At 58.8% G+C, this 44,840-nt stretch carries 33 protein-coding genes and 4 pseudogenes; 25 read left to right on the top strand and 12 right to left on the bottom strand.

The genetic code is table 11. The features are described 5' to 3' along the window. Nucleotides 1–819 (top strand): hypothetical protein (locus DFR37_RS23380; protein WP_245954055.1); only part of this gene is annotated, 819 nt, incomplete at its 5' end. A gap of 473 nt (nt 820–1,292) precedes the next feature. After that, nucleotides 1,293–2,036, top strand: a complete 744-nt coding sequence (locus DFR37_RS21165; protein WP_113935166.1) for an antitoxin Xre/MbcA/ParS toxin-binding domain-containing protein — start codon at nt 1,293–1,295, stop codon at nt 2,034–2,036. Between the two features lie 331 nt (nt 2,037–2,367). On the opposite strand, the gene DFR37_RS21160 is transcribed toward DFR37_RS21165, so the two are convergent. The 5 genes and pseudogenes from DFR37_RS21160 to DFR37_RS21145 form a co-directional block, all read right to left on the bottom strand. Beyond that, a complete protein-coding gene (locus DFR37_RS21160) occupies nt 2,368–3,621 on the bottom strand; it encodes a cytochrome c (RefSeq protein ID WP_113935165.1) in 1,254 nt (417 codons plus the stop codon). Nucleotides 3,622–3,909: 288 nt separating this feature from the next. Further along, nucleotides 3,910–4,656, bottom strand: a complete 747-nt coding sequence (gene istB, locus DFR37_RS21155; protein ID WP_276330287.1) for an IS21-like element helper ATPase IstB — start codon at nt 4,654–4,656, stop codon at nt 3,910–3,912. Nucleotides 4,657–4,688: 32 nt separating this feature from the next. Next, the gene (gene istA / locus DFR37_RS21150) at nt 4,689–5,984 is read right to left on the bottom strand and encodes an IS21 family transposase (protein ID WP_170139974.1); all 1,296 of its coding nucleotides are present in this window, start codon (nt 5,982–5,984) and stop codon (nt 4,689–4,691) included. Nucleotides 5,985–6,069: 85 nt separating this feature from the next. After that, nucleotides 6,070–6,576 (bottom strand): annotated as a pseudogene (locus DFR37_RS23375) (c-type cytochrome); the annotation flags it as partial. 251 nt (nt 6,577–6,827) lie between these two features. Beyond that, a complete protein-coding gene (locus tag DFR37_RS21145) occupies nt 6,828–8,261 on the bottom strand; it encodes an aminotransferase-like domain-containing protein (RefSeq protein WP_113935162.1) in 1,434 nt (477 codons plus the stop codon). Between the two features lie 272 nt (nt 8,262–8,533). Between DFR37_RS21145 and DFR37_RS21140 the strand changes: the two genes are divergently transcribed. The 5 genes from DFR37_RS21140 to DFR37_RS21120 are packed head-to-tail and all read left to right on the top strand — an operon-like array spanning nt 8,534 to nt 12,719. Then, nucleotides 8,534–10,189: a cbb3-type cytochrome c oxidase subunit I gene (locus DFR37_RS21140; protein ID WP_113935161.1), complete on the top strand. Its 1,656-nt coding sequence runs from the start codon at nt 8,534–8,536 to the stop codon at nt 10,187–10,189. A gap of 8 nt (nt 10,190–10,197) precedes the next feature. Then, nucleotides 10,198–10,839: a cbb3-type cytochrome c oxidase subunit II gene (locus DFR37_RS21135; RefSeq protein WP_113935160.1), complete on the top strand. Its 642-nt coding sequence runs from the start codon at nt 10,198–10,200 to the stop codon at nt 10,837–10,839. Continuing rightward, nucleotides 10,839–11,441: a c-type cytochrome gene (locus DFR37_RS21130; RefSeq protein WP_113935159.1), complete on the top strand. Its 603-nt coding sequence runs from the start codon at nt 10,839–10,841 to the stop codon at nt 11,439–11,441. The genes DFR37_RS21135 and DFR37_RS21130 overlap by 1 nt, the downstream gene beginning before the upstream one ends. A 10-nt stretch (nt 11,442–11,451) precedes the next feature. Further along, nucleotides 11,452–12,096, top strand: a complete 645-nt coding sequence (locus DFR37_RS21125) for an SCO family protein (RefSeq protein WP_113935158.1) — start codon at nt 11,452–11,454, stop codon at nt 12,094–12,096. A gap of 2 nt (nt 12,097–12,098) precedes the next feature. Next, nucleotides 12,099–12,719 carry a hypothetical protein gene (locus tag DFR37_RS21120; RefSeq protein WP_113935157.1) on the top strand — a complete coding sequence of 207 codons (621 nt, stop codon included), beginning with the start codon at nt 12,099–12,101 and terminating at the stop codon, nt 12,717–12,719. Here DFR37_RS21120 and DFR37_RS21115 read toward each other — a convergent pair. Further along, nucleotides 12,714–13,184 (bottom strand): annotated as a pseudogene (locus DFR37_RS21115) (IS3 family transposase); the annotation flags it as partial. The gene DFR37_RS21120 and the pseudogene DFR37_RS21115 sit on opposite strands and share 6 nt — an antisense overlap. A 640-nt stretch (nt 13,185–13,824) precedes the next feature. On the opposite strand from DFR37_RS21115, the gene DFR37_RS21110 reads away from it, so the two are divergent. Beyond that, nucleotides 13,825–14,094 (top strand): ribbon-helix-helix domain-containing protein, encoded by a 270-nt coding sequence (locus DFR37_RS21110; RefSeq protein WP_113935156.1) that lies wholly within the window; start codon nt 13,825–13,827, stop codon nt 14,092–14,094. After that, nucleotides 14,091–14,438 carry a type II toxin-antitoxin system RelE/ParE family toxin gene (locus tag DFR37_RS21105; protein ID WP_113935155.1) on the top strand — a complete coding sequence of 116 codons (348 nt, stop codon included), beginning with the start codon at nt 14,091–14,093 and terminating at the stop codon, nt 14,436–14,438. The genes DFR37_RS21110 and DFR37_RS21105 overlap by 4 nt, the downstream gene beginning before the upstream one ends. Nucleotides 14,439–14,835: 397 nt before the next feature. Here DFR37_RS21105 and DFR37_RS21100 read toward each other — a convergent pair whose 3' ends face one another. From DFR37_RS21100 to DFR37_RS21090, 3 genes are all read right to left on the bottom strand, one after another. Further along, a complete protein-coding gene (locus DFR37_RS21100; protein ID WP_113935154.1) occupies nt 14,836–15,768 on the bottom strand; it encodes a hypothetical protein in 933 nt (310 codons plus the stop codon). A 73-nt stretch (nt 15,769–15,841) separates the two neighbouring features. Beyond that, a complete protein-coding gene (locus tag DFR37_RS21095; RefSeq protein ID WP_113935153.1) occupies nt 15,842–16,771 on the bottom strand; it encodes a tetratricopeptide repeat protein in 930 nt (309 codons plus the stop codon). A 310-nt stretch (nt 16,772–17,081) separates the two neighbouring features. Then, nucleotides 17,082–18,425 carry a helix-turn-helix transcriptional regulator gene (locus DFR37_RS21090; protein WP_113935152.1) on the bottom strand — a complete coding sequence of 448 codons (1,344 nt, stop codon included), beginning with the start codon at nt 18,423–18,425 and terminating at the stop codon, nt 17,082–17,084. Between the two features lie 777 nt (nt 18,426–19,202). Between DFR37_RS21090 and DFR37_RS21085 the strand changes: the two are divergent. Both DFR37_RS21085 and DFR37_RS21080 read left to right on the top strand, forming a co-directional pair. Continuing rightward, nucleotides 19,203–19,319 (top strand): annotated as a pseudogene (locus tag DFR37_RS21085) (type II toxin-antitoxin system VapB family antitoxin); the annotation flags it as partial. Between the two features lie 126 nt (nt 19,320–19,445). Further along, a complete protein-coding gene (locus DFR37_RS21080; protein ID WP_113935150.1) occupies nt 19,446–19,928 on the top strand; it encodes a cupin domain-containing protein in 483 nt (160 codons plus the stop codon). Here DFR37_RS21080 and DFR37_RS23645 read toward each other — a convergent pair. Further along, a pseudogene (locus DFR37_RS23645) lies at nt 19,913–19,966 on the bottom strand (hypothetical protein); the annotation flags it as partial. The gene DFR37_RS21080 and the pseudogene DFR37_RS23645 sit on opposite strands and share 16 nt — an antisense overlap. A gap of 670 nt (nt 19,967–20,636) precedes the next feature. On the opposite strand from DFR37_RS23645, the gene DFR37_RS21070 reads away from it, so the two are divergent. The 9 genes from DFR37_RS21070 (at nt 20,637) to DFR37_RS21030 (ending at nt 34,228) form a co-directional block, all read left to right on the top strand. Beyond that, the gene (locus tag DFR37_RS21070) at nt 20,637–21,896 is read left to right on the top strand and encodes a nucleotide sugar dehydrogenase (RefSeq protein ID WP_113935149.1); all 1,260 of its coding nucleotides are present in this window, start codon (nt 20,637–20,639) and stop codon (nt 21,894–21,896) included. A 39-nt stretch (nt 21,897–21,935) separates the two neighbouring features. After that, a complete protein-coding gene (locus DFR37_RS21065; RefSeq protein ID WP_113935148.1) occupies nt 21,936–24,416 on the top strand; it encodes a hypothetical protein in 2,481 nt (826 codons plus the stop codon). Next, a complete protein-coding gene (locus tag DFR37_RS21060; protein WP_113935147.1) occupies nt 24,413–26,470 on the top strand; it encodes a glycosyltransferase in 2,058 nt (685 codons plus the stop codon). Before DFR37_RS21065 ends, DFR37_RS21060 begins: the two co-directional genes overlap by 4 nt. Nucleotides 26,471–26,739: 269 nt before the next feature. Continuing rightward, nucleotides 26,740–27,897, top strand: a complete 1,158-nt coding sequence (locus DFR37_RS21055; protein ID WP_113935146.1) for a polysaccharide biosynthesis/export family protein — start codon at nt 26,740–26,742, stop codon at nt 27,895–27,897. Between the two features lie 7 nt (nt 27,898–27,904). Beyond that, on the top strand, nt 27,905–29,245 hold the full coding sequence (locus DFR37_RS21050; RefSeq protein ID WP_113935145.1) for an ABC transporter permease: 1,341 nt from the start codon (nt 27,905–27,907) through the stop codon (nt 29,243–29,245). A gap of 9 nt (nt 29,246–29,254) precedes the next feature. After that, nucleotides 29,255–29,971 (top strand): ATPase, encoded by a 717-nt coding sequence (locus DFR37_RS21045; protein ID WP_113935144.1) that lies wholly within the window; start codon nt 29,255–29,257, stop codon nt 29,969–29,971. Nucleotides 29,972–30,092: 121 nt separating this feature from the next. After that, a complete protein-coding gene (locus DFR37_RS21040; RefSeq protein ID WP_170139975.1) occupies nt 30,093–31,124 on the top strand; it encodes a KpsE/RkpR family capsule polysaccharide export protein in 1,032 nt (343 codons plus the stop codon). Further along, complete coding sequence (locus DFR37_RS21035; RefSeq protein ID WP_113935143.1) at nt 31,117–33,036, top strand: Vi polysaccharide transport protein VexE; 1,920 nt, start codon at nt 31,117–31,119, stop codon at nt 33,034–33,036. Before DFR37_RS21040 ends, DFR37_RS21035 begins: the two co-directional genes overlap by 8 nt. A gap of 25 nt (nt 33,037–33,061) precedes the next feature. Further along, on the top strand, nt 33,062–34,228 hold the full coding sequence (locus DFR37_RS21030) for a pectate lyase family protein (protein ID WP_242341938.1): 1,167 nt from the start codon (nt 33,062–33,064) through the stop codon (nt 34,226–34,228). A gap of 44 nt (nt 34,229–34,272) precedes the next feature. Here the strand turns inward: DFR37_RS21030 and DFR37_RS21025 are convergent, their stop codons facing one another. Continuing rightward, nucleotides 34,273–36,153 (bottom strand): ABC transporter ATP-binding protein, encoded by a 1,881-nt coding sequence (locus tag DFR37_RS21025; protein WP_113935141.1) that lies wholly within the window; start codon nt 36,151–36,153, stop codon nt 34,273–34,275. Nucleotides 36,154–36,397: 244 nt separating this feature from the next. Beyond that, nucleotides 36,398–37,249 carry an SDR family oxidoreductase gene (locus DFR37_RS21020; protein WP_113935140.1) on the bottom strand — a complete coding sequence of 284 codons (852 nt, stop codon included), beginning with the start codon at nt 37,247–37,249 and terminating at the stop codon, nt 36,398–36,400. A 70-nt stretch (nt 37,250–37,319) separates the two neighbouring features. Between DFR37_RS21020 and DFR37_RS21015 the strand changes: the two genes are divergently transcribed. From DFR37_RS21015 to DFR37_RS20980, 5 genes are all read left to right on the top strand, one after another. Next, a complete protein-coding gene (locus DFR37_RS21015) occupies nt 37,320–37,781 on the top strand; it encodes a winged helix-turn-helix transcriptional regulator (protein ID WP_113935139.1) in 462 nt (153 codons plus the stop codon). A gap of 196 nt (nt 37,782–37,977) precedes the next feature. Beyond that, nucleotides 37,978–41,001, top strand: a complete 3,024-nt coding sequence (locus DFR37_RS23185) for an autotransporter outer membrane beta-barrel domain-containing protein (protein WP_211317325.1) — start codon at nt 37,978–37,980, stop codon at nt 40,999–41,001. A 24-nt stretch (nt 41,002–41,025) separates the two neighbouring features. Beyond that, nucleotides 41,026–42,858, top strand: coding sequence for a hypothetical protein (locus tag DFR37_RS20990; RefSeq protein ID WP_113935136.1), 1,833 nt, complete (start codon nt 41,026–41,028; stop codon nt 42,856–42,858). A gap of 28 nt (nt 42,859–42,886) precedes the next feature. Next, a complete protein-coding gene (locus DFR37_RS20985; RefSeq protein WP_113935135.1) occupies nt 42,887–43,783 on the top strand; it encodes a DMT family transporter in 897 nt (298 codons plus the stop codon). Nucleotides 43,784–43,815: 32 nt separating this feature from the next. Continuing rightward, nucleotides 43,816–44,840, top strand: a 1,025-nt coding sequence (locus DFR37_RS20980) for a LysR substrate-binding domain-containing protein (RefSeq protein ID WP_147251652.1), incomplete at its 3' end; no start/stop codon positions are given.

The raw sequence follows: 44,840 nt of genomic DNA, 5'->3' as shown, positions 1-44,840 counted from the left end.
CGCGCGTTCACGTACCTCAGGGGAAAACTTATTGTTCTTGCTCATGGCTCCATTCTCTCAAGAAATGAAGCCTCCTCAAAACCCGGTGTGATTCAGAGCACCCAGTTCGCGATACGACAAGTTTTCAGTGGCTCTGCGGTGAAGAACTTCCAATTTGAACTCGAGCGTATATCGGCGGCGCTGACGAATAAGGCCAGCGGTACCGTGATGCTCGTATGCCGAAACCCAACTTCTGACCATGCTCTCAGCAATGCCATATTTGGCTGCGAGCATTTTGTAGCCCCCTTTGCCGGACTGGTAGTCTTGGACTACCCTACGCTTGAATTTGAGATCATGTTTTCTCATGTGCACTCCAAGGTTGTGTCCAACTCTTGGGGGTCAGTTCAAACCCGGGGCGGTTCAGTTTGTGTTCATTGTGGAGAGTCGCTAATGTTCGTTGGCAGTCATGATGAGCCCCTGAATCCAGTGTTAGCGACGATGGCCATTGACTTGCAGCGAGTGGTGACAGCTGCGCTTTTCCACGATAGTTTTCAAGTTGTTGGGATTCCGGAAAAAGTGCCAGTGAGCTTTTTGCCTAGCGTCTTGATGGCAGGTGCCTTGCCAAGCGAAAGTGTGGAATGTGATCCTGATCCGCGTTTGATTGATGAGATTCGTTCTGCCATTTCTTATGCAAGCCGTTCTGGCGCGAGCGGTATCAGGCGGAAGAGCGAAATCTACGTCGCCCAAAGTTCTAGCTATCGTGTTTGGAAGGGAGATGTTGCAAAGCTAGCAGAGAAAGTAATTGAATTGCGATTTCTAAAGCTAACCTTGCCTCTTTAACGCACATCCCGCCGAATTGCCAACGAAGGCTACGGACATCGACTCTCGGCCACTTCGGCAGATTTCAGTGTTAAAACTAGCAATAGAGATATGGGGCGCGCGAGGGAACAGCCTGTCTGCTCAACTAGGCCCCTTCAACACTTGACCCCGGACAGCCTCGAAGGACCTAGTAGTCGCTACGGAATTTGGAAGATATAAATGAACGACGTCATACGAATAGAGACCACCCATAAACCCAACTTCTGCCCAACATGTGGAAAGGCTGCCGTTGTTGAGGTCGTATATGGTTATCCCAACCCGAGCGACTTCGAAGATGCGGCAGCCGGAACCCTTGTCTTGGGAGGCTGTTGTCTTGGGAGCGATGATCCAGATTGGCGATGTACGAGTTGTGAACAAGACATACATCGCACTGACGAGGGAGGCGAAGATGAAGACACTGACGGTGCCGAGGACTATGTCGCAGGAGTACACCCATGCTATTCGATGACAAAGCAGTCCGTGAGATGCCGTTAGTTTCAGCTAGTCGTATTGAAAGCGAAGGATGGCCTTGCGTGAAATCCGTATTGAGCCAGACCGGTCGTGTAGCCATAACCGAGGATGGGAAAGTTACGGCGTTCGTACTGTCAATTGCTGAATATGAGCAACTACTGCCGGAGGATCGCCCCAAAGACTTGGCTGCGTTGCGGAAGCGATTTGACGCTCGACTTGCGGTGCTTAATGAACCCGGCGCAGGGGATCGCTTGCGTAGCGTCATGGATGCGCCCGTTAAGCCTCGGCTAGAAGGAACGTCGGATGGGACTAAATGCAGTGAGCTTTTAGGTGGCGTATACGTGCTAGGCCGCGTTCCCAGTATGTTTGAGTGGATTCGGCTTATGCGTGAAGGCTTGCCATTTTCTTGCATGGACGCCTTTTGCGATCGTCTTGGATTGTCTTTGCCCCAGCTGATAGACGAGGTAGGTGTCTCGTCAGTAGCAATCGGTGCCAGTCGGCAGTCAGGCAAACTTACGAAAGAACAATCAATCAGGCTATTGCGCATGGCTCGCGTTGTCGAGTATGGCTGCGAGGTTTTCGAATCCGTCGCGGCAACTCGCGACTGGCTTCGTGCGCCTAATATTTCGCTTGGAGATGTGCCCCCAATGTCGCTCTTGGACACGGAATTTGGTGCCGAGCTAGTAAGGCGAGCCATTCGAAACATAGAGTACGGTCTGCCCGTATAGCGGGGGCCGGGCGCTGGCTATTAAATGGTCAACGGCTGCGAACCTCAAAAAAATGCGCTAAAGCACTGGTTCAACATAGGCAACCCGCAGGCCTGACATCCGATCAAGGGCCTCGCGCGACATAACCACAGCGACGGATATTGTGCGCCTCGCATGACTACATCGAACGATTCGGCTTGCCGACAACTCCGCAGGATCTCGTTGCTCATAGTTGCTGTGTTTCAGCAGATTGGCATCCGTACCAGAACGGTGTCTGCACTGCGAGAGTCAGCAATAATCGGTTGTTGCCGTGAGCACGCTGGCGGCCAATGACAGTGAGTCTCTATGTACCTCAACGAAGGCGCGCGACGTCATGGGCATTGGCCGGCGGGGCATCGTTACCCCAGCTGTTACGGATATAAGTCGCTACCGCTGCCACGTCGGTATCGCTCAGTCCATGGAAAGGAGGCATGCCATGAGGGCGCGGGCTGGTCTCGGTGGCCGGCGCATAGCCGCCCTTCAAAATCATTTGCAGGACATTGGTGGGCGAGTGCGCAAGAACAGAAGTATTGCCTACAAGAGGCGGCCAGGCTGGAGCGTCGCCCTCGCCTTTATCTCCATGGCAATGCGCACAATGCTGCTGGTAAACCTTACCGCCGATAGACATAACCGCCTCAGCAGGCGTTGGCGTGGAAGTTGATTCTGAACTCGCAGGAAGCGTCTTTAGATAAGCCGCCACTGCATGAAGGTCTTGGGCGTTCCAGTGCTGCGTACTTTCAGTCACTACCTCGGCCATCGGGCCGGTCGCGGTCCCATGGCGCGAGGCTCCAGTGAGTAGCAACTCCACAATATCGTCAGTCGACCAGTTCCCAAGCCCGCGCTCACCACCGGTGAGCGGCGTCGCATACCAGTTCAGGCCAAGGATACCCCCACCCTCCAAGTCCTTGCGAAGGTTACTGCCGCCCCACCGATTCCGCTCGGTATGACAGGCCGCGCAGTGCCCTGGGCCCTCAACAAGATAGCGTCCCCTATTCCACTGATAGTCCTGTGCCGGGTCGGTCTCTAGCGCTCCATGATCGAAGTACATCGCGCGCCATAGTCGTAGAAGTGGACGCTGATCATAGGGAAAACGTAGTTCATGAGGACGACTGGGTGTGTCAGCTGCGGGCTGCGACATTAAATAGTTATAGATTGCGTCCGTATCGGTTCTTGTCATGCGCGTGTATTGCGGATACGGAAAGGTAGGGTACAGCAGAGTTCCGTCCGGTGCCTTGCCATCGTGCATGGCATTCCAAAAGTCGTCAGCCGACCAATTCCCTATACCGTGCTCTCGGGAGGGCGTGATATTAGGTCCGTACATCGTGCCAAAAGGAGTAGGAATGGGGGGGCCGCCCGCAAAGTCCTTACCATTGGCAACCGTATGGCACCCTGCGCAGTTAGACACGCGCGTGAGGTAGCGACCAGGTTCGAGCTGCTCTTCAGTTAAGACTGGATCCCCTTGGAAAGTCGCAGAAGTGGAGGGGCCGGCGGCGTGAGCGCTTAGGCATCCCAAGAGCACAAGCGTTGAGACGCTGCGGATTAGATCTGGAAGATGAAAACGCGTCATCGAGTACCCTCAACTGAAGAAGAGTCAGAGCCGCACGCGAAGGGCAAGGACCATGTGCCTGACGGCGCGGCGACGTAGAGTTCGGGTACCGGTTGTGAAGCCAGCCAAACACTCACTGCTGCAATGTCCTCGGGCGTAAGTTGGTCTGCGACTTGCGCCATGCAATCCGGTGGAGCGGCATCGCGAAGTCCCGCTCGCCAGCTTCCAAGCTGTGAAACGATGTAATTGTCAAGGGTCATTCAAATTTCCCCATTCATGGTCATTTAATTTTCCCCACCCGGATTGCCGTCATTCGACGGTGGGGGTTTCAGCGGGCCTGACCAGGCCCGCTTTAAGCTTGTCTTTTAGGCGATAAGAATTTCCTCGTATGTTCATGGTGATGGCATGGTGAAGGACCCGATCCAGGATCGCGGTGGCGATCACCCGGTCCCCGAAGACGTCCGCCCAGGCGCCGAAGCTTTGATTGCTGGTTAGGATCATTGGCCCTTTCTCATAGCGTCGGCTTATGAGCTGGAAGAACAGATTGGCGCCTTGACGATCAATGGGCAGGTAACCAATCTCGTCGATGATGAGTAGGCGAGGGACGGTATAGCACTTCAGCTTTTCCTCCAGCCGGCCTTCGCTGGAGGCCTTAGTCAGCGTCGCAATCATGGCCGCCGCAGTGGTGAACAACACACGGTAGCCGGCTTCAATGGCCCTGATCCCCAAACCGACACCCAGATGCGTTTTGCCCACGCCGGGTGGCCCCAAGATGACGATGTTTTCGCCATGCTCGATGTAATGACACGAGGCTAGGATCTCCACCTGCTTGCGATCGATAGAGGGCTGGTAGGTAAAGTCGAAGCTTTCCAGGTCTTTCACGAAGGGGAATTTGGCCAGCGAGGTCCGCATGGTCACGTTCTTGGCTGTCTTGCTGGCAACCTCCTCGCCCAGCAGTTGATCCAGGAAGTCGGCATAAGGCTGCTCGTCGGCTGTCGCCTGTTGCAATAAGGCTTCGAGACGGTCGCGGCTCTTGAACAGACGCAGCTTGGCCATGTGCTCCTGTAGCCGCTCCAGCTGGCCGGCCATCATCTCGCCACCTCTTCATAGACATTCAGATCGCGCACCTCCACTTCCGCCGGCCCCCACCAGAGATTCGGGCTCTGAGCCCCTGACAGACTGAAGCGTTGACGCCTATTGCGCCTTATCGCGCCCGGGCCGTGTTCGGGCAGGATGCGCATCTGATGGCGGCCCGCAAGTAAGGGATGTTCCGCGACGATGTCGTGGCCATAGTGCACGCGAAGCACACCGCCCACGGGGATGATTTGCACTTCCTTGCCGATCAGACCGAAGGGCACCGAGTAACGGTTGCTTCGATAGCTCACCAGATAGTCTTCGGCGACGATGCGCGAGACACTGCGCCGTTCGCTAAAGGGGCCTTGGCCAAGGCTGGGCATAAGGACCTGGGCCTCTGCGGCAAACCGATCAATCGGCCGCTGGTGCGTCGTGCCGTGCACGCGTACATCGGCCACCGTCGCCATCCATTCGTCCATCTGTTCCTGCACATCAACCATGTCGGTAAAGATGCGCCCGGGCAGGAAGTTGCGTTTGACGTATTTCACGCCCGACTCTACCTTGCCCTTGGTCTGCGCCCGATACGGGGCGCACACCCTGGGTTCAAACCCCCAATGCCGGGCAAACTCGCGGAAGGTATCGTTCCAGCGCCAGCCCTGGCCCGGCACCGGCCTGCACACCGTACGCGGCCGATCGTAGAGCAGCTCACGGGTCAGACCGCCGAAGTACTCGAAGGCCGCTTCGTGGCTTTCCAGAAACAACCCCAACTGCTCATTGGCGCAAGCCCGGTAGTAACCCCGTCTGCTGTAGCCCAGGGTCAGCACAAAGATATGCAGCACGACCGGGCGGTGGCGCAGGTAAATACCCGTCTGGCCCCAGTCGACCTGGCTTTGTTGCCCCGGTTCCGTCTCGAAACGGCGTTGGCACAACTCGGCGGCCGTGCGGGCTTGCGCGCGTAACGGCACCACAAAACGCTTGACCGTCTCATAACTGCCCCCGAATTCGCGATCTCGGCACAGCTCCTGATACAAAATACGAGCCGAGTAATCAACGTGCGCCGCGCGCTCACGCAGAAACTGCGCATGCGAGGCCAAGAGCGTATCAGCGCGCTCCGCACGGGCATAGGCCCGCCACGGCTCCTTGAGCAACTTGCGTACCGTCTTGCGATCAATCTCCAGTTGCCTGGCGATCTGCGAATTCGAGAGACCTTGATCGCCCATCCGCCGCACTTCCTCCCAGCGTTCTTTGCTCAGCATCACGGCCTCCACAGGCTTGGCATGAACTGCCATGATGCGCTGGTTCTGATTCATCTGAGTATCCATCTGCTTTAGCTCCAAAAAGCAGGTGGGGAATTTTCAATGACCCCAAGTGGGGATTATTGGGTGACCGATGACAGTAATCGCGGGGTAGCCCTAGCAGCCCTGGGATGCTTGGCTCCATACCGGAAAAAGATGCTCCGTGGCAAGCGGCACAGGCAGGCAGCTCGCGCGATGGATCGCCCAGTTCAGCCAACGTGCGGCCTCGCTCAAGTAAAGCCGCTGAAGCCCTTGCCTGGACTGGCGCGTCATAGGGTAGACGCATATCTGCAAAATACTCAGCTATTTCACTCAGATAGTCCTCTGGCAGCCCATGGAGCAAATGACGCATAGGCTCGTAGTTACGCCTGCCGTCTCGAAAGTTCAGTAACTGAGCTAATAGGTAACCCTTCGGTTTGCCTGCGATACGGGGATAGAAGCCGTCCGGGCCAGCGCGCCCGTGAGAACCATGACACTGGACACAGGCGGCCACCCGCGCTTCCATGGTGTCTGGCACGAGTCGCTCGACCGAACTCGCTTCGCCAGCCAAAGAAAAACCGGCCGGTGCGACCAGCAATAACGCAAACAGGGCTTTTGCCGCCCACATGTGGCGGAATGTCGATGGCAGCCCCAAGGGGCCCTTATGAGTCATTTACCGAACTCCCGGTGCAGGGTGTAGAACAATGGCCAAATTTTCATTAAGCGCCGCCATTCAGTCTAAACTTAATATTTGCTCCGGAATAGTTTCAGATAACGATAAAAATGCCGTATCAGATCGCGCTAACCTAGCGCAGCGTCAAGCCTGACGTGTGTCGGCTAGGATATTTCTTTCGTACTCGTAACGATAAGGATCGCTCCTCAGTTCCCGGCAAGCTCCGCCAGTGCCAACTCCACCAGCCGGCCAAGCGTAGCCAGGGCTGCTTCGCTCCGAGCATCCCAAGCATGGCCGTAATTCAAGCGCAGACAGTTCGAGAACGCCCGTTTCGCGGAGAAGATTGGCCCCGGCGCCACACTGATGCCATGCGACAAGGCTTGTCTATGTATTTCCAAAGCATTGACTCCGTCGGGCATTTCAACCCACAGGAAATAGCCGCCCGCAGGCCGCGTAGCGCGAGTTCCAATGGGAAAATAATGGCCGATAGCTTGTGCGAATACCGTCTGCTGCGTCTGCAAAGCCTTGCGAAGCCGACGTAGGTGTTTGTCGTAGCCGCCTTTTTCCAAGTAATGTGCCAGCGCCATTTGGGTGGGAACTGGACACGCCAAGGTCGTCGTCAATTTTCGACGCGCGACGGTACGCATATAGCGCCCTGGGGCAGCCCAACCTACACGGTATCCCGGTGCCAGACTCTTTGAAAATGAAGAGCAATGCATGACAATTCCGGTTCTATCAAAAGATTTGGCTAAGGCCGGACGTTTATTGCCAAAGTAGAGTTCGCCGTATACGTCATCCTCGATAAGCGGCACCTCATGACGGGCAAGCATTTCTACCAGTGCCTGCTTCTTTTCGTCGGACATCAGACTACCTAGCGGGTTCTGGAAAGTAGTCATGAGCCAACAGGCCTTCGGCCGATGCCGCTCAATGGCCCGTTCCATCGCATCCAATTGAATGCCTTCACGAGGATGCGTGGGCACTTCGACGGCCTCTAGCTGTAATCGCTCAAGCGATTGCAGCGCGGCATAAAAAGTCGGTGTTTCAATCAGGACCGCATCGCCGGGCTGCGTTACTACCTCAAGGCATAGATTCAAGGCCTCAAGGGCGCCATTCGTTATGACAATCTCGTCTGTGTGAACATGTAGGCCACTGGCTAAATATCGCAAAGCGATCTGGCGACGCAAGTCGGCGTATCCCGGTGTCAAATCATCGACAGTGCTCCAGGGATCAAGATTTCTGGCGCTGCTGCCCAAAGCTTGGCTCAGCCGCTCCATCGGGAAAAGTAAAGGGCTGGGGAACGCAGAACCGAATGGCACGACCTCACGGGTCATTACCGACTCGAGCACCTCAAAGACCTTGTCACTAATATCCAGAGAAGCTGCCCCGTCTTCGGGCTCCGATGGCGTGTCCGCCTCAGGCGGTAGAAGGCGGGCCCCATGAGATACGTAGTAACCCGAGCGTTCACGCGCACGAACTAAGCCTTGCGCTTCGAGCAAGTAGTACGCCTGGAACACCGTGGAGGCGCTAACCCCGCGATTCGCAGTGACTTGTCGTACGGACGGCAGTTTCTCCCCCGTCCGAAGTGCTCCAGAGTGGATGGAAGCGGCCAATTCGGCGGCCAAGACTTCATAGAGTTTCATACCCGGCCCCCGTCTAAGTTGAGCTTGACACGGCGCCCCGCCACAACTGATATTGAAAAATTTAGATTCTATATTCTTTGCAGTCTGATCGCGCATTGTAACTGGCCCAGGTAAACACGTACCTAGTGTAGCCAACGAGCTTCATGGGACTTAACTGATACGGTACTTTTCTACATTTCTGATTATTCTTAATTTGAGCCGTAAGGGTTAACCTTTATTCCGTCACAGAGAGGGCAATCGACGAAGCCCTCAGCAATCAAGGAAGGAATTTTATGAATCCGACGGCCTTACTACTGGCTACCTTTATTTTGTCTATTGTGGGTCTCTTCACTTTCATCTGGTCGCTGCGAAAAGGACTGTTTGATGCAGAATCGAGCGGTGCCCGTACGATATTTTCGCAGGGCGAGATAGGTCGTCCGGAAGACCCCGCAGCCGATCAAGCGGAACGTCACGCCTTATCGCAAATTGCAATTGGTAATGTGGCGGCAAATCACGGTGTCCAAACCTCCGCCATCGAAATGGCTGCGCGCGAAGAGGCCGATCGGTCCAGCGCCTTTCCCGCATTCGTTCTTATCGGTTGTGCTGTCGTCTGGTTGATCGTTGCTTCGTTTGCCGGCTTGCTAGCCTCGCTCAAGCTGCACTGGCCGGACTTGCTCACCGACAGCGCATGGCTCAGCTTCGGTCGTCTGCGTACGATGCACTTGAATGGTGTGGCGTATGGCTGGGCGCCTTTAGGCTTGCTTGGGATTTCTATCTGGCTGTTGCCGCGTCTACTGCAAACCAAGCTCCTCGGTGGACGTTTAGTCGTTTTTGGCGCCTTGCTTTGGAACGCCGCGCTGATCGCCGGCATGGGCGGTCTGGCAATTGGCATCAACGCGGGCCTGGAGTGGCTCGAAATACCCTGGCAGATTGGTGCCATGTTCGCCGTGGGTGGCATGCTGGTTGGTCTGCCCATGGCGCTCATGCTGACGCGCCGCAAAGCTAAACATCTGTACGTGTCAGTCTGGTACATGGGCGCGGCGCTGTTCTGGTTTCCGACCTTGTATATCGTTGCCAAGATTCCGGGCGTGCACTTTGGCGTTGAGCAGGCGACCATGAACTGGTGGTATGGCCACAATGTACTGGGTCTGTTTTATACACCGCTATCGATCGCCGCCATCTATTACTTTTTGCCTAAGGTCATTGGCCGCCCGGTGCGGTCCTATAACTTGTCTTTGGTTGGCTTTTGGACGCTCGCTTTCTTTTATGGTCAAGTTGGTGCGCACCACTTGATCGGCGGGCCGATTCCCGAATGGCTCATTACGCTGTCCATTGTTCAAAGCGTGATGATGATCATCCCGGTCGTGGCGTTCTCCATGAACCAGCACCTGACACTCAAAGGCCATTTCAATGCACTGCGTCATTCCATGGTGCTGCGTTTCATCGTGTTTGGCGCCATCATGTACACGCTGGCCTCAGTACAGGGTTCCTTCGAGGCACTGCGCTCGCTCAACGCCATTACACATTTTACCCACTTCACGGTCGCGCACGCGCATCTGGGCATGTATGGGTTCGTGTCGATGGTTATTTTTGGTGGCGTCTATTTTGTTATGCCACGCATCCTCAACACAGCCTGGCCCAAGCCGCAGCTGATCTCGTACCACTTCTGGCTGGTCGTGGGCGGCTATGCCGTATATCTGGTGACACTGAGTATTGGCGGTGTGCTTCAGGGCCTGGCACTGCTCGATCCCGCACGGGGCTTTATGGAGTCTGTCGCCGTCACCATGCCGTGGCTGCAAGGGCGCTCCGTGGGCGGCGCACTCATGACTCTCGGTCATCTTGTCTTCGCTCTGCACGTGGCTCTAATCGTTCTACGCTCCGGCGTGCTGTCCTTCGTCGAGCCTAAAGCGGCGATTAATACCCCGCCCATCGAGCCCACTGTCGCTTAATAGAAACTATGGAAAACGAACTTAAACTTATTATCGGCGCGATGGTGACACTCTCGCTGGCCACGTCTGCCATGATCGTGGTGCCATTTCTCCAGCTCAAGGACGAACCTGCTCCGGCTGAACTTAAACCGTATACGAGTCAGGAACTTCGTGGCCGCCAAGTGTATCAGGCACATGCATGCATCGCATGCCACACCCAGCAGCCCAGCACCACCGGCGCGGGTATTGCCGACGCTAGCCGCGGCTGGGGCCGCGCTTCCGTTGCCGGGGATTACCACTATGATGATCCACCGTTGTTGGGCACGATGCGCACAGGTCCAGACCTATTCAATATTGGCGTGCGTCAGCCCAGTGCCGATTGGCATCTTGGTCACTTGTTTCAACCGCGTGCTTATACCCCTGGTAGCAATATGCCGGCGTACCCGTTCTTGTTTGAAGTCAAAGATGCTGATCGCGTCGCTGAAGGCGAACGAGTGGTCCATCTGCCACCAGGCACCGTAGAAGAAGGAAAGACCGTTGTAGCCAAACCCGAAGCAATGGACTTGGTCGCCTACCTGATCAGTCTAAACCGCAACTACCCTGTCCTTTCCACGGAACAGGCGAATGCACTGCAAGATGACGCGCCCGATCTAGAGCGGAGTCAGCCATAATGAACAAACCAAAGCAAACCAGGGCATCCGAGAGTGCTGACCCGCATGAGCTAAACAACCCTGTTCCCCGTGTGCTGCTCGGCTTGATCGCAGCACTTCTGGTGTGGGCTGTGTACTATATTTTTGTTTCAAGTCCAAACAGCGTCGCTGCTTTGGGCGATCAACGAAACCCCGCTACATTGGTGGCAGCAACCCCGGCCGAGGGTGGGGCTATTGACGGGAAGCAGATTTTCACAGCTGCATGTCAGGCATGTCATCAAGCGACAGGTCAAGGTCTGCCTGGCGTCTTCCCCCCGCTCGCCGGCGTAAACTGGGTGACCGGCGATCCGGAGGTTCTCGCCAGGATTGTTCTGCATGGCATGACTGGCCCCATCACGGTATCTAATACAACCTATAACGGAGCAATGCCCGCCTTTGGTGCCCAGTTCAACGACTCGGAGCTTGCAGCAGTATTGACGTTCATCCGCAATGAATGGGGAAACAATAGCCAAGCTGTGGATGCCTCTTTGGTCGAGAAGGTTCGCAAGGAAACGGAGCAACAGACTCAGCCATGGGCGGGAGAGGACGATCTTCTGAAGGCATCGGCGCCACCTTCAGAATAGGGCATTCAATATGAAATCCGCATACGGACGCTCCAGCCTGGCACTTGTCGGCATACTCTGTTTGGGTCTATTGGCTTTTGCCGGCGTGACATCAGGATTCGCGGCGGTAACGGCCGACAGCGTGCGACGCGTGCAATTAGAACGTGCTCCTCGAACGCTTCCGCCCCTGGAGCTGGTCGATGCGGACGGCGGTGTCTTACCACTCAGCAGCTATGGAACCCCGGCCCCCAAGGTTACCTTTGTGACCCTAGTCTATCTGCAATGCCAGTCCATCTGCCGCACCAGTGTCGCGGGGCAATCATGGATGCAGCATGCCATTCAGTCCAGAGGGCTGGAGGGTAAGGTCCAACTACTGACGCTCAGTTTCGATCCCGCTAACGATACGCCCGATGTCATGGCCGACTATGCGCGCCGCATGGGCGCTGCGCCGGAGCTTTGGCAATTTGCTACCGTTCGAGACCAAGCCGATTTACCTGCGTTGCTAAAACTCTTCGATATCATTATCTTGCCCGACGGGCTTGGGGGCTACTCGCACAACGCGGCATTGTTTTTGATCGATGAAACTGGCCGTCTTTCGAAGGCGTATGACATAGACCGACCTGATCTTGCAATGGCCGATTACCTAGCGGCGGCTCGGGTTGAAACGAGGCGCTGAGAATGTATTGGATCAAGAGAAAAATATTTGGCGAGCGGATTAGCCACTGGGCCGCGCCCGGGATTCTACTTGCCATCTTGGCATTTTTACAGCCTTGGTTGGAAGCCTCGATGACGCGTCATATGGGCCTGGAGTTACCCCTGCTCTTCATTGTCGGGTGGTTCGCGGCAAGAGTCGCCGGCGCCTGTTTGTTTCAAGCGCTGGCGCCATGGAATGCCGCCGGAGTTCCGGCGTTGACCTTCTCAATGATAGCGGTGTCGGTATGGATGGTGCCGTCCGCGCTCGATTATGCCGTGCTCTTGCCTGGTGTAGCGTTGGCCAAGGTAATTAGCATGGTGCTGGCTGGGATGCTGGCCGGCTTGTCGTGGCACCGGACAAACATCATCGTTCAGACTTTTTTCATCATGAACTGGTTTTGGATGACGTTCGTCGTGGGGATGCTCTATCGGGAGGCACCGCAACAGCTTTGCAGCGTCTATCTTGCGGATGAGCAAGCAGATGCTGGTCTGGCCATGATGGGATGGACAGTAATCGGACTATTGCTATGGGCTCCTGGGGTCATCCGCAAGCTTCGGCAGTGGGATAGCGAAGAAAGTCACTTTGAATCGGCCAGGCTTTTATAGACAGTTCGTTGCCTCAGAAAAGTATTGCCGTTCGTAGTTTACCGGCGAAAGGTTCGCGGCATGGCCATGCCGACGAATCGGGTTGTAGAACATTTCGATGTAGTCAAAGATATCTTGGCGTGCCAGCTCCCTGGTTTTATAGATTTTTCGTTTGATGCGTTCGCGCTCGAGCAGCTGAAAAAAGCTTTCTGCCACCGCATTGTCGTGACAGTTGCCTCGACGGCTCATACTCGGCTGCAAATTGTGGGAAGCCAGAAACGCCGCCCATTCATAGCGCGTAAATTGACTGCCCTGGTCGGAATGCACCATGATACTTTGCTTGGGCTTGCGCCTCCATACCGCAGCCAACAAGGCCTGCAAAACCAGGTCTTTGCTCATGCGCGAATCCATTGACCAGCCCACGACTTGGCGAGAGAACAAGTCGACAACAACCGCCAAATACAACCAGCCTTCGTATGTGCGGATACTGCCTTCGGCCAATCGGGAGCGGCGCTCACTAATAACCAAGCGCCCACCGCAAAAATAGGCACGGCGCTTCCGCTGCTCGATAACCTTCTTGATCACGGTTTCGACATGCCGTGCGTCTACGACCTTGGTCGTTGTCCTCATGTTTTCGATAGCGCGGCTAAGTACCTTGCCGTATACCCCGTAACTTCGTACCATTCGGGCACTTATGCGGCAAGCACATACCATCACCGCTTCATTAGAGCACCATGATGCGATGGCACTTGCGACGCCGGAACAAGAAGACGTGGTCGCTAAACGGCCGCTCTGAGCTGGCGGAGGTTTTTCACGCGTGGGTAAACGGATATTTCGTCTGCTGAGTGCTAGTGCGCGCAGAGTGCAGTTTTGAACAATTTAAAAATATTTGACTAGATCATTGCAGAATTTAGTTTTGGCTGGCTAGAAAATTCAAAATAGAATGCACCGTTTTCAGCTAAGTATTTGACTTGATGGGTGGGGCTGTTCGAATTTTAGTGAATTTCGACAACTCAGTTTGCAACTCCAGTGTTGCTTGCCACTGCTAACCTGGGCGGTATTCGACACAGACATGTCTTAGCATTTGGTGTAGGATTAAATCCTATTGTTTTACACGGAGCTTGTCATGCGAACAACTCAGCAAATGAGTATTACTTTGCCCAAAGAAATGGCTGAAATAGTAAAGGCCAAGGTTCGCGCCGGGGAATATGCGTCCGAAAGTGAGGTCATCCGTGATGGCTTACGTATTCTTCAGGCGCGTGATCGAGCCGTGGAAAGTTGGTTGATTGGCCATGTTGGCCCTGTCTTCGATGCGTTAAAGGAAGATCCGACCAGAGCCGTAGCTATCGAGAGCGTGCGTGACCGCCTTGCTGCTGAACATAACAAGACACGATGAACTACCCCGTTGTCTTCGCTCCCGAGGCCGAAGAGCAGGTTGTCGCCTTGTACAACTACATCGCTAAAGCGGCCTCGCCTGACATCGCTAAGCGGTACACCGATGGCATCCTGAGCTATTGCGAGAGCTTTCAAAGCTTCCCCAATCGTGGCTACTTACGCAATGACATACGCCCTGGCTTACGTATCACCCATTACAAGAAGCGGACGATTATTGCGTTTCAGGTGGGCGACGAGCGCGTTTCCGTCTTGGGGGTTTTCTATGGTGGCCAGGACTATGAAACCTTGTTGCACGACGAACCTGAGGACTCGCAGCAGTCGGATTTAGTTATTGATCCTTCATGAGCGGCGTGGCCAAACTCAATGACAATCGACAAAGGAGAAAAATCCATCAAATTCACTCGAAATTTGCAAACTGAACGATGTAAACCTCCGAAAGTTGCAAACTCAAAATACAAGACAGCGGTAAGTCATTGATCTTCCATAAGCCGGATTTGCAAACTCAGCGAAAATCGACACCAGGAAAATTGTAGATCGACAGAGTTTGCTGTCGATCTTCATCCTCTTGCCGTGATTGAACATTGCATCGACACTTTCCCCGCCCGCACCGCTTTTGAGGAGAAGCTGTACGGTGGTGGACCTTCATGACGAATAAATGCAACACGAGATGCCAGGCCGGCCAACTGCTACACCCAAGATACGAGCGAGATTCGAAAATTTTGCTAACCCTTCCCTGTCTTTGCTACTGCACCGACATAGGTGTTGCATACATCTGTAAAAGCTGTGATTCGAACTGCTTGATCACCGGATCGTCACAGCTAAAAGAACCCATGATTTCCTGTATCGCGCTCTGGGTGCGAGCGAAAGGGCTGCCATACCCCATATCACCGAGAGTATTTCCGACGTTTTCAACAGGCCCTTCTGTAGTCTCCTTGAGCGCCGCCGCGAATTCCGGATTTACCCAATAAACGATGTTGGTGTTAGAGACGACGCCATATTGATTGGAAACAGTCCGGACGAACGTTATTGGCACGGCGTCTTTCCGAAGACACCTTTTGTAGGCGCTCCCGTAGCTCTGCGCATATGTCTTGATGGCCGGAATAAGTAGTGTCGCCTGATCCGGTTGCAATGCACTGACAATCATCTGCCAAATCGGGTTATTACCGAAGGCGTCCTTGACGTCGGTAGTAAGTTTGCCAAGGTATTGCTGGTCAAGCGCTCGCACGACGTCACGGTCCCCATGATAGATCGCGTTGAAATAACTACCCATGTGCATGCGAGAAAACGGGCCGTCCAGAGGATTTCCGGGTGGTTTGGAATCGCCGATCTTCTCTCCATCCTTGAGTTCCCGACATTTGATCGGCCCATCACCCAACTCGTTCACGGACAATTTGCTGGCTTCATCGGCAGAGTTCGCGGGCATCAGGACTTCGCCTCGATCTTTGCTGTATTTGATGAGCGCTCGGCAGGCGTATTGACCATTTGCAGGCGGCTCCGGTATCACAACCAGACGCATCTTGCCATCCGGCTGGCGCTGATACATGACATCCGCCTGAGCCAGCATCGATAGCGAAGCCAGACAGAACATTGCCACCGCAGCGAATAACGCGCGGGGCTGCACTGGAAGAAATTCGCGGGGCACGGGCATTGTGCTCTTGACCAGCTTAATCAGCATATCGCTCTCCTTTTGGATAACTCAATTTCACTTAAGGACATGTTTATAGCTGGGCAGTTTGTCCGAGCCACGTTTATTTCTGCTTATGGCGGCCCATTGGATTTGTGATGAGTCCGGTGTCTCGGTGCTGCTGGGTTACTGTGCTCTTGACGTATTGATCCAATGCCTTTAGCAGGTTGCCGGGTTCTGCCATTTGTTGAGTCAAAGCTAGCGAGGCTTTAATTTCATTTTTGGTCATTGTTTGCGGTAGTAAGCCGTGGAGTTCGGTAAGTGATCCGTCGGTCTTGGCCCCGGCGGCGACAGCAAGGTCTAATAGCGCACAGGCGGCCACTCGATTTTCAGGTACGCCTTTGCCGTAAACGAACATGGCGCCGAGGTTACGCTGCGCGCTACTGGAGCCTTGGTCTGCCGCCAGACGGAACCACTTGACGGCCTCCTTGTAGTCCTGCGCTACGCCTTTACCGTTGGCGTATATGACTCCCAGGTTGACTTGCCCCAAATCGTCGCCTTGTTCTGCTGCTAGGCGGAACCACTTCGCGGCTTCCTTATCGTCTCTCGGCACCAACCCCGTGCCCTTGGCCACAAACTCCCCCTCGGGGAACCTCGTGCCGTTGAAGTATAAGAGTGCCAGTTCGCGCTGCGCCGAAGCGGTGCCTTGTTCCGCTGCTAGTCGGAACCATTTGGCGGCCTCCTCATGATCCCTTTTGGAATAGAAATGTCCAAGGCTAACCTGCGCCAAGTCATCACCCTGGTCTGCCGCCAAGCGAAGCCATTTTGTGGCTTGTTCGTCGTCTTGCTGCACGCCGTGGCCACCATCGAGATACATGACTCCCAGGCAGAGCTGCGCGTAACGGTCACCTTGCCTTGCAAGGGGGCTGAGCTCCTGTATCGCCAGGCGATAGTCACCTTTCTGATAGGCCTCGACTCCTTCATGAAGTCCGGCCGACGCTTTGGAGCCTATACAAAGGATTGACAGCAACGCCGCAAATAGAAGGCTTTTCATGAGATTCTCCTGCCTTGGCAATTAGCTACGGGCTTGCCAAAAATAGCGTCATGTTGTCGTTAGGCCTGCACCGATCGAACGGCTCTTGCGCCTCCCGTTAACCCTCTCTCACTCATTACTGGCAAATCGGATGGATGTCTGTCGGAGTGCTGCCGGACGCCTTTGATCGCGCGCGACTAGAGGTTTACAGCGGATATATACAACCGCCGGTCGATCTCTGTATCGTCAATTTACGATGAAGGCGTCCTACGGTCATTGCCCAAACGGGAGAGAAATACGGGGAATTTGTTACGGTAGCTTTGTGATCGGTTTACGATCGATTTGCGGACGGCTTGTCACGCGGTCGTTCACGAACTGGCAAAGGCACTGCAGGGATGGAAATACCTGCTACGCTGCGTGCTACAAGAGCGGCCAGTGCACCCTGCCGGCTGGTACCTGTCTTGGCCAGCGCCTTCTTCAAATGCGTATGCACCGTACCAAGGCCCACACCTAATGCGGCGGCAATGCGCTCTGAGGACTGGCCTTCGCCTATCGCCGTGGCAATTACAGCTTCCGCACGTGTCAGCCCGAACAGCTCGCGCAGTGTCTGGTTAGTGGCCGATGCAGAGATTTCGGGATCGCGGATAAAAATCATCGCTGCGGGTTGCGCAATATCGGCAGGTGCCCAAGTGGCGCGCCACGGCGCAACCAGCAGGGTGATTGGCAATCGGTCCGAACGCGCCACCGCCATTGCCGGGCTCGGCAGATGAACGCGGCCAGCGGCGGTTTGCTCAGCCTCCCGGATCAGCCGCGCTAGCCGGTTGTTCAAACTGGGGTCGTCGATGCCCAGTCGTTGCCCTTGTACGCGGATTTCGAGACTTGACTCCAGCAGCCATTCGGCAGCCCGGTTGGCATAGAGCACGGTACAGGACGCATCGACCACCAGAACCCCGGTTTCAATGCGCTCGAGCGCCTCGAGTGAGGCGCTCTGCGCCAGCTCGCTTTCGCGCAGTCGGTCACCCAGGGCGAGCGCGCGGCGCACATGCGGAAAGAGCGCATACAACTGGCGGCGATCGGCTTCGCCATAGGGATCGGCGGCACGTATCCGGTGTACCCCGAGCACGCCGGTTTCTCCATGACCGCTGGGAAACAGCACACCTACCATGTGGTAGATGTCGAGTCGTCGCGTCCAGTCCTGATAGAAGCCGGTGCGCTCGAACTGCGCGTCGGGCATCAAACTCTGGCTCGTGAATACTTGGCCGGTGTCCAGCAGCGCGGAGCGTTCGACCCATAGGTCGTTGCGATGCCAGTGGTCGGCCCATGATTGCTCCCTCGCCGAAATGCGCAGGTTGTCGGTTACGCTTGTCAGCTGCGGGCCGAGCGGGCCGCCGCAGATCTTGAGTACCACACTGGTAGAGTCAAAGGCCTTCGCGATGGCCGCAGCGATTCCCTGCCATTGGCCGTCATTGAGCACCGCGTCATATAGGAGATTGATTATCGGGCTCAACCGATCTTCCTGTTGCCGCGTTTTCGAGCCCACTGGCGTTTCGCTGAAATTGAGCCGTTTCTGTTGCTGCCCATTTGGCTCATCAAGCCGCTTTTGAAGCTGCTTGCGCTGGCGTAAGGTGAGCAGCGGTATTTCTTCCATCAAGCCGACAAAAGCCTTGGTTTTCATAGCTGCTTCTCCCAGAAGGGCGACTTCTCACTGTACGAATTTTTGATTCAAATTTCAACTTTGACGACGCCGTTTTTGCTTGAGTACGCCTTAATCAATTTGGAGGCTGCACGCGCTTTTTGTGGTCGAGGGATATTTTGGAGATCGGTCCAGATTACCTGACAAGCTTCTATTAAGGCGAGCGAATAACATGAAGGCCTTATACACAGCCGTGATGGCCATATCGTTGGTACTTGTAAGCAGAAACTCGATTGCGGCAGACGCAGCAGGCTTCGTGACCCGGCACGCTCGCCTTTGATGTAAATGAGGTACTTGCCATCAACGGGCAGCCCGATCCAAGGTGAGCGTGTGCACCGATCCACACCAGATCTCCAGTTTTGCATCGAAGAGGCGACCCTGACCCGGCTACCGATCAGGCGAGACGGAACGGTATATATGACACATTTCAACTCGATCGTACTGCTGCGCGATACCCGAACCGTGTGTTCGGTGTAATTGAGGCAACACGCCGGACAAGTTAATTGTCGTTGAATAGAAATTGCCAAACTCGCTGACAATCGACATCAGACAAGTTGTCGAACTTCACTAAGTTTGAAATTTTCGCCATTCAGTTTGCAGCGGTGTCGATTCAGCTTGTTGATTCTTATTGAGCATGGCAATCCTTGTTGCAAGCATCCTATCAATAGCCACGGTACTCGCGCACAGGGAAGCACAGGCGAAACCAGAGTTTTGATGCAATGTGATGCATATATTGATGCAAGCTTAATGCAGAGAACAATGCGAACTACGGTAACGATTGACGATGCGTTATTTGAAAGAGCGCTGCAAGTAGCCGACCCAGGCATTGAGAAAGCCGATTTTATTCGTGTAGCGGTCAAGACGTACTTGCGTGTGTAGTCTGCAAAACAGCTTGCGGCTCTCGGGGGGCTTCTCCAATTCGATGGTATCTTCGCAATTGTCAGACGAAAAAATACGCTCGATTTGGACTCGATACGTTCCATGAACAACCCAGGGGCAGCTATGTCGAATACAGAATTTCCTACAGCAATTGTTGCGTTGGACGCTGCGCCTCGAACGAAGGCCTCAAACTATCCAGAGCCATTCGCATCGCGCATGGCGGGCCGTGAAAGGCGGCCGCTTGGTGAGTTATTCGGTTTATCGAACTTCGGCGTGAATCATACGCGACTCATTCCTGGCGCATGCTCTGCGCTACGCCACGCGCACTCAAAACAAGATGAGTTCGTGTACATATTGGCGGGGCAGCCGACACTTATCACGGATCAAGGCGAGACTGCACTTTCTCCCGGAATGTGTGCCGGTTTCAAGGCGGGCACCGGAAACGGGCATCAACTCGTAAACAGAACGTCCGAAGACGTCATTTATCTTGAGGTGGGCGACCGCATGGCCGGCGATTCCGGCAGCTATCCGGACGACGACTTACAAGCCGTATTGGGCAATGACGGGAAGTGGCAGTTCTTGCATAAGAACGGAACGCCATATTGAAACGCGCTGGCACGACAGTCGCTGTTCGACGTTGAAATTCGCGATGCCGAAGTGGTTCAGCTCGTGCAAGCGCTGACGAACATCATAGGCTTCTCACGAAACTACAAGCGGCCGTTTATCAATGTCGGCGCTGACGTCCCTTAGAGTGAAATGCATGGTGTTGACCTGCCATGGCTTAATGGTGCGCAACGCCCGCGCGCTTAAGCGCATTCCATCTTGGATTGTGATGGCTGTGAGGTGGTGCTGCCAGCCAATATGTCCCTGCCTGCAATTCACAAAGTTCGCGTGTTGCAACAAACAAGCTCGCAGGCATGGAACTAATAAGTTTTCAGTTTGATGAAAGCGGACCAAGCAAAACCACTTTTTATGTTTGTTAACAATCGGCCCGTTTTTTATGTTGCTGTGTTTGTCATTGATGTAAATTTTTATTAGGGATTTCCCGTGCGTATCACGAGTTGCGGCGAATCATTTAAACAGCAATAAAAATTTTTAGAAATAAATTTGCTGTGCGCTCCGCCTAGGATTCATTGGTTCGCTACCCGAAAGATTCAACGGGGTATCGAGCTGAAATCATTTTTAACTATATGTCTGCCCGTCCATGGCAAACGTATTTCGATTTCATGTCGATCTACTTGCCTGCGGGTGTCGATTTTTTTGTGTCTACGACACGACGAAAACAGTGAGGGTCCCTTGGTAAAGAGAATCGCAGTGTGTGGTCTAGGATATGTCGGCCTGCCCGTGGCCGTGGCATTTTCCCGGCGTTTTGACGTCATCGGCTTTGATGTGGACAAGCGCAGAATTGCGCGGCTGAAAGAGGGAGATGACTGGACCGGCGAGATCGAACGCGACGCGTTGCTTGCGTCGCCCATGCGGTTCACTGACCAACTGTCGGACCTGCACGAGTGCGATTTTTTCGTGGTGGCCGTTCCGACGCCTGTCGATGAGAAGAATAATCCCGATTTTTCCTTGTTGGTACGGGCTTGCCAGTCGATAGGCACCGTGCTGCGTCCGGGCTGCATTGTGGTGTTTGAATCGACTGTCCACCCCGGTGCCACGGAAGAAATCTGCGGCCCCGAGCTTGAAAAGGCGTCAGGCCTGCGCTGCGGCATCGACTTCAAGCTGGGTTACAGCCCGGAACGGATCAATCCGGGCGACCGCGAGCATCCGCTCGAGAAAATCGTCAAGATCGTCTCCGGCCAGGATGCGGAGTCGCTGGAAGTCATCGCCGGCGTTTACGAACAGATCATCGACGCGGGCGTGCACCGCGCCTCGTCGATCAAGGTGGCCGAGGCGGCAAAAGTACTGGAGAACACGCAGCGCGACATCAATATCGCCCTCATGAACGAGATGTCGAAGATCTGCGATCTGGTCGGCATCCGCACCTCGGAGGTCCTGGCGGCTGCCGGCACCAAGTGGAACTTCCTGAAGTTCGCGCCGGGCCTGGTGGGCGGCCATTGCATCGGCGTCGATCCATACTACCTGACGTCCAAAGCCCAGGAACTGGGCTATCACCCCGAAGTCATCCTGTCGGGCCGCCGCATCAATGACGGCATGGCGTCGCACGTTGCCTCGCGCGTGGTGCAGACCCTGGCGCGCAACGGCCGCCTGAGCGCGTCGACCGACGTTGGCATCCTGGGCATGACGTTCAAGGAGAACGTCCCCGACATTCGAAACTCGAAGATCGTAGATCTTTACAAGGCTCTTGGCCAATACGGCATTACCCCGGTCGCGTGCGATCCGATGGTCGATCCCGACCAGATGGAGCACGAGTACGGCATCAAGCTCGTCGACCGTGACCAGTTTCGTCACATGGACGTCCTGATCCTGGCTGTGCCTCACGACGAGACCATGGACTCCATCTGGGAAGACTTGCCGCAACTGGTCAAGACGGGCGGCATGGTGTGCGACTTGAAGTCCGTCCTGGACACGAAACGGCTTCCGTCCGACCTCTTGTACTGGACTCTCTAAGTTCAGGCCTGTCATCCATCATTACAGGAGATATCCTAAATGACTGCTTTTACCGTCGCTCCGATAGGGACCTGCCGCATTCACACGCCGCTGCGCGATGTCGTGGGACGCTATCCGATCAAGCTGCAGCTCGGCCGCAACTATGGTTTCGTGCACACGGCCGCCGAAGCGCTTCAGCAGGCGCGGTTCATGTTCGGCCAGGCCGACATTCCCGCCGACGTCCAGCGCCTGGTCTTTCGACCGTCGAATGGCGAGCAGGCTCGCCGCGGCACGCACAAGCCGGCGGACCTGTATATGGTCGAGCTGTCTTCGCGCAAGCTGCTGACCATCGATGGCTTTCCCATCCAGTCCAACTACCTGGTCCGCTATTTCAGCGAGTTCTTCGCCGATCGGGCGCGTACCCGCCAGTTCTGGTCCATGGCCAACGCCGAACGGCTTGCCGAGCGCCGCGCAGTGCTGGACCAGGATCCGGTCTTCAAGAGCCTCAACGCGGACGACGGTGACTTGCTCGCCCGCATCGTCAAGCGCGACCAGACGGACGAGGAGGTCGAGCAGGAAATGCGCCGGCTCGTCGAGCTGCTGGGCAGGGACAAGGTGGTGTTCGTCACGCACGTCAACGCCACGACGCCGGACAACGTGCCTATCGAACAGCGGGCGCAACTGATCGCCGCCGTTACAGCCGCCGCCCAGCGTATCGGCGTGCCTTGCTACGATCCGACGCCGCTGATGAACAAGATCGGCCAGGCCGACGCGATGGAGGACGGCGGGCTGGACCTGACGCACTACACTCCGGTCTTTGCCGAGCGCCTGTATACGGACTGGTACAAGAACTTCATGCGTCCGCGGATGGGCGCTTCCGTCCAGCAGCCCGCCGTGCCCAAGCTTGTCGCCGACGAGAGCGCCGAATGCATCGAAAAGCTCTGGGAGTCTGGCGATCTGCGCGATGCCTCGTGCCGCGTGCGCGAAGTGCTTCGCCGTCATCCCCAACTGCCCGATCACATGCTGCTGCTTGCACGGATACAGGAAGAGCTGGGCGATTACGAGGGTTCGCTGGCGCTACTGGGCGGCACGGATGGCGCCCTGACATCGGGCAGCAAGGCCGAGCAGGTCCTGATGCGAAACGAGTTCAAACTGGGCCGCCATGACGTGGCGTATTCGTTGGCGGCCAGCCTCCTGGGCGACGAGATCGAGACGCCGGAAATCGTCCGGATCGCGGCGGTGTCCGCAGGCCATCTGGGCTACGTGGACGAAAGCCTGGGCATCTGGAAGCAGTTGTTCCGCATCTCTTCGCCCCAGGACGCGACGGCGGTGGAAGCGGCCGACACGGTACTTTCACTGCTGCAGGCTGCGGGCGACATGGCAGCGGCCATCCGCTGGGTCCATGAGGTCCGCGCGGCGCTCCCCGGCTATGGCCGAGGCTTCGCTATGCTGTGGCGCGACCGGCTGCTGGCCGGCGACCGCGACGCGCTGCGCAGCCTGGCTTCGGAGCATCCCTCGTTGGAGGATGCCGACGTCCTGGAGCTGGTCAAGGAAGCCTCGTGGCGAGGTTGCATCATGGCCGCGGCAACATTGGCGACGTCTTGCGGCCTGGCCAAGAGCGAACAGGAAGAAATCGGTGAATGGCTGCGGACGCAGTCTTCGACCTGGGCGGAGGAAGGCAATCGAGCGCTGGAGGAAGGGCGTCTGCGCGACGCCGCCGAGCGCATCTGCGCGCACCGTCTGCTCAATCCCGACGCGTTGGCCGGTGCGCGGGCGCAGCGGGCGTTTGAACGCGCGATGCGCTTGGGCGTTCGTGCCGCGCTGGTGGCCGGCAATCACAAGGAAGTGATCGACCTGACCAACCTGGCCATCGACACCAATGTGAATTTCCCCGAACTGCACTCCATGCGCGGCCGCGCCGCCGATGCGCTGGGGGACAAGAAGACCGCTATGCTGCACCTGCAACAGGCCGCGGCCGGCGAGTCCGCGCCATTCAGCGCCAAGCTGCACTTCGCACGGGTTGCCTTCAACGGTGGCTGGTTCGGCGAAGCCATCGACGCATACAAGGATGTGCTCGCGCATTCGTCCGCCGACCAGAGCGCCCGGGACGAAGCGGAGCGCCAGCTCGGCAGGCTGGGCCCGCGTGCGATCCGCGGTGCCCGCCAGATCCTGTCCCAAGGGGATCATCAGGCCGCCTGGGACCTGCTGGACCGCGTCGCCCAGTCGTGGCCCGAAATGGCGGAAGTGGGTCACGAAAAGCGGCGCATCCTGGCTTATCTGTACGCCGAAGCACGTGCCCTGGAACCGTCGAGCACGACTGAACGCCTGGCCCTGGGCGAGCGCATCGTGAAGCTCGTGCCCGATGATCCCATTGGCCTGCGCCTGGCCGCCGTGGGCGCCATGCGCCTGCACCGCTTCGAGCAGGCCTTGCCTTACTGGAAAAAGCTGCAGGAACGTTCCGAGAACCCGGCACAGTTCGACAATTACATCGAGCGTTGCATGGTGTGGATCGAGAAGCTCAACCGGAGAAAGGCAGCATGAGCCCGGCACTGATTGCCGAGCCGGTGGACGCCACAACCGATCTTCAACAGATCCGGGCGCAGTTGGAAGAAATCGTTGTGGCGTCAGGGCGGGTACAAGTTGCCCAGGAAAATCTGGCTCGGGCGAAGGCGCTGGTCCAAGACCATGCGGAGGATTCGAAGGTCCGCTTCCTTCTTCTTCGATTACAGGAGGCGGCCGGCCTGAACGAGGGCATGGCCGAGCAATGGGCGACGTTGTTGCAGGAATGCCCGGACGATTTCCAGATCGTCCGCTATTGCGCCACGCGCCTCGTGAAGGAACGGCGCCTCGAAGAGGCCATGTCGCTGGTCGATCACCACCTGCCCGAGTCGGCGAGTAATCCGGACCGCTTGTTCGCGCGGGCGAAGCTGCTGAGCGACATCCGAGCGCATGAACAGTCCGACGCGTTGTTCCGCCGGTTGATTTCGCAATATACGGATCGCAACATGCGTGTCGAGTTTGCCAAGCGCCTGCGCAAGCGAGGTCTGCTGGCTGACGCGTATGAAACGATTGCGCCAGTGGCCAAACACCTGGCGCGCGGCAGCAAGGCGGCCGAACTCGCCGAGGCGCTGGCAAGCGACTATGCATTCTACAAACGCTTCGAACCCGAAGAGGCACTGGGAGGAAAGGACGTCCGGATCGTGTCGATGAAACATGCGATCCTGCACTTTCGCGACCGGAAGATCGCTGAACATGCGCCGGACCAGCCCGTCTCCGTGGCACTGGTCACCGGTAGCCTGGGCCCCGGCGGCGCCGAACGGCAATTGACGCGCTTGGCCGGCGAACTGACCCGCATGGCCGAGTCTCCCGACCAGCAGCCTCCAGACATCCTGATGCGGCCCAAGAAAGTCGAAGTGTTGGTCAAGCAGCACACAGAGCCGACGGGTTCGTCCAGCAAACAGGACGATTTTTTCCTTCCCGTCCTGGTCAAGGCGCACATTCCTGTCACGGAGATCAACCGGTTGCCTGCTATCTCAGTGTCTCACCAGTCTGTTCCCGAAGGAAACCTGGCCCGTTTGCTGGAACAACTGCCTCCGCCGGTCCACTATGGCGTGACGCGGCTGGCGCCGGTGCTGCGGGCCAACCCGTTCGACGTGGTGAGCCTATGGCAGGACGGCACCTGCCTGTTCGGCGCGCTGGCGGCGTTGCTGGCGGGCGCTCCGACCATCCACCTGGTGTTCCGCGGCTTGCCGCCGAACATCCGCAAGGACCGTTTCCGGGCAGAGTATCCCGAGCTGTACCAGGCCCTGGCCCAGGTGCCGGGAGTGGTCTTCGTCAGCAACAGCCGCAAGGCAGCGGAAGCATACTCGGAGTGGCTGGACATTCCGATAATGCGTTTTCACATCTTGTACAACGGTGTGCCTGACCTGGCGACCGACGCATCGGCCGCCGAGAAGGAAAAGTGGAAGGCCTTTCACGCCAGCACGGACGACGCCACGGAAACGATCGGCGGCGTATTCCGGCTGGAGCCGGACAAGCGGCCGCAGCTATGGATCAAGCTGGCCGCGCTGTACCTCAAGGAACGCCCGCAGGCGCGCTTTGTCATCGTAGGTGACGGACGCATGCGCGAGAACATCGAGGCGCTGGCGCAAGAGCTGGATGTGACCGACAGGCTGTTGCTGGTGGGCTTGTCGAACCATGTCGGCTATTGGTATTCGCAAATGGATGCCAGCGTGCTGCTGTCGCGCTACGAAGGCTTGCCGAACGTGCTGATCGAGGCACAGTTGCTGGGGGTTCCTGTGATCTCCACGCCGGCCGGCGGCGCGGGTGAGTGCTTCGCGGAGAACGACACGGGCCACCTGCTCAGCGACGTCGATCATCCGGATCTGCATGAGGCATGCGAGAAGGTCACTGCGATGGTGGATAAGGTTCGCAGCAATGAGGACTTGAGAGTGTATAGCCGCGACCGGGCGCAGAAGCTGTTTTCGCTCGAAGCAATGCTCACCAAGTTTCTGAGCATCTGCATGCCTGCCATGACCGAGTCCCAAAACGACGAATACATCGATGTCGCGCCTATGCGCCGGATGCAAGCGTGATTGGCGATTGCTCTTTTTGCCGCCAGGCCGCCCTAAGGCAAAAAGCGCCCCCTTGGGGGGGCAGCAAGCCGAAGGCGCAGAGTGGGGGTTTTTTTGCCGCCAGGCCGCCCTAAGGCAAAAAGCGCCCCCTTGGGGGGCAGCAAGCCGAAGGCGCAGAGTGGGGGTTTTTTGCCGCCAGGCCGCCCTAAGGCAAAAAGCGCCCCCTTGGGGGGCAGCAAGCCGAAGGCGCAGAGTGGGGGTTTTTTTTAAGCTGCTGAAGCTGAAGGATTATGCAAATGAAAGTTCCGGCCCTGAACGCGCGGCGACACACGAGCCTGGTGATGCTGCTGCTTGCCTCACTGGTACTCACGGGGTGCCAACTTCCGCGGTCCGGCCCCATGCTTAGTGAAATGACGGGGGCTCATGATGACAAGGACGTCATCGTGATGCCTGTGTCGCGCGAACTGGCACAGCAGAGCCGGGTGCCCAAGGTGGCCAATTTTCCCGCGCGCTACCGTGACCTTACGCAAGCGGGATTCGATAGCCTGGTACCTGGTGACGGCATCAACATAAAAGTGTGGGAGCGTGGCGGCCTGGGCGTATTCGCGGCAGACCCGTCAGGCGTGAGCGACCTGGGCAACCAGGTAGTCGACCGGTCGGGCTATGTCTCATTCCCCATCATCGGCAAATTCCAGGCCGAGGGCCGGACCCTGGGACAGCTGCATGATGCCGTGATGGCGCGCCTGAGCAAGCTTGTGGTCGGTGCCGACGTCAGCGTGACGCGCGCCGCGGACGCGCACGGACAGATGGTGACGGTGCAGGGAGACCTGACCAAGCCCGGCATGTATCCCATCACGCAGACGTCCCAGCGGTTGAGCAGCGCACTGGCGCAGGCGGCGCCGGTGCAGGATAACCCCGAGCAGTTGATCATCAGCCTGCGTCGCAACAACCAGGTGGCGTCGGTGCGGCTGTCGGATATCTACCGGAACCAGAAAAACGACATTCTGTTGCGCTCGGGCGATGTCATTACCGCCTATGCCTCCAAGGAGTTCCTGACCGTGCTGGGCGCGGCCGGAACTCAAGGGCGCGTGGCCATCAGCAAGCGCAATTACAGTGTGCTGGATGCGCTGGCCGACTCCAGGGGCCTGGACGACAAGCTGGCGGATCCGCGTTCCGTGTTCTTGTTCACGCCCGCCAAGGCCGGGGTGGACGGCAAGCCCGACATGTTGCCCGTGGTCTACCAGTTCGACCTGACGCGTCCGGAGCAGGTGGCGCTGGCGCGCGAATTCACGGTGCATGAAGGCGAGGCGATCTACATTTCGGATGCGCCGTTCACGCAGGTGCAGAAGGTCCTGTCGGCCTTCCGCTTCACGATGAGCGCGGGCTTCAGCGCCACGAAGGCGATCGACAGTGATTCGGGCCCCAGTTCGTCCGTCATAACCGAGTAGCGCGTCGATGAGCAACGAGGACCGGATCAAAGGCTGGCGATCGCGCCGCAAAGACGGCAACTACACGGTAGGGTCCGGCGTTGCCGGCTGGCGGCTGGATCCAGCCGCGCTGTTCGAAGCCAGGGCCACGCCGGCCGTGCTGCTCAAGCCCCTGCTCGCGCGCTTGCAGGGAGAGCCGCACGATTCCGTGGCGGCCCGGCGGGCGGTGTACGAGGCGGTGCAGGCGGAACTGGAAGCGGAGATCGCGCGCAGCGCGGTCGATGAAAACCTGGCCGATTTTTCCCGGCGGCGCCTGCGCCTTATCGTGCGCCTCCTGGAACAGGACGTCCGCGCGGGCGTGGCGGTGTTCGCACCGGACTACATGCCGGCCAAACTGGCCGCCGAGGATGAGCGTCTGGCCGAGGCGCATGCCCGGCGCGCGGAGCGGCGCAGGCAGGACGAGGCGCGCGAAGCGCGGCGCCATGCGTCGCGCAACGACATTGCGCTGGAGATCGAGGTGGCGCCGGACGAAGCGGGCGACCTGGCGATCCTGCAGGACCGCCTGCGGTTCTTGCATGAAGGGCACTCGCCGGACATGGCCGGCAAGGTCCGGCCTGTCGGGCGCACGTTGATGGCGATGTTCATCTACCAGTTGCGCGTGATGCACGGCGAGAGCCGTATTGCATTGGTATGGGCGCTGGTCGGCCCCACGGTGCTGCTGACCTTGATTTCGTCGCTGTATATCCTGATGGGCACGCATTACATTCTGGGCATGGACGTGCAGACGTTCGCACTGTTGGGGGCGACGACCTGGATCATGTTCCGGCAGGTCGTCTTTCGGGGCAGCACGGCGTATGTGTCGGCCCGCGGCCTGCTGAACTTTCAGGGTGTCACGCCGTTGATGTGCGCGCTGGTGCAAGCGCTTATCTATGTGTCAGTGTATCTGGTGGTGTTCGGGGTGTTGATCAGCGCAGGCCACGCGCTCGGCCTCATTACGTTGCCGATAAGCTGGGCCGGTTTCATTCTTTTCGTCGTGCTGATGGGATGTTGCGGCGCGGCGATGGGGGTGTTGTTCGGATCGATCGCGACCTTCTGGCAGTTTTTTCTTCGGCTTGCGCCGATTATCGAGCGGTTCCTGCAGATCTTCGCGGCCGTCTTTTTCGTATCGGAACAGTTGCCGGAGCAATTGCGTCCGTGGATGCTGTGGTCGCCATTCGCGCATGGCATGCAGCTGCTGCGTTCGGCTTATTTCCAGGCTTACCATTCGCATGATGCCAGCCTGGGCTATTTCCTGGCCTCTCTGGTTTTCCTGATGGTGGCCGCCCTGGTGGCCGAGCGCCTGGCCCGCCCCAATGTTCAGCCAATGTGAGGTAGGAAGATGATCCATCTCAATGGCGTTACCGACGAACCCTATGCCTTCGGCAGCAGGCAGCAGTTGCTGGCCAACGCCAATCTTGATATCCCGGCCGGGCGCTACGCCTTGCTGTCGCTCGCGCCGGAAATGCATCGCCAGATTGTGGATGTACTGTGCTGCCTGCGTCCGCCGCGCCAGGGCTTTGTCAAGCATGACGGTAACGTATCCTGGGCGATTGGTCGGCAAGGCTTTATCCGCGGCAAAGCGAATGGTCTGAGCATGATCGATTTCGTCAGCGAGATATACGAAATCGACGCGGAGGCGACGCACGAGCTGGTCGCCGACCTGATCAGCGATCCCAAATGCCTGGCCAAGCCCATGGAGCATTGGCCCCTCTACGCGCGGCAAGAGTTTTCGTTTGCGCTGGCGCTCGCGCCGGCGTTCGACGTCTACGTGGTCGAAGGGAGCATTCCCTTCGAGCCTTGCCGCTTCACCCGCCTCTGGCTCGCCCTGTTCGAAGAGCGGTTGGTGGGCCGGACCCTCATTTTTTCCAGTTACCGCCAGAATCAGTTGGCGGACTACTGCTACAAAGGCTTGATCTATGAACGAAGCGCGCTCCGCATCGACGACGACCTCGACCAGTGCCTCCGCAGGTTCCCCCCGCGACGATCACGAAGCGACTCCGCCACTCGCGCAGACGACTTCGGAGGCGACATCGACGAGGGCCAGCTCGGGTTCTGAAGACGGGTCCGAGATTGAACGCCGCCGCCGCGAGCGGCAGTCGGCGCTGCGCGAGCGTCGCCGCCATCGCTGGATCAACGCGCTTATCGTTGTTGCGCCGGTGGCGCTCGCCCTGGTCTACGTGTGTTTCCTCGCCACGCCGCGCTACGAGGCGGAATCGCGGTTCTTCGTGCAATCGGCGTCCGGCCAGCAAGGCGGCGCGGGCGCGGCGGCCAGCCTGCTCACCACGGGCAATTCGGGCGGCATGCTCGGCGGGTTCGTAGACGGATGGGCGGTCGCCGATTTCCTGAAGTCGCGCGACAGTATGCAGCGGCTCGACGAGAAGGTCGGTCTGCGCCGTTATCTGACAAACTCCGGATGGGATCCATTCAATCGTCTTTCCGAGGATTCCAGCGAGGATGACCTGTACCGGGCCTACAAGGCGTCGGTACAAGTCTCGTTCAACGCGCTGGAGCAGATCGATGTGCTGCGAGTAAGCGCGTTTTCTTCGGATGACGCGGCTACTTTGTCCAAGGCGCTGATCGTCCTGGCCGAGGAATTCGTCAGCGCCATGAATCAGAAGGGCGTCGCCGATAAGCTGAGGGTGAGCGAGGAGTCGGTCAAGCTGGCAGAGAAAAAGGCGCTCGCGGCCCGGGACGTGCTGACGACATGGCGCACGGCGCATGGAAATATTGACCCTACTGCCACGGTGTCGATGCTGTTGAACCTGTCCAGCCAGTTGGAAGGCGAACTCAGCACCGCGCAGATCCACCTGGACAAGATCCGCGCCCTGGGCAACAAGGACCACTTCATGCTCAAGCCCGCCCAGATGCAGGTCGCCGCCCTGAAGAAGCGGCTTGCGTCCCTACGCGCCCGCTTGAGCGGGAAGGGCAATACGGAAGCCTTGCAGCTCAAGTCGTACGAGGCACTGCGCAATGCCCAGTTGTTCGCGGATTCGAACCTGACTCTGGCGCAGCAGTCGTACCAACAGGCGATGACGGACACTTTGCGCTTGCAGCGGTATTTGTCCATCATCGCGCAACCGGTTCCGACGGACCGGCCCAGCAGCCCGCGCGTGGGTATTCTGTTGTTGCAGGCGCTGGCGCTGGGTTTTGTGCTTATGTTCATCGTTCGCGTGGCGATAGCGTTGTTGAGGGGGCTGCGTCATGGTTGAGCTCAGTATTGAAAATAGCCGGCCTGTGGCTGGCGCCGATGCGCAGGATGCCGCCGTCCGCTTGCGCGAAATCATCGGGCAGATCCGTGAAGCGGCCGACCCGGAGCGCGGCATGGCCGCGCTCGAGCCGGCGTTGCGACAGGCCAAGGACGGCTGGCGCGATGTCCGGCGATTGCTGGTTTCGCCCTTCGTGCGCGAGGGCCGGTTCGTGCCCGCTATCGCCGCCCTGGAGGTGCTGATTGCCGTCCATCCCTCGCGCGTTGACGATCGCCGCCTGCTTGCCAGCCTTTTCGGGCGCATGCAGCAATGGGATAGGGCAATTGCCGAGGCGGACGCCGCCGCCGGCATCGAGCCCGGCAACGCGGCATTGCACGCCGTGCGGATTCAATTGCGCGTGCAGGCGGGCCGGGTGGCCGAGGCGGCCGAAGCTGCCCGCGCGACTCGTGCCATGGCCCAAAGCGAGCCAGGCGAAGCACACTCCTGGATGATGGCTTTCGTGCGCAACGGCGATGTGGCCGAGGCCGCGGACATTGCGGCGGCGCTGGATCCGGACAAGCTGCCGAACGAACGCGTGGCGACCATGGCTGTGCGCGCCCTGATGGGGGACGGCCGCAATGCGGCAGCGATCGGGCTAGGCGACGCCGCGCTGAGCGCGGGCCACGATTGCGCGGCGCTGCGCTCGTCGCTTGGTCTCTCGCATCTGCGGCGCGGCACTGAAGAAGATCGCAAGGTGCATGCGGTGGCGCATTTCGAAGCAGGCTTGCAGGCGGCGCCGGCCGACGTGAGGCTGTTGACGCTTTATGGGGAAACCCTGCTGCGCGCTGGCCGCTACCAGGAAGCGGTGGCGCCGCTGGCGCGGGCCATCGAACTGGCGCCGGAACTGGAGCAGACGCGCGCCCTGTATGCCCGCACGCTGCGCTACACCCTGCAGTATGGCGATGCGGCCGATCAGTTGATGAAACTGGTCGAAGGGTCTCCGGACAAGCTGCTGTGGCAGCGGGCCGCCATCGGGGCGCTATCGCAGGCGGGCCGCAAGGAAGAAGCCGAGGCCCTGTTCACGCGATACATCGCCACGCGTGGCGCGCGGCTTCCGGACACGTTCCAGGAAGCCATGGCCCGCATGGAGGAGAAACTGGACACCGCGCCCATCCCGCAGGCGCGCCTGGATTGGGCCTGGTCGCTGCGAGGCGATACGTCCATCGACCGTGCGGCCTGGGAGCGCCGTGCGCGCTGGGGCCATATGGTCGATCATCTGCTGCTAGACTGGCTGGAATGCCGCCAGGAGCGCGCCGAAGAGGCCATGCAGTTGCTGGGCGAACTCGATACCGGCGAGCGCTTCTTTGCGCCGCTGCTGGCGGCCGGGCGCGGCGTCGTGGTCGCCACGGCGCATGTCGGTCCCATGTATGCCGGCCTCATGGCTCTGGAACTGGTCGGCATCCCATCGCGCTGGCTCGCGACGGCGCCCAACAGCGCCAGGAGCAGCTATGCCGAGGCCTTGATTTCAACCGCGGACCAGACCGAGGCGCAGGTCGCCAAGGCCTGCATGCGGGCGCTCGGATCGGGCTATGTGCTGTGCCTGGCCATCGACGGCGCGGCGAATCCGGCGGCGCCGCGAACCAGCTTCGAAGGGCAGGAGGTAACTTACTCCAGTTTCGCGTCACACCTGGCCCATCGCATGGGTGTGCCTTCGGTGTTCTACGCACCTCGCTGGGAAAACGGCCGCGTGGCCTATACGCTGGAGATGCTGCCGGCGGCCAATCCCGACGAGGACGCGCAAGCTTATTCGCAACGCTGGCAGAAGGCGTATTTCGAGCGGCTTCGGGAACACTTGGCCACAGAGCCGGAGAATTTGCGCCTGAGCGGCGGCATCTGGCGCCATGTGACCCCCGCGGATCGGTCCGCGCGGCCATAGGGAGCAAGCCACGATGAAGCTGGGAATGACGACGATGCGCTGGCTGCTTGTCCTGGTCATGTTGTATGGCGGCGTAGCGGCCGCGGATGACGCCTGCAAGAGCCCCGACGAACAGTGCCCGGCCATCGCTTCGCTGCTCCAGCAGCGCGAAGGCTACGGCGCCAGGGCGACGGGCGGAATGGGGGGAAGATTCATCCAGGTCGCGTCCAATGCGGACTCGGGCCCCGGGACGCTGCGCGCCGCACTGGCGCAAGCCAAGAAAGGGCCCGCGTGGATACGCTTCGCGTCCGACATGACGATCGTCCTGAATTCGCAGCTACGCGTGCCGTCGAATGTAACGATCGACGGGCGCGGCAAGCAGGTCACCCTGATTGACGACGGTCTGGGCGTGTATGGAAGCCGGAACGTCATCCTGACGCATCTGACGATAGACGGGCGCTTGAATCGCCTAACGCAAGCCGTGAACGTGGCCAACGGCAGCCGCGACGTGTGGGTCGACCACATGGATCTGTCGCGGATGTCCGACCGCCTGCTCAATGTGAAGAACGGTTCGACCGATGTGACCATCTCGTGGACCAAGTTCCACAACTCGAACAAGGTCATGCTGCTCAACAACATTACTTCGAAGAATCTGTTTCAGAACTATGAACGCGACTCGATCGCGCGCGTGACGCTGCACCACAACTATTTCTTCAACACCGTGCAGCGCAATCCCAGGGCGCAGTTCGGCACATTCCACTTGTTCAACAACCTGGTGGAGAACTGGGATTTCTACGGCATGAGCTTCAGCCTGGAGGCCAAAGCCCTGGTCGAAGGAAACATCTTCAACAACGATTCCCAGCGCAAGTGCGTGGAGCCCGAGTTCTTTCCAACGGTGGAAGGCATCAATGTGAATTACTGCCGCTATATCCCCATCGCGCCCCAACGCAGTGCGCTGGATAACGGCGCATCAGATCGCGAGGCCTACGAGAAACGGAAGTCCCGGCACGGCTACACCCGCGACTACAAGGCCTTTCTGCGGTTGAAAGACAACCTGTATCTTGGCGATGCGAAGCCGGTGCTGCAGGACTACCACCCCGAATTGGTTCCGGAACCCCCGTACCGCTATCGCTATGAAAAGCCGACGCCAGACCTGGCCGAGAAGATACGAAAGTTCGCGGGCAACACGCCTGCGGACATCCGGCAACCTTGAGTTGCCTCTCGATGAAGCTATTGCTGGCCCTAAGGTGCTGAACTTCAGGCCGAGCGGTGATATTTGGCGACAGGCTGTGGGACAGCTTGTTCATCGTCTTCCTGGCCCAGGAATCCGCCGCTTTGATGGCGCCATAGCCGCGCGTAGGTGCCGTTTCTGCTGAGCAATTCGGCGTGGCTGCCTTGTTCGATGATATGTCCGTGGTCCATGACGATCAGGCGGTCCATGGCGGCGATGGTGGAGAGGCGGTGGGCGATGGCAATGACTGTCTTGCCTTCCATGATTTCGTTCAGGCTTTCCTGTATGGCTATTTCCACTTCGGAATCCAAGGCGCTGGTGGCCTCGTCAAGCAGCAGGATGGGCGCATTCTTCAGCATGACCCTGGCAATGGCAATGCGCTGGCGCTGGCCGCCCGAGAGCTTGACTCCGCGTTCGCCCACCTGGGTGTCGTAGCCGGTGCGCCCATGCGGGTCGTTCAGTTGCTCGATGAAGCCGTTGGCCTGGGCGTGCTTGGCCGCGGCGCGGATGTCGGCATCGGTGGCGTCGGGGCGGCCATAGGCTATGTTGTCGCGAATCGAGCGATGCAGCAGGGAAGTGTCCTGGGTGACCATGCCGATGGCATTGCGCAAGCTGTCTTGCGTAACGTGCGCAATGTTCTGGCCGTCGATGCGGATCTGGCCGCTGTCAACGTCGTAAAAGCGCAGCAGCAGATTGACCAGTGTCGATTTGCCTGCGCCGGAGCGGCCGACCAGGCCGATTCTTTCACCAGGCTTGACGGTCAGATTCAGGCCGTCAAGCACTTGGCGTTCGCCGTTGTAGTTGAAAGAAACTCTATCGAAGACCACTTCGCCCTGTGTGATCTGCAGATCTTTGGCGCCGGGCCGGTCCTGCACCTTGGCAGCCTGGGTAAAGGTGGCGATGCCGTCCTGTACCGTGCCGATGTTTTCAAAGAGCGTCGCCATTTGCCACATGATCCAGTGCGACATGGAGTTGACTCGTAACGCCATGGCGGTGACCGCTGCCACGGCGCCGGTGCCGATTTCGCCTGTATGCCACAGTTGCAGGGCGTAGCCTCCCGCAGCCAGGATCAGCGCCACGACCAGCGCCTGATTGACGATCTCGAACTGGCTGACGAGGCGCATCTGACGATAGCCGGTTTCCCTGAAGCCTTCCATGGCGGCACGGGCGAAGTGCGCCTCGCGCCGGGTGTGCGAAAACAGCTTGACGGTAGTGATGTTGGAGTAGGCGTCGGTTACGCGCCCGGTCATGGAAGAGCGGGCATCAGCCTGTTCCTTTCCGACCTTGCCCAGCCGCGGCACAAAATACAGCATGGCTGCTCCGTACAAGACGACCCATCCGATGAAGGGCAGCATGAGGCGCATGTCGAAACCACCCGCCAGCGCGATGATGGCAAGAAGATACACGCCGATGCCCAGCACGATTTCGGAGAAGGTCAGCAGGACTTCGCGCACGGCCAGCGCTGTCTGCATGACTTTGGTCGTGACCCGCCCCGCAAACTCGTTGGCAAAAAAAGACAGGCTTTGCCGCAGCATCAGGCGGTGGAAATTCCAGCGCAGCCGTAGCGGCAAGTTGATGGCCAGCACTTGGTGCTGCACCATTGTGCGCAGGGCCACCAGGCCGATGCTGGCCACCAGCACCAGGCCTATGCCCCAAAGCATGGTGCGCTCTTGCGTGGAGACGGGGTCGCCCGCCTTCCAGGCCGAAAGGAAGTCCACGACCTGGCCAAGGAAGGCGAACAGCCATGCTTCGTAAATCGACACGCTGGCACTGAGCAGCGCCAACAAGGCAATATAGCGGCGCGAACCGCGTGTGCACGCCCATAGAAACGGCATCAGTCCCCCGGGCGGAGCCTGAGGCTCTTCGGGGGGAAATGGTTTTAGCAAACGTTCAAACGAGCGGGGCAAGACAGCCTCCGAAAACAAAAATAGACGGGACCGCACGTGGGCGCCACAGACGGATGGCTCACGGGCGCAGCGACGTCCGTGAGCGATTTCATTCTGGCTTAAAGGATTAAAAAGGCGGCGTCCACCGGGCCGAAATGGATCGGGCAGGCACCATTATCGCTTGCCCTGGGCGGACTCGCCATGCAAGCCGGAGATTCGTGCTTGCGGATGTGGCCGGCCCTGGCATGGACACGGCCGTACGAACTTATGCCGCCTTGAGCGCCGCGGCTACAGAGTCCTTCAGCGATGTGGTCGGGCGGCCGATCAGCTTCGACAGCACCCTGCTGTCGTCGAACAGGGCGCCTTTGGCGGCTTCGGCGTCAAGCAGTGGCAATGCTTCCGGCCAGGGCGCGGGCACGCCTGCGGCCACGAGGGCCGCCGTGTAATCGGCGACGGGCAGATCTTTATACGGAATGTCCTTGCCTGTCTGGCGCGAGATTTCCGCGGCCAGCTCGGCCAGGGTGTAGGCCGAGTCTCCGGCCAGTTCGTACGTTTTGCCTTCGTGGCCAGCGGTAGTCAGCGCAATCACCGCTGCATCGGCATAGTCGGCGCGTGCGGCGGATGCAATCTTGCCTTGTCCTGCGCTGCCGATGAGCGCGCCGTTTGCCACAGCGGGCCCGACCGAGGCGGTGTAGTTTTCTGTGTACCAGCCGTTGCGCAGCAGGGTGATGCTTAGCCCCGAGGATTTCAGGAGCGCCTCGGTTTCGACATGCTCGGGCGCCAGGCCCAGGGTGGAGCTTTCGGCGTGCAGCAAGCTTGTATAGACCACGCGCTTGACGCCGGCCTTTTTGGCGGCCTCGATGACGTTGCGGTGCTGCGCCACGCGTTGGCCGACTTCGCTGCCTGAAATCATCAGAAGCGTGTCGACGCCGGCCAGTGCCTTGTCCAAGGTGTCGGGACGGGTGTAGTCGGCTTCGCGCACCTGCACGCCCAGGTCGGCCGCCTTGGACGAGGTGCGAACAAGCGCGACGATGTCGCTGGCGGGCACTTTGGCGCGCAGCCGTTCGATGACAAGGCGGCCAAGCTGGCCGGAGGCGCCGGTAATTGCGATAGTCATGATATTTTCGATTCGGTAGTGGAGGGAAGTAGTAGTATGATATTCACACTAACTTTTTGGAAGTACGTACATGAAGGTAAGTGCCAAGGTTGATAATCAACGGCCCGCCAAAGACACGCCAACGTTGCTGAACAAGATGCGCCGCGGAGAGCTTCTTGTAGAGGCCTGCCCATCGCGCGAGGTGCTCAAGCATGTCACCAGCCGATGGGGAGTATTGGTGCTGCTGGTGCTGGAAACCCGCGTTCACCGCTTCAGCGAGTTGCGGCGCGCCATCGGCGGCGTCAGTGAAAGGATGCTGGCCCAGACCCTGCAATGGCTGGAGAGCGACGGGCTGGTGGACCGAACCGCTTTCGAAGTGGTGCCTCCCCATGTGGAGTACAGTCTGACGCCCCTTGGCCGCGAGGCCGCCGAGAAAGTAAGAGGTCTTGCGGACTGGATTGAAACAAGCCTTCCCCGCATACTTCAGGCCCAGGATAGCCGCGGCCAAAAACGCACTACCATGGCGCCAAACCCAACGCGCAGTAGTCTGTAGCCCGGTTTCGTTTACGCAACGCATTGCTATTCACGCCGGAAATTTCTTGCTGTGTCCGTTTCGTTGTGCAACGATACGATGTTTTTATTGTTACCAACAATAACTTAAGCATCCATTTGTACTTTTGAACTCAGTCTTGTGCGCAAGATGTGGGCGACGCTGCACTTGGCCCAACTTCCTTGAAGGACTTACGCGCATGAGCCGCATTGATCGCAATGCCCTGAATTCCAGGCCGAATATTTCACAAATCGTTCCAGAGCACACTTATGTGCATGGCAGGCTGCGCCCGGCCGCGCGGCCGACCATGACCGCCCTGGCGCTGGCCATGGCCGGCTTGGTGTCCGCGCCGGCCTGGGCCGCTGGCATCACGATCAATGGCAGCACGCTGTCGGTGAGCAGCGATGCGGATCTGGGCGAGGATTCGGACGGGGTGACGCTGCAAGGCGGCACGCTGGAGGCGACTTCGAGTTTTACGTCGAACCGGGCTTTCGAGCTGGACGGTAACGGATCGATCAATGCCGCTGCCGGGCAGCAACTGACTCTGACCGGCGAGATTTTGGGCTCGGGGGGACTGACGGCGGGGGGCGCGGGCACGCTGGTGCTGATGGGGGTCAACAATTACCAGAAGGGTACGACAATTGCGGGAGGCACGCTGTCGGTGAGCAGCGATGCGAACCTGGGCGAGGTTCCGGGCGGGGATTTGAGCAAGGGCAAGGTGATGCTGCAAGGCGGCACGCTGGAGGCGACTTCGAGCTTCGCATCTGCCCGAGTTTTGATTCTGACCGATGGCGGATCGATCAATGTCGGTGCGGGGCAGCAACTGACTCTGAACGGCGATATACGGGGATTGGACGGCCTGACGGCCGGGGGCGCGGGTACGTTGGTGCTGACAAGGGTCAACAATTACCAGGGGGGCACGACAATTGCGGGAGGCACGCTGTCGGTGAGCAGCGACGCGAACCTGGGCGAGGATTCGGGCGGGGTGACGCTACAAGGCGGCACGCTGAAGGCGACCAGCGGCCTTACCACCCGCCGGGCCATTACTCTGGCGGGCGCGGGGGTGATAGACGCCAGCGGCACCACCGGAACTTCGGACGTGGTGCTTAACGGAGTGATATCCGGGCCAGGCAGCCTGACGCTCACCGGCCCGGGCACCGGCAGTGTAAAGCTGGGCAGCGCCAATACCTATCAAGGCGGCACGAACGTATATACCGACGTGGGCGTGTATGCCACCGGGGCGCTCGGCACGGGCGGAGTGACGGTGCAGGGCGGCGTGGCTGGCGGGGCAGTCGCTTCCATCCTGAGCTTTCAGAACTCTACGAGCGCCGGCAATTTATCCATCCGCAACAACAATGGCGGCCGAACGGCTTTTGAGAACGGTGCGACGGCGGGCAATGCCACGATCACCAATGCAGCCGGAGGCGTGACAGCCTTTTCCGGCGAAGCCAGCGCAGGCAGCGCAGAGATCACCAATCAGTCGGGCGGCAGGCTCTTGATGGCCGGCCAGGCTTCCGCAGCGGGGGCCACGGTGGTAAACGCCGCGGGAGGTGTGGTGGACATTGGCCAAACCAGCGCAGGCGCCGGCATTGGTTCGCTGTCGGGAGCCGGCAATGTGTACCTGGGCGGCAAGCAATTGACGCTGGGAGCCTTGAACAGCAACGACACAATATCGGGTGTAATCGCCGACGGCGGCGATGCGCCCGGCACAGGCGGCAGCCTGATGAAGGCGGGAGCCGGTACGCTGATCCTGAATGGGGTGAACACCTACACCGGCGGAACCACAGTGAATGCCGGTACTCTGAAGGTAGGCGATGCGGACCATCCCTCGGCCGGTATCCTGGGCGATGTGCAGGTCAATACGGGGGGCACGCTGCGCGGCCACGGCAGCATTGCAGGCAATGTGAACAACAACGGCATCGTCCGGCCGGGCGGCTCGATCGGCACGCTGACCATCAGCGGCAACTATACGCAGTCGTCCAGCGGCATGCTGCTGATGGAGATCAGCCCGACGCAGGCCGCGCAACTGAAAGTGGGCGGCACAGCCACCCTGGCCGGGACATTGAGCCTGCTGTACGCGCCGGGCACATACACCAGCACCAGCTATACACTGCTGAGCGCCGCAGCGGTCAACGGCAGCTTCTCCACGGTGACAAGCAATGCGCCGGCGGGATTGGCCCAGGCCTTGGGCAATGGGGCGGATGCGCTGAACCTGAGTTTGACGGGTTCAGGTTCGGTGGTGGTAGCGCCGACGCAGGCGACAATCTTCGGAGCGGTGGGTTCCTCGGCGCTGCGCGCCGCGCAGGACGCCAATGCGGCGCTGCTGGACCGGCTGGCCGGACCTTGCGGCACGGCTGCGGATGCATCCGCAAGCGGCAGTGCGCAATCCTGCCCGCGCCAAGGCAATGGCCTCTGGATCCAGGCGCAAGGCACAGACAGGCACATCGACGGCAATCGCGGTGCGCCGGACGCGCGCGATCGCGGCTATGGCTTCCTGACCGGCGTCGACCACCAATGGAAGGACTGGACGATGGGGGTGGCCGGTGGCTACAGCCATGCCGACGTGACCGAATCGGGCAATGGCTCCAAAGGCACGCTGGACACGCTGCGCATCGCGGGCTATGGGGCGAAGAATCTCGGGGCTTTCACCTTGGCCGGTACGCTGGGCTATGCCTACGGCTTCTCCTCGACAACGCGTTCGTTCGGGTTGCTTGGCAGTGCCAAGGGAGATGGCCACGGCCAGGAGATCACCGCGGGGCTGCAGGCCAGCCGTCCGTGGTCGCTGGGGCCGGTGGTGCTTACGCCGCGGGTGGGCGTGCGTTATGCCTATCTGGACGGCCTGGGCACCGATGAAAGCGGCCCGACGGCACAGAACCTTGGCGTGGCCAACCGGCACCAGCAAAGCCTGCAGCCATATATAGGCGTGACGCTGGACTACCCCTTCACATTGCACAACAACAAGCGGCCAGCCTCGGTGCAACTGCGTGCCGGCTATGCCTACGAGACGCAAAGTACAGGCCGTAACGTTTCCGTTACGGCCGCCGACGGCACTGGCTTCGTGATCGCGGGCACGCGTGATACACGCGGGCTGGTGACGGCGGGGCTGGGTGCGACGCTGCCGATCGGCAAGACGGCCAGCGCGTACGTGCGCTACGATAGCGTGCTGCACAGTGGCAACGTGAATGCGCAGTCGTTGCAAGCGGGGGTAGACTACCAATTTTGAGGCCGGGCGCAATGGACGCGACTTATGATCATTGACAGCGTGAACCATGCCGGCTTTCACAATGGCTTGCGGCAGCCCGATCAGGTGTTGACGATTCGGCTTGAGCACTGTCCGTCCACCATTGACTGGAAGGCGTTCGACGCCTGGCTGTCCGAGAAGTTGGCCATTGTTCTGCAGGCTCGTGTTGAGGAGGCTGCGCTCGACAATCAGGCGATCCGGCTGACGTGGCGCATATTGCAAATTGCGGCGGGGCTGCAGCGTGCCGCGCGTATTCCGGTGTTCGAGCCCGGCCGGATTCTATCCTGCCGTCCGGATGCGGATAAGCCGGGGGCCTGGTTGGGTGTGGTTGCGGTGCCGCGACTGGATTTTATTCCCGCACAGTCCACATACCTCGCCTATAACTGGGCAATATCCTTGGTACTTGAGATGGCCGCGGCGTCCGAGCTGCCCCCCAGGCCCGAGGCGCTTTACTTGCAACTGGAAGAGCGGGTGCTGCAGCCTTTGCGGGCCGCCCTGCCGGCGGGGAAATCGTCGATCCATATGCTTCGAACCGCCCAGGACCGTGGTGTTCCGTGGCGCCATCTGGGCGATTGCGTTTTTCAATTGGGCTGGGGCAAGCACGCATTGCGCATCCGGCGCAGCAAGGTAGAAACGGATTCTCTGATAGGCGCCGAAACCGCCCAGCACAAGTTCCTGGCGGCGCAATGGATGCGCCAGGCGGGATTGCCGGTGCCCGATCACTATCTTGTTCTGGATGAGGCCGGCGCACTGCAGGCGGCGCAAAATCTCGGCGGGCCGCTGGTCTTGAAACCAGTGGATCGCGACCGCGGCGAGGGAGTTACGGTCGACGTTGCCTCTTTGGCGGCGGTAAGCGACGCTTTTCGGTATGCGGCACAGTTTTCCAAGCAAGTGCTGGTCGAGCGCGTCATTCCCGGCGTTTGTCATCGCTTGCTGGTCGTGCGCGGACAGGTGCTGTATACAGTAAAGCGTCAGCCTATTGCCGTTGAGGGCGATGGGCGAATGACCGTCGCACAATGCATCGAGGCAGCCAATGAGCGGCAAAAGGACATGCCGGTTTGGGACCGGCCGCCTCCCTATCCGCTGGACGATCTGGCCAGGGACGCGTTGGGCCGCGCCGGACTGACGATGAGCAGCGTGCTGGGCAAGGGTCACTGGGCCCCGTTGCGCCGGATCGAGTCGACGCAATGGGGCGGACTGGATGTGGACTACTCGACCACACTGCATGCCGATAATGTGGCCATAGCGGTCCGGGCTGCGGCGCTTTTCGGACTGGATATTGCGGGCGTCGATATTATTTCGCCGGATATTACGCGTCCCTGGCACGAGAACGGAGCCGCCATCAATGAGGTCAATCTGGCGCCCCTGCTTGGCGCGAGCCAAAGCTCCCTGGACACCCTGCATGCGCTTATGGGACGGCTGATGGATGGCGACGGCCGTATCCCCCTCGGGGTGGTCGTGGGTGCCCAGAACGCAGCGATACGAGCGCGCGCTCTGCAACAGCAATGGATAGCCAAGGGGCATGCCTGCTATGTCACGAGCCATCAGGAAACGGTGGAGCCAGGCGGGGGCATAATGCCGCTGGCTGCGCAGGGGCTCTTTGCGCGCAGTATGGCGCTGTTAATGAACAAGGACGTCGGCGCATTGATCCTGGTGGCACACACGGATGAGCTCCTTGATACCGGTCTGCCTGTAGATCGTTTCGACCTGGCCGAACGGGTTGCCGGTGAGCTTGTAGCCATAGGCGCCGGAGGCGGAACAGCCAGCGAAAGAACGGACAAGCTCGCAAGCTTGCTGGGTTGCACGAGCATGTTGATCGGTTTGCACGCATCTGCGTAATTATCCCTAGCTAAGGACTGGATGAATCGTGATTTATAAAGCCTACGCTCTTCTGGCACTGACAACGCTCATGTGGGCGGGTAATTCCATTGCGGGCAAACTGGCGGTTGGCCATGCTTCGCCCATGGTGCTGGTGACTGTCCGCTGGGCGCTTGTGATGGTGGCCTTGTATGTATTCAAGCGCGAACGGATTGCCGCGGATTGGCAAGTCATGCGGCAACGGCTGGCTTATCTGCTGTTCCTCGGGGCGCTTGGATTTACGGGGTTCAGCGTTGCCCTTTATTATGCGCTGGTCTACACCACTGCAATCAACGCCAGTATTTTGCAAGGCGGCACACCGCTATTCGTATTTTGCGCCAGCTTTGTCTTGTTTGGCAGCCGGGTAGGACTGGAACAGGCGATAGGCTTCGTGATCTCTTTTGTCGGAGTGATCGTCATTGCGGCACGAGGCGACTTTGACAATGTGATTGCCCTTGACATCAATTTTGGCGATGCGTTAATGCTTGTCGCGATCATTTCCTACGGAATATACACCGCTGCGCTGCGCAGCAAGCCGCGGATGCACTGGACCAGTTTGATGTTCGTTCTATGCCTGGGCGCGACATTGGCTTCCTTGCCTATGCTGGCCCTTGAAATGGCCCGGGGCGCCACCATAGTTCCCGACCTGCAAGGGTGGTCGGCAATTGCCTATATCGTTATTTTCCCGAGTCTTCTGGGGCAGGTGTTTTATATTCGGGCTGTGGAGCTGATTGGCGCGAACCGGGCCGGCCTGTTCATCAACCTGCTGCCCATCTGGGGAGCCATACTGGCTGTTGCCCTGCTGGGCGAGGCGTTCAACCTCTATCATGCAGTGGCCTTGGCAATAATCCTGGCGGGGATCAGCCTTGCCGAATATGGCGGGCGCAAGCTTGGCAAACAAGGATAGTCGTTCGCGATGCCTCTTTAGCGGCACAGTGTGTGGGGGAAGAGCGTTCCGGCAATGAAGAAAGAAAAGATGACTTAAAAGAGACGATGATTGGATTGAGGCGAGCGATGACGAGAAGACACAGCATTGAAGAGTTCGGCCCGGAAAGAGTAAGCAAGAACGACTGCGCGGCCGATGATTTGATATTGCTGGCGGAGGTCGTTGACGCCGGAGGGTTTGGCGCCGCAAGCCTGCGTACGGGTGTGTCGAAATCTCGATTGAGCCGCCGCATTGCTACCCTTGAGGAACAGTTGGGGGTGACCTTGCTGTTGCGCAATTCGCGCAATTTCGAAGTTACTGAAATAGGGCGGCAGCTTTATCAACATGGACGCCGGGTTCGGGCCGAGACGTACGCGGCCACAACCCTTGCCAAGGATAATCAAGGCGAGCCTTATGGGACACTGCGTGTGGCATGCCCGACCGCGCTTGTTTCGGAGTACGTTGGCCGTATTGCGTCGGAGTTCGCCTTGGCCAACCCGCGTGTCCGCATATGTTTGAATACCACTATGGGCACGGCGGCATCGCAAGCCTCGCATGCGGATCTGGTGCTCGTGCCTTCGGTCAAAGGCTTGCCTGATTCGGACATGATAGTGCAAAGGTTGGCGGTCTTTCGCTATGTGTTGGTGGCAACGCCGGCAGTGGCCGAGGCGGCGGGCCGCCCGGTTCATCCGAACGCCCTGGAGGGCGTGGACGCTATTGGCTGGGGCGGTACGGAAGAGTCGGTGCGTTGGCACCTGGAAGGGCCGGGCCAGGAACACGTTGAGGTTGAAACACGAGTACGTTTTTCAAGCGACAACCTGATGGTGATTTGCGAGGCAGCGCTTGCAGGCCTGGGGGTTGCGCGCTTGCCTGAAGCGCTGTGCCGTCCCTACATTGAAAAGGGGCGGCTATGTGTTGTAACGCCGGGGTGGGCGCCTCCTTCCGGGAGTATCCGTATTTTTGTGGGCAAGGCGGTTGAACAACTTTTATCCCCTTGCTTGGGTAAATCGATCGCCGAACATAATGGCAAACTGATTCA

Source organism: Eoetvoesiella caeni (assembly GCF_003315175.1).
GTDB classification, from domain to species: Bacteria; Pseudomonadota; Gammaproteobacteria; order Burkholderiales; family Burkholderiaceae_B; genus Eoetvoesia; species Eoetvoesia caeni.
Note: the sequence above shows the minus strand (reverse complement) of the source record. Positions and strands in the feature narration are given on the sequence as shown.

Bases quoted from the DNA above. Each gene is read 5' to 3' on its own strand.
- DFR37_RS20990 (WP_113935136.1), top strand. From the start codon at position 41,026: ATGATCATTGACAGCGTGAACCATGCCGGCTTTCACAATGGCTTGCGG.
- DFR37_RS23185 (WP_211317325.1), top strand. From the start codon at position 37,978: ATGAGCCGCATTGATCGCAATGCCCTGAATTCCAGGCCGAATATTTCA.
- DFR37_RS21135 (WP_113935160.1), top strand. From the start codon at position 10,198: ATGGAAAACGAACTTAAACTTATTATCGGCGCGATGGTGACACTCTCG.
- DFR37_RS21030 (WP_242341938.1), top strand. From the start codon at position 33,062: ATGACGACGATGCGCTGGCTGCTTGTCCTGGTCATGTTGTATGGCGGC.
- DFR37_RS21090 (WP_113935152.1), bottom strand. From the start codon at position 18,425: ATGAAAACCAAGGCTTTTGTCGGCTTGATGGAAGAAATACCGCTGCTC.
- DFR37_RS21110 (WP_113935156.1), top strand. From the start codon at position 13,825: ATGCGAACAACTCAGCAAATGAGTATTACTTTGCCCAAAGAAATGGCT.
- DFR37_RS21060 (WP_113935147.1), top strand. From the start codon at position 24,413: ATGAGCCCGGCACTGATTGCCGAGCCGGTGGACGCCACAACCGATCTT.
- DFR37_RS21065 (WP_113935148.1), top strand. From the start codon at position 21,936: ATGACTGCTTTTACCGTCGCTCCGATAGGGACCTGCCGCATTCACACG.
- DFR37_RS21015 (WP_113935139.1), top strand. From the start codon at position 37,320: ATGAAGGTAAGTGCCAAGGTTGATAATCAACGGCCCGCCAAAGACACG.
- DFR37_RS21080 (WP_113935150.1), top strand. From the start codon at position 19,446: ATGTCGAATACAGAATTTCCTACAGCAATTGTTGCGTTGGACGCTGCG.
- DFR37_RS21145 (WP_113935162.1), bottom strand. From the start codon at position 8,261: ATGAAACTCTATGAAGTCTTGGCCGCCGAATTGGCCGCTTCCATCCAC.
- DFR37_RS21100 (WP_113935154.1), bottom strand. From the start codon at position 15,768: ATGCTGATTAAGCTGGTCAAGAGCACAATGCCCGTGCCCCGCGAATTT.
- DFR37_RS21140 (WP_113935161.1), top strand. From the start codon at position 8,534: ATGAATCCGACGGCCTTACTACTGGCTACCTTTATTTTGTCTATTGTG.
- DFR37_RS21055 (WP_113935146.1), top strand. From the start codon at position 26,740: ATGCAAATGAAAGTTCCGGCCCTGAACGCGCGGCGACACACGAGCCTG.
- DFR37_RS21130 (WP_113935159.1), top strand. From the start codon at position 10,839: ATGAACAAACCAAAGCAAACCAGGGCATCCGAGAGTGCTGACCCGCAT.
- DFR37_RS21050 (WP_113935145.1), top strand. From the start codon at position 27,905: ATGAGCAACGAGGACCGGATCAAAGGCTGGCGATCGCGCCGCAAAGAC.
- DFR37_RS21160 (WP_113935165.1), bottom strand. From the start codon at position 3,621: ATGACGCGTTTTCATCTTCCAGATCTAATCCGCAGCGTCTCAACGCTT.
- istB (WP_276330287.1), bottom strand. From the start codon at position 4,656: ATGGCCAAGCTGCGTCTGTTCAAGAGCCGCGACCGTCTCGAAGCCTTA.
- DFR37_RS21020 (WP_113935140.1), bottom strand. From the start codon at position 37,249: ATGACTATCGCAATTACCGGCGCCTCCGGCCAGCTTGGCCGCCTTGTC.
- istA (WP_170139974.1), bottom strand. From the start codon at position 5,984: ATGAATCAGAACCAGCGCATCATGGCAGTTCATGCCAAGCCTGTGGAG.
- DFR37_RS21120 (WP_113935157.1), top strand. From the start codon at position 12,099: ATGTATTGGATCAAGAGAAAAATATTTGGCGAGCGGATTAGCCACTGG.
- DFR37_RS21125 (WP_113935158.1), top strand. From the start codon at position 11,452: ATGAAATCCGCATACGGACGCTCCAGCCTGGCACTTGTCGGCATACTC.
- DFR37_RS21035 (WP_113935143.1), top strand. From the start codon at position 31,117: ATGGTTGAGCTCAGTATTGAAAATAGCCGGCCTGTGGCTGGCGCCGAT.
- DFR37_RS21165 (WP_113935166.1), top strand. From the start codon at position 1,293: ATGCTATTCGATGACAAAGCAGTCCGTGAGATGCCGTTAGTTTCAGCT.
- DFR37_RS21045 (WP_113935144.1), top strand. From the start codon at position 29,255: ATGATCCATCTCAATGGCGTTACCGACGAACCCTATGCCTTCGGCAGC.
- DFR37_RS21105 (WP_113935155.1), top strand. From the start codon at position 14,091: ATGAACTACCCCGTTGTCTTCGCTCCCGAGGCCGAAGAGCAGGTTGTC.
- DFR37_RS21095 (WP_113935153.1), bottom strand. From the start codon at position 16,771: ATGAAAAGCCTTCTATTTGCGGCGTTGCTGTCAATCCTTTGTATAGGC.